Raw genomic sequence first — 57,671 nt, 5'->3', positions numbered from 1 at the left:
AAGACCTGTTTGTTGATAGGTCTTTTTTTGGATATTCAATTTGTTATAGGAGGAGGAACATGGATTATAAAGTTTGACCGAATCACTTTCTTAACAATATTAACGATTTCCGTATGTGGTTATTACAGTATTGTTAGTCATAGAAAATTGCGCTTTTTTCTAAATAAATTAGACTTTATTTTTCTTGTTTAATGAATATAAAGTTGTAGTGATAGTGTTATAGATATGTGATAAAATGTTATTATTGATAAAATCACAAATAGGAGCAATATCACTTCATATTTTCATTTCCCTAATATTTTAATATACAATGGAAATTTTATACAATTCTTACCATTGATAAAAGGCATCCACATAAGAAATAATCAATTTAAATATAAATCTTTCCTCCTCTATAACGGCTAATAAAAAATCAATTTTATTAGGTACAGTATATCAACATTAAAGTAATAAATAAATGTTTCTGTTGCATATATCCACAAATGGGAAAAGTTGTCAAACAGTTTAGAAATTAAGGTTATTTTATAATCCAAATTAGATAGATAGCCCATATATGGGTTTTTGGAGGATAGTTATGAATATAGGTGAAACAATTAGCTTTTTTAGAAAAAAATTGAATTTTAGACAAAAAGAACTAGTCAATGATTATGTGGAAAGTTCTTCTATTTCACGAATCGAGCAAGGGGAGCAATCTATAAAAGTAGATGCCTTGATCGAAGTGTTGAACATAATGTCTTTAACAGTGGAAGAATTTTTTGGAAAATGTTTAATAGATAAATCTCAAGATGAATGGAGAACATTATTTTACTATTGTGCTGAAGATCCTGAAAAAGATTCAACAAAAAAAGAACTTATACGTTATTATAATTCAGTTAAGATGAAAAATAAGAGTTTGAAAGAATTAGTTAATTACTTTAATATTAAATTATATTTCTCAAGACTGTGGGATGAAATTGATTCTGTATCGACACAAGAGTTAGATCAATTGTTTAATTACTTGAAGTTTAAAGAGTATTATCAACAATATGATTATATGATAATTAGTAATACGATCATACTTATGAGAGATGATCAACAAGAGTATCTATTGTCTAGAGCTATACCTATCCAGGATGAAATTTCAAGAACAGAAGATATTAAAAAAAATGCTTATCAAATCCTGATAAATTTGATTACATCAAGGATTTACAGAAAAGATTTTGTTGGAGCCAAAAAGTATTTACAAAAAACAGAAACATTGGCTATAAGTAAAACAGGTTACCGACTGGCTTTAAATATTGAGTACTTAAAGAACTTATTAGGGTATTTGATAACAGGAGAAATGTTCTACATGAAAAATATCCAAACATATATTATTTTATTGGAATTTGTAGGAGATGAACAAACATTAAAAGCAGTGAAAGAAGAAGTAAAAGTTTTGACGTATACAAATACCAATACTGTAAAAATAGATGAAAATGATTTTCCTATAGGGATATTGAAATGAAAAGTAGTTATAGTGTAAATAGGACAGAGATTCAGCACAATTGTTGAGTCTCTTTATTTTATTGAAAAGCTTAAAGTAAATCTATAAGAAAATTAGATAAAAAAATTCTCAAATAGGGGAAAAAGACCAATTGTCTTAGGTTCTTTTCGCACGATAAAATATAAACAACGAAAAGTTTTTGGTATTCCGTTGATGATGAGAATATTAAAAGGCAATAAAGGAGTATTTAAATGACAATTAACAGTTATATGAGCATTGCAGGAGGCATTTCGGCTTGTTTTAGTCAATCTGCTAGTACATTGAATAGTATCAGTGCTTCAACCGTCTCATCAGGTACCAATGTCTTGGGCAACGCAAAAGCCAAACAAGCAATGAATAAATATGAACAGGGACTAAAGTTGTTATCTTCCAGCGTCGTTTCTGCGGGAAATAACATTCATTCCGTTGCGAAAGAATTTGAAAAGGTCGATCAGAATATTGCTCAATTGACAAACTTAAACAATTTGGGAGGTTTTCGATGAACGATATAGATTATGATCAAAAAAATTATCAGTTTCGTATGCGAATTGAACAGTTGCAACAGGATCAACTAGGTATAAAGAAAGAACTACGCCAAGTAGAAGAGCAACAAGACGCTTTTTTCTACCTCCAACAAAAAGAGCAACAAGCGTATGAATTTGTTTTGAATAGTTGTGAAACAGAGGAACGCGCTTTTTACCAAGACCGGGGAGACGAAAGTCTTCATCTAGCTAAAAAAGTGCAACTAGAACTTGAAGAGCAACAAGTTGAGCTACAAAAAGAATATCGCTCGTTGTTAGATCAAGAAGAATCCGAAAATGCAGAACAAACTTCTTTTTGGAAGCAAAAGGAGGGAGAGTCAGGTGGGACTTAGTTTTTATATCGGTGAAGTTCAAGCACAAGCCAATCAAGCTTCTCGAATGAATAATCAGGCAAGCCAAGCAATTGCTTCACTACAAACAAGTATTCAGTCTTTTTTATCAGCACCATTATCTAGTAAGGCGTATGATTCAGCTAAAAGCTATTTCATGGTGGCTTACACACCGTTGTGTCAATCTGCTATAATGACAGGAGAAGCGCTGGAAAGTGCGAATAAACGCTTGCTTAGCGACTATCAGAGTATGGTTTGCGGGATTAATACGATTGAAGATGAAATTTTGGAACAAATCGCTCGTTTTGAAGAAGTAAAGCGAAATATTGAACAACAAATGAGCACAGCGAAAACAACACGCCCTGATTTAGAACGGCGTTACATGAATGCCTGTGAGACTATTGAGAAACGCCGAGAGAAATTAAGAAAGTTCCATGAATATAATACCCATTCAGCGAGTATCTTTTCTGATTACGAAGCCAGTGAAGCAGAATTTAGTACAGGTTTGAATCAAGTAGCAAACTGCAAAGCTTGGAATCCAGCGACAGGAACATTTGATATGGCTTGTTTAAATATGAGTTGGGCGAAACCAATCAATGAACGCTGGAAAGCTCGAGCAAAAGAGATAGAAGATCGAGCGAAAGCCAAACGAGACAACTGGGAAAAACAAGTAAAAGCAGACGGTTTGAAATTACAAGGCGAATTGGATAAACGCAAATATATGCTTGTCGATATTAATGGAACGAAAAGATGGATGTGGGTTATTGATCCAAATCGCATCACTCAAGAAGACTTCCGAGTAAACGAAGCGTATGATTTATGGATAAAAAATCAGATAGAGCTTTACGGCAGAGATGCGGTTTTAGGTAAAGAAGAACCTGATTATTTGACGAAATTAGCGATTGAATTACGAGATGGAAAAAATTATGATACAGGAAAACCCTTAACTGATCTTGAAAAAGCGCAACGCTGGGCAACTATTGCAAGTATGATTGCCGCGACAGGGATTGCAGGTCATTATGCGAATAATCCATTGACTGCTGGGCAAGTTACGCCTAAAAGGACACCTATTACTGGGAGCAAGGATGGGAAAAATTATGCACTGGACAGAAATAAAAGTAAGGGGAACTGGGACGTTAAAACGCCTAGTGGAATTAATCCTAGAACTGTCATTAAAAATGGTGGAAAAATGCCAAATCATATAGTTATCCAAAAGGGAGGGTTATCTAAAGATGGGAAACCAAATTCTTCTGCAGATATTCTTAATCCTGATGGGAGTGTTAAACAACGAAGATATTATGATGAAAAAGGTAGAGCTACAGAAGATATAGATTTCAATCACTCAGATGATGGAACTCATGAGTTTCCACATAGACACAAATGGGATTGGTCAAATCCTGAAAAGCCAAAAAGATTAAAGTGAGGATGAATAAAAAATGGAATGGAAAAATTTAGAAACTCAATCGGATATAGATGAATTAATGCAATCGCTAGATAATTTCCATGATAGTTGCATAAAGGATTTGAAATATACAAGTGGTACTTATGTAGATGAAGATTTCTCTATGATAATGAATACGGATCCCGTTGTAAATCTATTTATTCAAAGACAATCAGAATTTATGACAACGATTGAATTTTGTTTAGAGGGTGTTAATCAGTTTCATATAAATAATATTTTAGATTCAACGTTAGAAATATTTGAAGCTAGCTTCTTTGAAAAAGATGGGAATTTTTATTGGTATAGTAGCGATGATATTGAGGATGAAACTGCTACAAGTTTTATATGTAAAAAAATTAAGTGGAGAGAGCTTTCATAATATACTGGGGTGAAACATGTGCAATGAATTAATCCATACTACAAAATGTGAGTATATCGAATCTGATCCTACTAGTAAATTAGGAAACTGTTTTATTGTTAATTTGAAAGGCAATGAAATATCAAATAAAATGGAATTATTTAGTGTATTACAAAAAGAATATACATTGCCAGATGCTAATAGTTGGGAAGGGATAACTGATTGGTTAACAGATTTAAGTTGGATTGAAACAGATAATTTTCAGTTAATTGTGCATAACTATACTGATTTTTTTAGGTGATGATAATAACCTCAAAGACATATTTGAAGAAATATTGATAGATTTTGTTTTGCCTTTTTTGGAAAAAGAAATCCTAACTACTGTTTTAGAAGGAGAAATGAAAGGGTTTATTGTCTATCTAATTGATTAGATTTAATAAATAGAAATAATGATCTCGTTAAAAAATATTGATTTTCATTTGTGATCAGAACATCTTTATAATTTAAAAAGCCTCGTTACATCAATTAAAGATGTAGCGAGGTTTCTTAAATAATAAGTTGTTAAAGTGCATCAATAAAAGAATTTCAAAGTATAAAAATAAATAGAAGAAGCAATGTCCATAGTCCCTTTTTTAACTACATTTTGATAACATTCATTAAGAGTGAGTGAAAATATATGAATCCATTTTTATTAAAAAACATAGTAAATTAACAACATTGATCTGTTTGAAAACTTATGAAAATCAAAATTTCGACTATATCGAACAAGGGAAGATAGCAAAGATACAACTATAACACACAAAAAAAGCCACCCTTTAAAAAAGGGATGGCTTTTTCTTTTTTTACTCAGTATCACTCTCAATGCTATCTGTATCTTCTTGCGTAATAACAAAATTAATTAATTCTGTTTTATCTGGGTTAAGGAAAATCACTTGAATTTTAACATCTGGGATCACTATCTTAGCCCCATCGATTACTGGTTTTAATCCTTTAATTAATGTAGGTTTCAAAGCCTCGACATCTACTTCAGCAGCTGGTGCTTGCGCAAATGTATAGGTATAAACAATTGTACTATCTTCTCCTTCAGTTATAGAAATATCAGAGTACATTCCTTCGTATTGCTTTTTCAAGCTAGGAACTTGTGATTGAGCGCCTTCGATCATAAGCTTAAACTGTTTTGAGTTACCAGCTTCAGATTCTGCTATTTTTTCTACCTGCTCACTAGTAGATGATTCTGAACTTTCTTCCTGACTCTGACTGCTAGTACTAGCAGCAGTGCTTGCTGAACTTGAACTAGTATTTGCCTTACCACAACCACTAAGAACTAAAGCTCCCATTAAAAAACAAACCATTCCCACTTTTACCTTTTTTCTTCTCCTTGTAAACTAAAATATTTTATATAACACTAGTTAATTTTAACATAATATATAAAGAGCGCACTATTTATATTTAAACTTTCTTCTTAATTTATATAAAGGATGCAAAATACTTTTTGTTTCACATGAAACATTAGCCTTTTTTAGGTGTAAATGAATACCCGCATTAGGGAGAGTTTTAACAGTAAGTTAAGAGTTCGTATGTCTCAATATTAAGTAAAATCAAGGTACAAATGAAAATCAAAATAAAGGAGGTAGAAATAATGCGTACAATCAAAACAATCACCGATTTTTGGGAAGTAATCGATGAGATAAGAATAAAAAAAGAACTGAATTGGTCTGACTTAGTAGGTGGAAAGGCTAAATTAGCTGGCAGTAGACGATGGAATCCATCGTTAACATATATACTTCAAATACAAAAAAGGCTGGACATTGATATCCTGAATACGATTGCTTATGAGTTATCTGAATCGGAACAATTTCTTAATAAAGATCCAGAAACACCGAATAAAATGAAGCTGATCCATCAATGGATTCAATCTGATAACTGGATGGAAGATGAAGAAATCGTCAAAAAAGTTCAAGAAATAGCTAAGACGATTCTATAGTAAAAATATAAGACGATTCTATAGTAAAAATAAATGAAAGGAGTAAAAACGATGGCAAATATAGAACACATGATTAAATGGATGGCCGAGCGTAAAGGAAAAGTCACGTACTCAATGAGCGTGCGATTAGGTCCTAACAGCTATGATTGCTCAAGTGCCGTTTATTACGCATTGATCAACGGCGGTTTTTTGAATACTGGAATTATGGGGAATACAGATACACTTTTCTTCCATTTAGAAAACAGTGGTTGGACCCAAGTAAAAAAAGATGGATTTGGGAATTATCCTGCAAAAAAAGGAGACATTTTTATCTGGGGAGATCGAGGAGCTTCTGGAGGAGCCTCTGGCCATACGGGGATTTTTATAGATGATCAAGAGCAAATTATTCATTGTAATTATGGTTATAATGGTATTACCGTCAATGATCATGATACGATTTGGGCGTTAAATGGGTGCCCTACGATAACGATTTATCGTTATGGGAAAGGTGAAAGTAATCAGCCGAAACCTCAGCCAAATCCTCCTGAACTTCAACCTGAATCACAAAAACAACCATTAAGTTTGATCCCAATGTCAGGAACGTTTTATCCAGATAGACAATTAGCTGTTAGCCGAGATACAGAGCCAGATGACAGGATCAGTCCAGCACTTGATTATTATTCAGCGGGGATGGCAATCAACTACGATCACTATCTTCATAGTAAGGGTTATGTTTGGATCAGTTATATCAGTCAAGCTGGTGCTCGCCGCTATGTTGCAGTGGGCCCAGATGACGGACAGATAAATACAACATGGGGAACTGGTTTTTTTAATTGATCAAAAAAGTATCTTTCTATAAAAAATAGCAAAATCTTGCTATAATGATGGAAAAGTAATGATAGGTGGACTGACAATTAATGAAAACTAATTTTGTAGAAAGTGAATTTGCTCCGTTAAAAAGAGTTGTTTTAGCGCAATCACAATTCTGTTTGCCAGAAGAGGAAGATGAGTTAGATACAAGTTTTTTATCAGAAAAAAATTTGGCTCTATTTGATCATAAAGTTGGCGATATAGCAGAAATTTACCCGGATATGCAACTAAAATGGGAACAAGAGAAAGAGCAAATGGCTACATTATTAACTTCTTATGGGGTAGAAGTGATTAGACCGAGAATGTTGACAGAATATGAAAAAGAGTTAGGCAGAAAAAATGGACATGGTTATGCTAATTTCTTCTCCAGAGATCCATTTTTTACGCTTGGACATTTCGTTATTGAAGGAAACTTGAGATTTGCTCATCGACGTATGGAAATATTGCCAATTCGAGATATATTAATTGAGGAATCCAACCATTCAGAAGCAGTCTATTTAGCTGCACCACAACCAGATATTTCGCAAGGAGCAGAAAGTGAAGTAGGACCGTTTTTAGAAGGCGGCGATGTTTTAGTATACGGTAAAACGATATTTGTTGGGTACTCTGGTTTGGCTAGTAATTTAAATGGAATCAATTGGCTGAAGTCATTTTTAGCGCATTGGGACTATAATGTTATACCTGTGCGTTTACATCCAGATATATTACATCTGGATTGTGCATTAAGTATGGTTCGAGAGGGCTTGATGATTTGCTGTGAAGAAGCCTTTTTAGACGGTCTGCCGAAGGAACTAAGCAATTGGGATAAGATCAACGTTTCTTTAAAAGACGCATCTTTATTGATGACAAATGGTCTTCCAATCAATGAATCTGTGTATGTTACAGATCAGGCATTTACAGAATTGATTGCGGCATTGGAAGAATATGATATAAAAGTTGAAACATTGGATTACGAAGTTTCAAGGATATTCGGCGGTTCGTTCAGATGTACGACACAAGCATTATTGAGAACAACAAACTCGTTGTGAATTTGGCTAAGATTATAGAAAACTAAAAGAAATTCAGAATTTCACCAAACAATCGTAATAAAGAAACCAATTTTTCAACACAAAATAGTCACAATTTCAAGTTATTATATATTCATACCAAACAAACAACCCTAACAAAACACTTTTTCATTTTTTAACTCCTTTTCCCACTCTTCCCCAAAGAGTGGGTTATTTGTTGTGAATCACTACGACTGGCTCCGCCAGAGTAGATAATGAACAATACTTGGCGACCATAGTGAGAGAAGTCTCCTTACTAGTGAATCACTCTCTTTCGTTTCGAATGCATCAAATTTAAAGTGGTAAAGCCCTAAGAATTGAAGGACAACGACTGGCTCCGCCAGAGTAGATGATGAACAATACTTTGCGACCATAGTGAGAGAAGTCTCCTTACTAGTGAATCACTCCCTTTCGTTTCGAATACATCAAATTTAAAGTGCTAAAGCCTAAGTCTCACATGATAGAAATAAAAATAGACATATTCTCATAACATAAAAATTTAAAAAAGCTGAAAACCACAAAAATTTTCGTGGTTTTCAGCTTTTTTATTCAGATTAAAATATACTTGTTTTTACTAGTCAGAAAATTAAATTTTATTTACTGTGTTTTCCTTTTTTTCTCTTCCAGAAAAGAAGTGATCCAGCAGCTCCTGCCATAAAGGCGCCCACTCCTTGACTCATTAGTGAAGTCTCGGTTCCCGTATTTGGGAGTCTTCTTTCAGAGCGAGTATTTGGAAGTTTAGTCCTAGATGGATCAGCAACTGTATTTAATCCAGGACTTGTAGTTGCCAGCACTTTTTCTTCAGCCTTCTTTTTAGGATCTACTAATGCAACAGGAGCATCGGGCAGCTGACTTGCTGCAGGTGCTTCTAATGTATTAGGTTCTGTTGGCGCTATGATCTCAATTGGTTGTTCTACCGGAGGGGTTGTTGGATCTACCTCTTCTGGCGCTGTAATATCTGGAATAATCGGATCTTCAACTTTTGGTGCTTCTTCCAGCTCTTTTGGACGTTCTAATGGATCTACATTTGTAACATCCCCTAAGTCTTCTAACTCAACCGGAACATCAGGTTGAACACTTTCTTCCGCTTCTTTATCTTCTAATTCCACGTCAGTTACACCCTCTGAGGTACCTAGTGGTATAGCTGAATCGGTTGGTTTTGATGGGCGTTCTTCTGTTAAAATTGGTAAATTGACTCCTGTGATACCAACAATTGTTTTTGTTGAAACGGTGGAAGGCGCAAGCGCTGGATTAACTGGCTCTTTTATAGGCTCCACTTTTTCAGGTATGTTGAATTCAATTGTTGGCGGGATAGGAGCTGATGGCATGTCTGGTACTTCTGGAATCACAGGAGCTGTAAGTTCCAGAAGATTCAGATTGCCTAAGGAAATTGTTAACTCTTTAGGTACAAAGTTAGGAACTGTCACTTCTACGGGTCTTGATTGACCACTAATGCGCCAACTCATTGCAGAACCAACGCCTTGCCCGTCTAACCACCCAAGCACTGTTTCGCCAGAATCTGGATCATAAGGATCGTCATGAAGCGTAGAGAGACTGTTATTATAGACACGATCTGCTTCAGCCGCTACTCCAGCTGCAGCACCTGAAAGTCTATTGCTAGTAGTCGGTTTTTTAATCGTTTCTCCTGTTATTCCTTCAAATTCAGTTATTGCAGCAAGCATATCGGCATGTGCCGCTGTCCACTTATCAGATACACCGATGATGTATGTTGCATAGTTTTTAAGATGATTAACTGCCTCTGATCCTTGAGTTTCATAGGCTGAAACGACTTCATCCCATTTCTCCATAGTATCCATCAAATCTAGGTCATCATTAGAATAACCCAGTTGACTAAAGTCAACATTGATCGTTGCATTCACAATAGCAAGCCATTTTTCTTGCTCATTATTAGGGTCTCCTACATTTCCTGGTTGCCAGCCAGCTAAATATTCTTGAAACTCCTTTTTATAGTCTATATTCGCTTTAATAACCGCTTTAAAAGCATTGGCGTTAGTAATAGTTTGATTCATTACTTTTTCAGCATCAGCAATATAAGCTATTAATAGTTCTTTAAAATTTTCTGGATCATAAACAAGTCCTAATCTATCCTTTAAATTTTCAGGTGCAATAGAGCTTAGGTTGTAGGCATCACTTTTTGTTTGGTAGTCGTCAATGGACAACCAAGATTCATTCAATGCTTTATCTAGTGCTTGTTTAGCCGTATCATACGTAGCTTGCCATGCTGCTAAGTCAGCTGAAATATGATCAAAATTCGCTTCTGTGATTTTATCAGCTGGAAAATTTTTAAAGACTTGATTCATATTGGTTACAGCAGCGTTAATTTCTCCTTCAGCGATAACTGCCTTCTCATAGGCGGCTAATGCGTCCTCATAAGGTTTTGCTGCAGTAGTGAAGCTTTCTTTTGCAAGATCGTACTTTGTTTGTAGACTATTGAAGAGTCCAAGTGCATCAGTGTAGTCACTATTAAGTAACTTTAATTTGTCGTTTGCTGCTTTATAAGCAGTATCGGCTTTTTTCCATGCATCATTTGCATCGTTGTATAATTTGTCAACACTAGTATATTTTGTATGAAGTTTTTCAAAAGAAACTTTTACTGCTTCATATTCTTCTGAAATAGCTTTGTACTCATCTTCATGTATTTTTTGTTCAGCTGTTACTTCATTCAATTTAGTCGAAGTACTAGTGTAAATCTCAAAGGTTTTTTCATACTCTATTTTAAGATTGACATAGGAAGCTGCTAAAGCTTTATATTCATTTTCACGAAGGTCGAAGGATTCTTTTGCGTTGGCAATTGCCGTTGCTGCAGCTTTATATGCAAGTTCAGCAGTACTGTATTCTTGACCTAAGTTTTTATATTGTTCTGTTACATCATTAAAGTTATTCTTTGTTTCAGTATATTGTGATTGTAAATCTGTATATTGATTTTTAGTTGTTGCCAGTATTTGCCCCAAATTAGTAAAAGTTGTTTTTGCTTCTGAGAGGTCTAATTTTAATTGGTCCAATTGATCTTTAAGCGTTCGATATTCGGGTAATAAGCGGTCATATTCGTCACGTGCTTTTTCGTATTTTTGGTTAACCGCTTCATAGGTTTTATTTGCCTCGATATATTTCTCTTCAGTGGTTTTAAACACGTCTGAACCATTTGTAAATTTAGTCTGTACCTCTTCGTAAGATACATTCAGCTGAGTAAATTGTACTTTGACTTCCTCGGATTCTTTAAGTGCCGCTTTGTATGCTGTTTCTGTTTCAGTGTAAACTTTCATTACTTGAGTGTAGCTTTCGCTGATTGTTTGATAGTCTTTTTCTAATTGTTGGTAATCAAGTTTTGCCTGATTATATTTGGTAATAAGAGTATCATATTGTTGCTTGATCGATTGATAAGAAGCCGCAATGACTTGGTAATCGCTTGTTGCATTATCGTAAGCTGTTTGGACTTCTTTAAATTGCTCTGTCAGTAAATCTGACTGTTCTTTCACTTGTTGATAGTTCTTATTTACTGCATTGTAGCGATCATTATTTTCATTGTAGGCAGCCAAGGCAGTTGAATATTCTACTGTTCCTTCTTCATATTGTGCAAGAATTTCTGCTGCGGCTGTTCTTTTTTCATTGTACATATTCAATTCTGTTTCATAGGCAGTAAGTTGAACCTCATAGGTTGCTTTTTGTTGATCATAGGCTGTTTTAGCTGTTTCGTAAGTTTTCGTTTTCTCATCAAAAGTTGTTTTTTCAGCTTCGTAAGCGATACGTTCAGTATCATATTGTTTCGCTAATTCTTTTAATTGAGTTGATAGATCATTGTAATTGATTTTTGCTTCTTCATAAGCTTGTTTCGTGGCTTTATAGTTATCTTTGATTTTATTGTAAGCAGTAAGCTTCGTTTCGTAATCGCGAATGGATGTATCTAATTCTGATAAACGTTTTTCATATGCTGTCTTTTCAGATAAATAGCTTTCTTTAGCTGTATTGTACTCAGTTACTAGCTTTTTGTATTCATCAAGAGCCTTATCGTATTCAGATTTGATTGTTGTGTATTCCGTCTTAGCTGCTTCAAGTTCATTTTTCAATGTATTGTATAATTGCGCAGCTTTATTGAAATCTGTGGCTTTTTTGTCATAAATGATTTTCTCATTCGTATAAGTGCTGAGTAGTTTTTCATAAGCAAGCTTTTGTGTATTATAATCTGTCAGCTGCACATTATAGTTCTTTTTTGCCGCATTATAGGCTTCTTGAATCTTTTTATACGCGGTTGCAGCTTCATCATAGATTGTACGTTTATTTTCGTACTCTACACGTAAAGTTTCATAAGTAGCTTTTTTTGTCTCAGCCTCAGTGTTCAAGTTCTCATACGTTGTGAGCGCACTCAGATAGTCTTTTTGCATGTTACTAAAAATTAATTCTAATGCTTGGTAACTAGTTTGCTTTGCTTCGTACTCTTCTTTTGCTTTATTGTAATCTTCAATATGTGCTTCGAAACTCGACTTATTTGTTTCATATGTAGCTCTATGTGCTTCGTAAGTCGTAGTAGCTTTTTCGAAATCCTCTAACTGTTCTTTGTATATCTTTTTTTGCTCATCTAAATCAACTTTAAGCTTAGCCGCTGCTTCATAAGTTTTATCAGCTTCTGTTTTTGATTGATTGTACGCATCTAATGCAGCATCGTATTTGCCTTTGGTTTCTAGATAGTTTTCTTTTGCAACGGTGTATTCTTTCAATACACTAATGTAATCTTTTTCCAAAACAGGTTGAGCTGCTTGGTTTACTTGTGTTATCGTTGTAGCCAATGTTTGCACAGGAAAACTAGTTCCTACGACTATCGTGCTTGAATACAACAAAAACTTAAACGAACCTTTTTTCCATGAATCTTTCATTACACCACACGTGCCTTCCTTTTTTTAATAATGTTCACACCGTAAAAATATAAAAACTTAAAGAGTGTTATATTTTCACAAATGTAATTATACATTAGGTATAAGTATAATATTTATCATATTTTTCTTTGTAATTCTAATTTTTTGATAAACTTATAAAAAACAAGGGTAAATGCTATCTATTGTAGAATTATTAGTTGTGTTAAAGACTTATATTTATTTTTTATGTAATGTTTATATATATAATATTTAGATATTTTTGAACGTGAATGAAATATAGTATATCTGTTTTGTGTTAGTTTTCTAATTTTTTTGTGACTATGAATATCTAAAAAGAAATTCAGAATAACGCTAAAAATCGTAATAAAGAAACCAATTTTTCACCACAAAATAATCACAATTTCAGGTTATTATATGCTTATACCAAACAAACAACCCTAACAAAACACTTTTTCATTTTTTAACTCCTTTTCCCACTCTTCCCCAAAGAGTGGGTTATTTGTTGTGAATCACTACGATTGGCTCCGCCAGAGTAGATGATGAACAATACTTGGCGACCAAAGGGAGAGAAGTCCCCATACTATAGAATCATTCCCCTTCGTTTCGAATACATCAAATTCCAAGTGTTAAAGCCCTAAGAATTGAAGGACAACGACTGGCTCCGCCAGAGTAGATGATGAACAATACTTGGCGACCAGAGGGAGAGAAGTCTCCGTACTATAGAATCATTCCCCTTCGTTTCGAATACATCAAATTTAAAGTGGTAAAGCCCTAAGAATTGAAGTACAACGACTGGCTATGCCAGAGTAGATGATGAACAATACTTGGCGACCAAAGGGAGAGAAGTCCCCATACTATAGAATCATTCCCCTTCGTTTCGAATACATCAAATTTAAAGTGGTAAAGCCCTAAGAATTGAAGTACAACGACTGGCTATGCCAGAGTAGATGATGAACAATACAAGGTGTCCACAAAAAGAGTGATCCACCAAAAAACTAAGCCTAAAAAAATTGATGTTCATTTTTCGAAAGAACTTTCTAAAGATCAGCAGTAAAATAAAGCTACGAAATGAAGGGATCGATGAAAAATGAAAGAAGCAAAAGTAATGCAATTCAGAACAGCACATAAAAAAGATAAACCGCTTGTTTTACTGAATATCTGGGATGTAACAACTGCCACTGAGCTGATACAAAAAAAGATAAAGTTGATTCCCACAGGAAGTTTTGCAATGGCTGACTTTTACGGCTATCAAGATGGTGAAAAGATGCCTTTTGAAGAAATATTAGGCTTTATAGAACAAGTGAACGGAGAAAATCACTATATCACAGTAGATATTGAAGCTGGTTACGCGTCAAATTTAACTGGTTTAGCTTTAAATGTTGAGGGAGTTGTCAACAACGGAGCGGTCGGTATCAATATTGAAGACAAAAGACCAAATCTAGATACCTTGTATTCCATAGAAGAACAATGTGAGCGACTAATTTGCATCAAACAACAACTCAACGCCATGAAGAAAGATCTATTTATCAATGTTAGAACTGATTTATATTTTACAGGCAACATCGTGCAAAATAATCAAAATGAGCGGCTGCTGAATCAAACAATTACTCGAATCAAAGCCTATGAAAAAACGGGAATCGATGGTATTTTTATACCAGGTTTAAAAAATAAAAAACATATCAAGAAAATCGCAGCTGAAACAACATTGCCGATCAATATTATGCTTGATATCAAAGAAGATTCAATCGCAGATTATTTAAATTCAGGTGTTTCAAGAATTAGTTTTGGGCCTTCGATTTATTTCGTTTACAATGAACAGGAGAATCAAGAATTGGCGGCTTTTTATGCATCATTATTGACAGATTTGGCTGAACTAGAAGAGAAAGAACGTATTGAATTATTCAGATTAAAGTAGAAAGGGGAATGTTCAATGATCGGAGAAAAAGAAAAAAAACAGTATTACAAAGCACTGCTTGCAAAAGATTCTACCTATGACGGCATTTTCTTTGTCGGTATTAGATCAACGGGTGTTTTCTGTCATGCAACGTGTCCAGCAAGGAAACCCAAATATGAAAACTGTACTTTTTATGAAACAGCAGAAGAAGCTTTGTTATCTGGCTACAGACCATGTAAACGATGCAAACCGTTATCTTTTCCAAGAGAAATTCCACCGCTCGTTCAAAAAATGGTGGAGTTAGTAGAAGAAAATCCAGAAAAGCGTTGGAAAGACCAAGACTTCGCTGAGTTGGGCATTCATTCGATGACTGCCAGAAGACAATTCAAAAAAGTCTACGGCATGACCTTTGTTCAATATGCACGTTCAAGAAGGATGGGGATGGCGTTGAAATCAATCAAAAATGGTGAGAAACGGATCGATACGCAGCTGGATGTAGGCTATGATTCACCCAGTGGATTCTATGATGCTTTCTCAAAAATCATGGGCAGAAATCCGAAACAATCAAAAGAGATCAAAATTTTATCTGCCGATTGGATCGATACGATTTTAGGTCCGATGATGAGTATTTCGGATGATGAGTACTTATATTTGTTGGAATTTGTCGACCGTCGCGGCTTAGAAAGAGAAATCGAACGGCTGCGGAATCGAATGAATGCGTCGATCGTTCCTGGAAAAAACAAGATCAATGAACAGATCAAAGAAGAATTAGAGTTATATTTTGAGAAGAAACTAGATGAATTTCAGACACCATATCTATGTTTGGGTTCTGATTTTCAAAAAAGTGTATGGCAGGCTTTGACGGAAATCAAGCGTGGTGAAACGTCTTCTTATAAAGAGTTGGCGCAAGCTATCGGAAATCCTAATGGAATGCGTGCTGTTGGGAATGCGAATGGTGCGAACCAATTAGCGATCATTATTCCGTGTCATCGGGTGATCCAGACAGATGGTAGTCTGGGTGGCTATGGTGGTGGCGTGGAGCGGAAGAAGTGGTTGTTGAAGCATGAACGTGAGTATGATTTGTGAGTAGAATAAAAAGAGAGAGCCATATTTTAAGAATTGGCTCTCTCTTTTCTATTTACCAGCCTCCAGAAAAGCCGCCACCGCCTGATGAACCACCTCCGCCAGAGCTACTTCCGCCGCCCCCAGAAGATCCGCCAGAATCACTACTTCGATAACTTGAGGTACTAAAATATTGTAACGTTTGATAACTTGATAAATTCATGCCAGGTATGGCACCAAGAAATAAGCATTTATCAAGATCCGTGATCGCTTTTTGATAATAGTCAGACTCGATTTTTTTAAAATCCTTCTCACCCTTTTTAAAAGCTTTAGGCAATTCATTTTCAAAATTACCTGCTTCTGTTAAAAAATCTTCCTTACTGGTATCTTGACCTTTTAACAGATGATAGGAAACAAGTAAAACTAGTAATTTTTCTTTTTGTTTTGTGTAAAATGATTTTGATACATGTTCTTTTACATAAACTTGCACAATCTTTCTCGTTTGCATGAAAGCAACTCTGGCTTGAACAATTTTTTGTAAAATTTCTAAGTAGTCACTATCTGATTTTTTCAGTCTTGGTTGTAGTTGTTTTTTAGCCTGAGTGATTTTCTGTGGTTTTGATAGGAAGTCGTCTAAACTTTGAGCATATTCTTCATAGTAGCGCTCGCTGACTTCTAAACACATGGTGCAATAAGTTAGCTTGTTGGCTGGGGTAAGGTGATGCATACGATATTTCCCAAGTTGTGTCACATAATCAATGACATCGCTTGTAAATAAAATTTTAGCTAAGTAACGATGTAAAAATGTATAATTCCCAAAATTAGCTAGAATCAATATCCAGATGGGTGCTTCTCTACCATAAATCATAATCGATCTTTCTCTCACAGCTACTTTGCCTAACCAACGTACATTTAATTCTTGGATTGAATTAAACAAAGGCATTTTTAAAAGCCGTTCTTCTAAGAAACTCCTAAAGAAAAGAAAACCGATAAATAGACCTACAGCAACTAGTAAGAAAAGAATAAAATGATCCATGATAAAAGCAAACATGCTCCAAATATAGTCCCAAAAATTCTTTTTCGGTTCTATATAGTGGTATTGAGAATCCTCATAAGCGGTACTTGCTTGTTCTAAATCTTGAACTTCCTTTTTTGCTGCCTCGTAATTGCCATAACGCTCATTTACAATCGTTATGATATTGTGGCTAATGATATTCAAACCTTGATCATACTTTTCTTCACGAAACAATTGTTCCACGTTTGTAGGGACGATGTCACGCTTCATACTATCTGTGATCACGTCTTCTACACCATATCCAACTTCTAAACGATATTTCCGATCAGACACTGCAATGATGAAAAGAAAACCATTGTTTCGATCTTTATCACCGATACCTAATGTTTGGAAGGTTTCATTTGCGTAGGTTTCGATCGTTTCGTTTTTAGGTAATTTTTTGATAGTTTTTAGAACGAATTGTGGACTGCCAGGTAGTTGTTTGAAGTCTGATTCGTTTGCTTGAATGATCGCTTGTTTTGTTTCTTCGCTTAATAGACCAGCTTGATCATCGACGAAGAGACTTTCGGCTGAGCTGGTTTGTGGAGAGAATAGTGTGAATAGAAAGATTGTAGTGAGGAGTAGGATTGTTTTTAAAAAGTTTACTTTGGTAAATTGTGTGTGTGTTTTATGTGTGTGATTTGAGTTCATTTTGCTCCTTTTGATTGTGTTGTTGTAGTTATTGGTTATTTTTTTTAGTACAAATATCTTTTTTTATTTGGCTTAAATAGTTGTGTGTTGTAATAATGACACAGATACAAGAAATAACGAATAAAACTCCTATTGTATCTAGCTCTATTGAATAGCTGTGACTTTTAATTTCAATTGAATATACGAAAAGAGTGAATAGCAATAGTAACCATGCTTTCCAATGTTTTGGACTTTTTCCTTGAGAATTCAATAGTAAAAGGCTAATGGAGCATTGCATGATAATTAATATTAGATATAAATTCGTATCCATAGAGTCACTATAATATATAATAGGGCTTTGCCCCGCAATGATTGTTGTTACTAAAATATATAATGTGGTAGCAATTTGAAAAAAAGTAGTGTATCTGATTGCTTTTTCTAAATGATACCCTTTGATTGGATGTATTGACATGTTTTGCTCCTTGATTTGTTTTATCAGAAAAATTGATAAAGTGATTTATACTTATTGCTTAATTAGATTCTTCAATACGATCGTTATAGTATACGATAATATCTTTAGCATCCATGGTCTTTAAATCCTCTGTGCTATAAAGATCTTTTTTGGTACCTAAATCAACATCTGGGATTCCTAGAAAAATGGGAACAATTGATTTGGGAGGGATTATTTCATGGTTAACTCTACTATATCGATAGTCAAATTCACCTTTAATTTTTCCTTTTAATACAGTTAGATCAACACCATAAGTAAAAGAGACATCTTTAATTTCTTGTTCTGTATTATTTACTAGATACATTGATAGAATCAACATTTTGCTGTTTTTATCATATTTACCTCCAAATAAAATTGGTGAGACTGGTAAATCGTACACTTCAATATCGTTATTGCTAAACAAATTTTTTTCAATCTTTTTTGAATCCTCAACGAACTCATTGTCATATATTGTGGGAACAAAGAAGTTATATTCTTTTAAGTGAACAGTTTTCCGTTCTGCTTCCGCAGTGTTCTTCACCGGTTTTTGATATTTCTTTACTACGCTATCCCATGTCGCATCAGTGCTACTTTTATTATCTTGGCAAGCAGTTAAGATTATCAAACCGCTTAACAAGAGAATTATTCTTTTCATTATTTACCTCCGTAGTTAAATTTAGAATCAAAATACTTAAGAAAGAAGTTTTATTTAATTTTAACATAAAGAGTGAACCAATATTTTCATTCAAGAGAAAAAGTCAAAGATTACTTGAAAAAGTAATTTCTGACTCTGAAAGGTAAGAAGTAATTAAATTTTTTCTTTTCGGCGTAGTTCTTCAATTTGATTTTCCATTTTGGGAATAGTCTGTGAAAAATCAGATTGAAAAGCTGAGAATATTTGGGAGCAAGCGTAATAGTCACTAGCGATTTTCTTCTTGTTTATGGGGCGTTTTTTATCACTGAAAAAGTCGTTCAACAACTTTAGTGCAGCTTGCCATGAATTTAGTTGTTCCAACATGTCATGTAGTTTTGTCTCTAGCTTTTTAATTTCCATAATTTTTTCTCCTTTTTCCAAAAGATGCTCTTATGAGCAACAAAAGAATGGAGGAAATGCTATGGAAAGAAAAGTGGAAATACGTTTGAAGCAGTTGGTTAAAGCTAGAGGTATATCATTAAGAGAACTTGCTCGTTTATCTGATATTGAGCCTTCAATTGTTAATAAATTGGTGAATAATAAAAGAGAAAAGATTTATTTACCCCATATTGAGAGGATAGTGGATGCGTTGGATATTAGTGATATATCTGAAATAATTCGTTTGAAGTAAAAAATTGTGCAAATATCGCATTTCTGATATTTGCACAATTTATTATTCTATATTTCTACTTTTGTTATTTTAGTCACCTTATTATCTTCTAATTCTATAGATAAAGATAGATATCCTTTTTCTGATGTATCATTCCATCGTAATACAATTAGTCCATCTCCATTTTTTCTCATTTTGTCTGGTTCACCAAGTTCATTCATAACCTTATCAAATGAATCTTCTTCTTTTATTTTTTTAATCTTCTTTTCGTCAGGTATCGTTAAATCATTGCTGTTCATTTTGATAAACGATAATTCATTTTCTTCTGGAGAGTATATTAAATTTTGAATATAATCCTTTGAAATAATAGAAATTTTAGAAACATTCTTATCTTTACCTTCTTGGAAAGTATACTCCTTTTTTTCAGCAAATCCTTTCAATGATTCAATATTGGCTTTTTCATTTTTTGTGGAAATATCCATTTTTTCGAAAATGTCTGGAAAAGATGCATATGTTTTATTATTGGAAGATACAAATAGCCATCCTCCAATAATAGCAACAAGGACCACGCTAATTAAAATAACAATAAATGTTTTCTTGTTTTTCAATATTTTCTCCTTTTTTCTATTCAATATTTTATGATTTACTTAGATCTATTCTTCCTGTTCTTTCTTCTTCTTTTCTTCGTATTCTATCCGAACAGCTTTTATATAAGAGTAGTGACGAAATAACAAAACAATACCACATACAATGACTATCAATTCTAAATTTCCCCAAGTAAACGAACTATAACTAGAAAAAATATTAGTGAAACCAGAAGCTAAACAGCAAATAAATATCCACCATGCAGTTGAGTTTTTTGGGAGTTTTTTTTCTTTATTTACTAACCAAAACATTATGATAGTCTGAATAACTGCACGAATAAGCATTCCACTTAAGAGTAGTCCGTATAAATAGTATTGACTCCCTGCCCAAAATCCAAAAATAACATTGAATATTGTCATTATTACTTGGATGAAAAGAAGAATATTAGCAATAGTATCTAGTTTATCTCCAGGATGTTTACTTTGCACTATCTTGTAGCTCCTTTTCAGATAATTCATCTGTATCATAGTTTATTTCATTACAATAGTGAACGACTAATTGATAGTTATCGTTTGTTAATTCTTGATTATCATATCGATCGTTTCCAAAGTCAATTAAATCTAGCCGCACATCATCTGGAAGAAGTTCTTCATAGCAATTTTTGTTGGTTCTTAAAGCACCTGTGAAGTATTCTTTTCCAAATAAAGATAATGTAACACCAAATTCAATTTCTTTGACTGGTTTCTCAGTTTGATTAAGTAGAGCATACTCTAATACCATGTTTTCATTTTTAATAGTCATATTTCCAGTAATGATGACTAACTCATTGTTAGGAAATTTGTCTTTATTCTGTTCTAGAAATTCTTTCCAAGCTGCAATGTAATTTTTGTCAATGATCATTGCTTCATATTCAGGTGCTTCTTGTAGGTAGTTTGCCCACTTAATGTCCATTGGTGTTGTCCACCTTCTCTCCATTTATTTCTAAATCCGTTATTTTAAAAGTGATATCTGGACCTTTATTTTCCATTAATAAATCTGCTGATTTTAAAGGAGCATCTCCAGAGATAGCTAATGTAAAAAGACTTTTAGGTGGTAGTTCAACCAAATCATCACCTTCAAAATTAGATTTTATAGGTTCTACATCTCCAATATTTTTGAATGAAGGAGTAAGGGTAAAACTTAATTTTTTGATAGTCGTATTAGTCGTATTTATTAGAAATGTTCCTAAGGTGTAGCGTTCTTCTTCAGGAGAATAATGCAATCCGTATAATATAATATTTATTTTTTTAGATAAATCTATATTGTCTTGTATTTTTAGGAAATTTGCTTCAAAAAAATTGTTATCAATGAAAGGTTGTTTCTCATTTTTTTTCTGATTTTTTGTTAATAGGAGTCTGTAATCTCCTATTTGATAGCCGTTGTTTAGATAATCTTCTTGCTCCTCAGTAATTATTTCTTCGCTTGTACTATTTGAAATAACGGTATTAGTAGTATTTTTACAGCCAACAAAAAATACACACGTGATAATTAATATAAGTATATAATCTATTCTTTTTTTTAAAAAATGCATGACACCATTCTTCCCTTCAAATCAACATTCGAGTTCATCCCTGGCTTCAACAGGGCACCTTTCATAGAACCGTTGACATTAAAGAACTCTAAAGTAGCATTGTTCACATATTTAATTCTATACTGTCCATTTTCATATAATAACACAGCATCTCTTCCCATTGTAGACGGTGGTCGGTTTATTAGAGGCCATGATTTCATATTTTTAAAGGTGTAGTATTCACGCAAAACTTTAATTTGTTCATCTGATAAATTGCGATATAATTCTCTGATTTTTTCTTCTATTTGTTCTGAGGATAATAATTTGTTCATTTTGACTTCGTGTTCTAATCGTTTGTGACGTCCTTCATTGACACCAGGAATTTTATCAATGTTCCCAGCCTTACCTATTGCTTTTAAGCTAGAATTAAGACCTGGTGAAGTAAGAGAAGAAGCACTTTGGATTTGGCTTTTATATTGGCTTATTATATTCTTAAGCTGTTTCACTTCGTCGGAGCGAGTGGATATATTTTCTTTCAGTTTTTGATCGTTAGTTTTTGATTTTTCCTCTGCTTCTGTTAAAGCAACTTTTATTTTTCTAAATATCTAGGGAAGATGATTCTACAAGATCGTCTGATTTTTTAGATTAGATAGCATCTAAAATGATAGATACTATTCTTGAGTTTGTTCCTCTTTATATTCTTTAGACTTAGAACCGTACCATAATTTTTTGTTTACATTGAATTTTCTTCTAAAGTTCTCCGAAAACTTATTTAAAAAGTATAGCCGTGTAACGGATGTAAATAACCACGGAAAGGCATAGATGCTAAAAAAACCAAAGAGAATCGGCAAAGCAGGAATAAGAGAAACCAATATCTTTCCTTCTAAATTTTGATTAGGAGTATTGTTTGAAAAAATATTAAAAATCATTGAAGTGATAAAGAGAATCCCTAGTATTAATTTTTGATTTTCAGTTGTAAATTTAGTAAATCTATCCAAGTCTTGATTTTTTTTGTAATATTTTTTGACTTTTTTATCGATTTAAAAATGCTATATAAAAAGCATACTGAAACCACTATTAAATTAACTAGTCTTAAATATCGATTCTCTGTGAGAAGCTGTAAATCAATTAATATAAACAAATAAAATACTACAGCAAGTTCTACAAGCCAGACATTAGATTTGTAAGCTAATTGTATGTTTTTTCTTTTTCTATACATACCACCTAAAACGAGCATGTTAAAAGAAAAATATAAACAAAATAATAAGACAATCCACCATATAGATGTTACAAATTGATATTCATTATTTTTATCTAAAAATTTTGAATCGGCAACTAAAAAATATCCAAACCAATAGATTCCTTGTAAGGAGCCTGCAAAAAAAATTGAAGCAATCAATCTTTTTCCGAAAGATAAGCTCTCGCTTTTGGTATAACATTCTTCAGCCATTTTTTCTGGAACAATATTCTCTATTTGTTCAAATTGAATTTCTTTGTTCAATACAATAACCCCATCCCTCTGCTACCAAGCAAATGATTTACACGCACCATTCCATGCGTTAGATATATTATTTTTCATGTCGTTAACATTCTTGCCTATAGATTTTCCAGTATCATTTAGCCATTTACCCGTTTTATCAGTAATTTTCTGTGCACCATCAGCCAATTTATCGATTCCACCATTTACAGTTTTCTTTAAATCAGAGTACATATTTGGCCAGAAGAATTGAATCATTTGGTTTGCTCCGCCAATACCTAAGCCGATTGCTGCTCCTAATCCTGTTCCAACAACAGGGAATACAGAACCTTTTAAAGATTGAAAAAGGAGAAACAATTCCTCTAAGTACGACTCTTTACGCGATTGCATCTTCATTAGGTACAACAGTAGAGACTCTTTTTAGTGAAAATATTGAGCTTAGTCAGGCTTCTGAAAATATGGTTTTAGATGTTTTGAGGAAATAAGCCTCATTTAATTAACTACATAGAAATATCTTGGAAGACAATAAAAAGAGTGGATTTGATAAAGTAAATTTAGAGAAGGAGAGGAGGCTTCTTCTTTCGAAATTAGATATAAATGATATGAGTAATAAAGAACTATATAAGTTGATCTTGCTAAAGCAAAAAGCTGATTTAACAACCGCTTGCAAAAAAATATTTAGAAATTAAAATAAATTGTGAAATGTTTTAAACCCTTATGTGTTCATAAATAAAGAGATTTTTGTTTTCTTTTAGCTCATAGCAATAGACAAAGAAAGGTTTAAAATAAAAGAAGATTCCTCAATAACCTTATGAGAAATCTTTTTTATTTTAAGTTAGCTTACAAATAATGATAATGCTAACTCTACAAACCATTCCATTTAGTTTTGTAATTCTTCTTTGTATTCTTTAGAATTTATACCATACCATTCTTTAGTGGACATACCCATTTCTTTTCGGTAATATTCTTGGTTTTTAAATATTTTGACTAAAGTTGAAACTCTTCCAAAAGAATATTCTACTAAAAATACTTCTAGAATAACCATAAGCAGTGGAAACAATGTTCCTATGATAGATACTTTTTTATCCTGACCACTAAGAAAGCCAATAATCCATCTTGTAATGATGACAATTAAAAATAGAATACTTCCATATTTTTCCGTTACTGACATTATCCCCGAAGCTTATTTTTGTCGATCCTTTTTATTTTTAATATCTTTGTATACTTTTCCGACACCAAATATAAAAATTAAAATTGAAATCATCTGAATCCATATATCTTTAAGTGCCAAGATAAATAGAAAATGAAAATGTTTAAAATAAGTGATTGACTAATTTCAAAAATTAAAAGGGATAAAACTTTTTTTGATTTTTTTAAAGCTATTGCTGTAATGACTCCCGAGCAAAATAGGGCTGCAATAATTATTATCAAAAATTGCAACTAATCCATCCAATTAATTTGAGGATATACATCTTTTATGAAAAGTGTTGCGATGAAAGGGAGCAATGTACAAATTATTAACAATCCAATCATTGAAGTTAGTAAAAATTTAGAATCTTCTTTATCATATTTTTTAAGTAATTCTTTTTAATGGACTCTATATCCATTTTTTCCACACCCTACTAACAAAGAAGCTTAGTTGTTGCTTTCAATTTCTTTAGACTCTTTAGATTTTTTACCATACCAATTACTGATAGATAAATTACTTTCATTTCTAAATTTTTCTTGATCACGAATAATTTTTTTTAAATGTACTATTCGCTCTAATTGATATTCTGTATAGAAAACTAGTGCAGCAACTATGAATAGTGGTGATAAAATAGCTATGAGTGAGAAATTTTCATTATTTGGGAATAAGAAGCTTGAAATCCATCTGATTACAATTATTAAAAGAAATGCAATTCCACCAAATTTTTCTGTAGCATTCATTAGTCCTTCACTTTGTGATTGTCTAGAAGTTTTCTTCTTCATATCAAAAAGAACTTTTAATAACCCGAATATATAAAGAATTGACAACATAGTTTTTGAAAAATTATTATCTAGAAATAAAACTATAAGAAAATATACTATTGACGAAATCACTAGAATAAATATCCATTGTGTAGTTTCAAATACTAATAGGGAAATAATCTTTTTTCTTTCTTTTAAAAAATATGAAATAGCGATTAAAAGTAAAAACGAAACTTCTATTCCTATTAAGAGCACTTGAATATTTGTTATCCAACTAATAGCATTTAGATGAGGATAAGCATCCCTCATTGCTGCTATGACAATAAGAGGTAATCCAATACCTATAAAAGATAGGCTTAAAAATGTTGTAAAAAAATATTTTGATTTTTGAGTATTATAATTATTAATATAGTCTTCTGTTATTATTTTTTTCATCCTTATAGCTCCAAATTTATTTTTTATGAAAACCAACTATTAGCAACTTGGGCAGAATTAACCTTAGGAACATTAAACCAATTTTTTATGCCACTCCAAGCGGATTTTATGCCGTTTCCAACAGCACCAATGCCTTCATCTATGACTTTCCCTACTACTCGAGCTCCTTTTTTTACAGAATTTTTTATATTGGCATGCTCCTCTGGCCAGAAAAATTTGGTTATTTGATTTACTCCACCTGCAATACCTCCAATTACAGCAACTCCCACATTTCCTGTTGTCGCCCCTAATAAAAAGCCATCAATAGGTCCAACATTAAATATGGCATCTACACCGGCATCTGTAATAGATTGTCCGATCTTTCCTTTTGTTTCACTTTTGTCACTAAAGAAGTTTCGTGCCCCTTTTAGCCCTACTTCTATTCCCATCATAGCCCAAGGTCCAGGTAATACTTTACCAAGTTTACTAAGTGGTTCTTTCAGTTTAGAAGCATAGCTTAATAAATCTCTTTTTAATGCTGGGGATATCCAACCATCTACTTTTCGAAGAAATCCGCCAGCTGTTGTGAAGGCTTTTATTGTCATTTCACTGGTTGGGTTAGTTTCAATAAACATTGCTGCGTTTGCTAAAAAAGCAGCAAAAGCGTTTCTAAATTTGGGGCTTTTTTCTAGCAGTTTTAGAAAATCTGGTGAATTAGCTAGGCTTTCCATTGCTTTTTGGGGATTCAATTTTAAAATAGCCATTAATCGACTATATTCATTTGAATCTAATACCCCTTTTGCCATTTCTGAAATAGAATCATAAAATTTATCAAATTGTATTGCTGAATACTTATTTGTAATAGTTTGATTTAAACTATTCAATCGGTTAGTAACTTCTGCGCTATTCGTCCCATTAGCTATCGCATTAAACTGTGAAGCAAACTCTTTGTCATTATTTTCAATCGCATATAACGGATTCTGACCATTAAAACTAGACATATTATTTAAGTTTTTCATATGTGTTTCTGTTAGCTTGGTATAAAGTTTTTTTGCAGAAGTATATGCGCTACAACCTTCTAAAAAGCTTTGATCCTGACCATCTAATTCACTGATGCTATTTGCTACTTTTTGCAAAAAGTTCGATTGCACGTCTTCTGCCACTTCTGTTACTTTACTTTTCAGACTTTTTGACTTGTTATAGTATTCACTCATTGGAATGGTATAAATTCCTGCTCCCATACTCAATAATACCCCCTCTTAATAGATTTTTCCACCTTTACCTTGACTATAAGGTTCTTGACCTTGCATTACTCTCTTAGCATTTCTATCGCTTTCGACAAAAGCTTTTCCTACTTGTCCAGCATTGTCAATTACAATAGACCAATCCTCTTTTTCTTTTGTTAATTGAGTAATTTTTTGTTCTAAAGCGGACTGCAAAGCTGTCGAAGCTTCCCCTTTAAAATCGGAACTCACAACACTTTTAACATTTTTATATGCTGCTGTTAACTCATCAAAGTTTGTTTGTATCTCAATCATTATATTTTTTAATTCAGCATGTTTGGTTGGATCATATTGTATTTTATCTGCCATTTATCTTCACCTTTCTTTAACTAGGAAACGAAACAGATGACTCAGAATCTGTCATAGTGTTATTGTAATGATGTATTTTTTCAGATAGAATTTCACATTCGACAACTAATTTTTTTTGCGCATCAATTTTTTTCGATACTTGTGTTAACAATTCATCGTATCCGCTTCCTAACAAGACACCACCCATTTCAGTAAAGGATAACTCTGCACGAATTACTTTTTCTTTATATTCTGTAGATTTTTTGTGAGCTTTTTCAGCTGCGACTTTCAAACTATCTTGTTGTATCTTTATTACAGTCAATTTTTATTCCTCCTCATCCAAATTTCTATAGAAAATTTTGTCTGATCTTAGCCTTTACACTGTCATCAATAGATAATATATTTAATTGATGTCTTTTCTTCTGTTTATCTTTTATTGGGTCGGATTCATGTTTCATTTTGAAGTACCAGCTGTTTAAGTTATATTCTTCGTTAAATTTAGCTTGGATAAAGCTGATTCTTTCGTCAATTTTACTGGTGAAGGAATCACGCTTTCCTGTAATTTTTGCAGTGTCAGCTTTAACTTTATTTACATAGCCATCGTAGCCATTTTTAGCAGTTTCCCCACCAACCCAGCCAGAAATTTCTGTAGTAAATGAAGCTGCTGAATCTTCAATTGCTCCACCAGAAATACTTGCTTTAAAAGATTCTAGAGCAGAAATACGTTCTTTATAATTCATTACTGTTCACCTTTCTTTTTAGCTAATCAATTTTTTTCTTAGGAATAGTTATGTCACTTTCCCATTCTTCATAGACTTTTACAAATCGCTGTTCTTCTTCATCGGAGAAGCCTTCATGAACAACTTGATCAATATTTTCTTCATTGAAAAATATAGTTTGGTTTGGATCGATTCCCTCAGGATATGAACAGCCCATATAATCTACAAAGACCTCTGATTTTGTTTCTTCATCTTGGTAAACCACACCACGCCCTACAACCATAATTTTTTGAGTTCCTTCTTTTAAATAAACAATTGTTCCTAATGGATATAATTTTTTTTCCATGTGTTCTCTCTCCTCTAAAGTTAGAATTTTATGTATAAGAGTGAAAGGTTCTTCACTCTTATACTGATATTATCTGCAGCATTTCATTTTGTAGTAAACATTATTGGTATAGAAGTAAGCTTCATCCACTTCAAGTAAAGGTTCATTTGCTTGGTATGGTTTCTCAAACAATGTTTGATCTGCTTTTCGTAATCCTAAGATTGCTTGCTTGGTATTTGTTTTGATATATTTTGGAATTGCTTCGTAACCACTTAAGAAATTCAAGTAAGAGTACATCACTAAGTGAATACCAACTTTTGGTGCACGTTCATAAATAGCGATAAATTCATCGTCCTTAATCCCTGACTCTTTCACGAAATTCGCCATATTATCAATTAAGACGACCCATGCATCCGTATTGCCACTTTCTTGTCTACGCTCAATTTCAGCAAGTAACATTTCTGAAAATTGTCCAACTTGTTCTCCAGAAACATAAGTTGAAATACGTTCTTGATATTGATTTAATGCACCTTCTGTATCAATGGCTAATAATTTTACATTATCCATTTGACTAACAGTAGAGATCATTTGTTTTTGCAATAACGTTAGAACTTCTTCACGATCACTGAACGCTACAAGGTGTTTCATTTTAGCTAGGTCAATTGGGACAGCTTCAACTTCTTCATAATCAACGCCTAGAGGGATTAGCTGATTATTCATAGCATGTTGAACTGATTTTTTCCGCTTGAAGCTTTCAAAATCAAGGATATCAGGCACCATCGGAATCGGTTCAGGTCTTTCACCAGTCCAACGTTGATCCATCTGCGCTACTTCTTCTTGAATTGCTTCAATGATTTGTAGTGTATCTTCACCATTGGCAGGCAATGCTGCTTGGAATAATTCTGGTTCTTCCAACTTAATCAATCCACGTCCAGGTAAGTCATCAATTGTCAATGTTGTACGACCAACAATTGCTCTAGGTTCTGAATCATCGATCATTTTCAAGACAATTTGTGTTTTGATATTACTCGAAAGCGTTGCTCTGATTGAGTTTTGACGTCCCGCAGAAAGTAAGAGGTGAAGTCCAACACCTGCACCTTCACGCGCCACTTGTGTAATGACCTTTTCAAGGATATCGTTGAATTTTGTATCTTTCATGCCTTCAAAACCATCTAGAAGAATAAGGATAATCGGTTCTTCTTTGCCACTAGCACGCTCATACATATCCAAACTAGCCACAGAAAACTCACTCAACAACTTCTTACGACGCTCCAACTCATCATTAATCCTTCTCGCAAACTTCTCAATTTTCTCTTCTTCATCAATACTCATCGTATCTGCTACATGCGGTAATTTTTTAAGAGGTAACAATCCATTCGTCCCAAAGTCTAATAGATAAACATTCAACCGCTCAGGACTATGCACTCTCGCCAAATCCATCACAACCGTCTGCATAAATGTACTTTTCCCATACCCAGGACTACTAAACACCGTCATATGACCTTCTTGCGTCATATTCAAACGCAACGTATTCTGCGCCTGCATACTCGGCACATCCACCACACCAAGGACTGGTTCCAGCGGCTGTTTCTCTGTCAACCATTCTTCTCTAAAGTCCACAGGATGAAGGGTTGAAGAAGCAATCCGTTCTTCCAACGGCGGTAACCAAGGTCTCGGTAGTGGTGTGATATTTTCCCGTTCCGCTACTTCATGAATCCCATCAATAATGGCATCCAGTTCAGTTGGAATTTGTTTCACATCATCCGCATTCTCCAAACCACTTAAATCTTCACTCAGAATCTCATACTGACCAAGGTCGTTAACTAAATAAATCGTATGATCCTCAATCTGTTGGTCATCTTTCTCAGGCTGATAATCCGCCCCACTCCAAGCGCTTTGGAACAATTCATAAATCTCATTATTCCCAACTTGCAAGTAGGCACGTCCAGCTTGGGTGATTTCTGCGGCATCTGGTGTTTTCAACATTTCCATCGAATCGGCTTTATCTGCCACTTTCAACGCTAATTTAAATTTCGAGTTACTCCAGATTTGATCATTGACCACACCACTAGGTTTTTGCGTCGCAAGAATCAAGTGAATCCCCAACGAACGCCCAATACGAGCAGTGGAAACGAGTTCCTTCATAAACTCAGGCTGTTCTGATTTCAATTCCGCAAACTCATCCGAAATTAAGAAGAGGTGAGGCATTGGCTCTTCAACATCGCCATTTTTATATAATTTCTGATACTGATTGATATGATTCACGTTATTCTCCGAAAAAAGGCGCTGACGGCGTTTTAGCTCGGCATTGATGGAAATATCAAGGCACGCATACTTTGAGCGCCATCTAGGTTGGTAATACTCCCTAATAAGTGAGGGAGGTTACGGAACAAGTTCGCCATTCCTCCACCTTTATAGTCGATCAGTAGGAAAGCCACATCGTAAGGATGGAAATTCACGGCTAAACTCAAGATATAACTCTGTACGATCTCTGATTTACCAGAACCCGTCGTCCCAGCGACTAATCCATGCGGTCCGTGGGCTTTTTCATGTAAGTTCAAGTACACGATATCGTCTTTTCCACGTAGGCCAAGCGGCACAGCAAGCACATAATCGTAGGTCTGTTCTGTTTAATACTAACAAAAAGGGGAACACAATTAAGCGGATAAAAGAAAAAAGTAAAAAACTACTGAAAATAGTAATTTTTTACTTTGAAAGTGACTCAATATTTAACTTTTTCTTTTTGTCTCAACTTTGTAATTTGTTTCTCCATTTCCTGCAATGCTTGTGAAAAGTCTGTATGAAATGCACAGAAAATTTGTGAACAAGCGTAATAGTTACTTGTGATTTTTTTCTTGTTTACAGGTCGTTGTTTATCACTAAAAAAATCATTTAGTAGATTCAGAGCACTTTGCCAAGAATGGAGTTGTTCTAAAAGGTCATGTAATGAGTAGATATCTTGGTGGCTAATATTTTTAATTGGTTGATTTCTGTCATTTTTAATATTTAATGGCTGTATTTTATTCATTGAGTTTCTCCTTTAAATTTTTTTGGAGAATTTCTTAAATGTATGATATACTCAACTTGTCTAGGGTAGAGTTTTAGTTTAAGAAATTCATTTCTTAATCATTAAAGCTCTGTTTCTTTTTATTTATAGTCAAGCCTCCTTTTTGTTCGATAAAAAGAATTTAATATTCGCCTTAATGAATAAATAATACCGTAAACAGAATGTTTCGTCAACGGTTTTATTTCGTTTTAAGAACTATTTGTTCAATTAAACGAATTTGTTATGTTGACTGTAGAATATCTACATTTTATACTGAGAATATAGTTAGTAGAAAATGGGAGGGTAAGGCAAATGCCGATAATTTATAATCGTTTATGGAAGTTATTGATAGATAAAGAAATGACAAAAACACAGTTACGTAAAGAAATAGGGATAGGAACAGCTACTTTGGCGAAGCTTTCTGCAAATGAAAAAGTATCGATGGATGTTATTGAGAGGATATGCGTGGCTCTTGATTGTCAGCCAGGGGATATTATGGAGTTTGTTTCTGAAGATAAATGAAAAAAGATAGAGTTAATTTCGATGAAAGAAATTAACTCTATCTTTTTTATAGACGGAATCAAACTAGTTATTATCTGGATAAGTTTTTCTGTTCATTTTAAAAAGTATCTTTCCTTCAAGAGGTTTATCCTCATTGTTAGGTTTAATAACTACGGCAGATTCCATGTCTTTTTTATCAGGATATATTAGGGCATATTTATCTTTATCAATTTTAATTTGATAATACTTCATGTTATTTTCTACCCCAGTACCAAACTGTGAGAGTTCGTATTTATTCCCATCAATAATTTTTAATTCTTTTTCGGAGTATTCTAATTTGACTTGTTTACCTGCTCCGTCTAAAGCAAACCATTCACCTTGATAATCTTTTGAGACTTTGCAAGATACTAAAAAAGTAATTGTAAGGAGTCCAAGAAACAATAATCCTAATTTTTTTCTGTTCATCTACTTTAGTCCTTCTTTCTAACTTCATATTAGAGATCATTAATTGAACGAACTAGATGAATGTTCTATTTTTCTTCCTTTAATACTTCTACATCATCCATTTGACCGTCAATATCACTAAATTTAAATACTTGGTTTTGTTCTAACCCTTTAACAGGAATTTCTAGATGAAATATCATGCCTTCATTCGTATTTAAATGTCCGATAAACTCTTCTGGAAAAGTTAATTTTGCTGTTGCAATTTGGGCAGTTATAGATTTAAACTTTAATTTTAATTTTGTATTAAATGCTAAAACAGGTTTATCCATCTTATTTACAAAAACACCCATCACAAGCATGGTTCGTTTAATTTGAGAATATTCTCCACTTAAAAAAACAAAATTAATTGTGTCTTTTTTAAAATCGAATGTTTCATTATCAAAATAATTCTGTACATCTTTTATCTCAGTAGAAACGTTTGGATTGTCTAGTTGAGCTTTATGTGCTTCTGCTACTACGATTTTAATACTATCACTCATAATGTAAATGCTCCTAACTAATTTAATAATTTAGCAATTGAATTTCCTAAAGAGTTGATACTGGCTTCTAAACTTCCAATTATTCCCTTAGAAGACAATATTTTATTTTCAAAAGATGTTCTTTTATCCCTTAGGGAATCCAAGTTACTATCAATGTCACTAATAACTTTTTCATAACTTTCTCCAATTAGTTCATCTTGGATTTTCTTTTTATAATCATTTGAAAAAAGATCACCTTTCCAGTTGGTATATTCTTTATCTGAAAATGTTTTAACATCTTTTTTGTGTTGTTTCATTGTACTCTTTTTTTCTTTCATTTCATCATAGATACGGTCAATTGCATCTACTTTTAACTGATATTCAGCTACTTTACTACGCTCACTCGCTAAATTAGAGTTGTATGAGTTTAAGCTATTTTTTAAATCTTCAAGTACACCCATATATACATTCCTTTCGTAATTATTTTTTAATCTCTAAGTAAAATTGCCATAAAAATCCTAACAGAAGTGCGCCACTCATGGATAATAGAATTATATTTTGTAGTTTTGTCGCTTCATTTGAAGCAACTACTAAAAATATATAAAATATAAATAATGCTATTCCAAGAAGAATAGTTGGTACTAATATAAGTATTCTATAAATTTTACTGCTAAAAAATGCTAATTGTCGTTTAGCTTCTTGTCCAATATAGCTATCACTTACTGCTAATTTCTTGCGTATAGCTAGATTTACAATATGGATGAAGTAGGGGAGGAACAAAAATAAACTGAGTAGCCCATAATATTTTATATTATCGTTGATTAGTAACGTACTAACCAATAAGAGAAAGGTAAGTACCACAGATAAATATTTTTTCATACTATTACTCCAGTTCATTTAATTTTTTTTTGTATGAATCTGAATAGGAGCAAAATAGAATAAAGGAAAATATTATAGAAGCTATAGCTAGTACTATGCAAAGTATCTGTAAAGGAAAGTTTTTTTGTATAGTTGAAATATAAAATGGAGCCATTATTTTTTTTATTTCTACATTCTGTATGACTACTACAAGCATTACAAAAATCATAAATACAGTAGTGAATAATTTTCCGATTTTAAAAGAAAGTATTTCTTTGCTAAATCCTTTTTTAATGCTATCAATATGTTCAGTTCCATCTAATGCTTTTTTTGAAAAGATATTAAAATGTCCTTTCATAATGGTAAACATTATGAAATCAAAAAATAGAACAATTATCATAAAAATAGAAAACAACCCAAAATAAGGATCAAGATACATAAGAATACCCGATAAAATAGTGAATAACCACCACTTATTTTTTAATTTATTTATCATGAGTTATAACCCCCAGCCAAAATTTAAAGTTGGAATAGGTAACGTTAAAGCTAGATCGAATCCAAATCCTAAAGAACCACCTAAGTTTAGACTAACAGCATTGATATCGACAGGTCCAAAACTCATAGCTTTTTCTCCAGATAAAGAAAAATTTGCGCTAGCTCCTGCATCCAGTTTTGGTCCGCCCTGTATACCAAAAAGGTTCCCTTTACCATCGCCTTTATCATATTCTAAGAATGACATCCCTCCAGTATAAGATACATTAGCACCACTAGCTTTACCACCTAATCCAATAGCAAACCTATCATTTTCAAACTCAAATTCAGCATGTCCAGAAGCTGATAGCAACTCGGCATTCCCTTTAAGATATCCATTGAAATTATCGGTACCTAAAACGATTGATCCATCTGCTTTGGCTAAAGACATATCACCACTGATTGAAGCCCCTTTATAATCCTTATTTAAACCGATCTTCCCATTAAAACCTGCATTTATTAAACTGGCATCTCCTTTTGCTTTTGCAAAGTCCGTAGCCTGACCATAAACACCTATACCTGCTCCTGTGTATTCACCTTCTACTTTTCTGTAAAAATCCCCTTTTTCCATTCTAAGTTTATATTCATGTGCTTTTGCATAAACAGATAAATAGATTTCAGAGTTCAATCCTCCTGCCCACTGGCTTTGAGCTCCAACATCTCCAAAGATCTCATATGCATATGGATCATTTAGAGATACCTCTGCTAAAGCCACAGGCTCTTCCACAGTATACCATTTTTCCTTAGGAATTTGCTTAGCTTTTTTATAATCAATTTTCCCATTACTATGATACTCTGTAGAAATTTTATCGACACAATTTTTAAGTTCCTGAATACGTTGATACAAACTATCAGCTTTCGATAAAGCAGTATCGTTCGTAGTAGACAGGTCACTCTTAATAGTTTCCACCGACTTCACAATATTGTCGTAGTCACTCTCAACGTTGCTACTGCTTATTTTCTTGACTGTTATATATTCTTCAGCCTGACTATTTACAGTTTCTATCTCAGTAATAAGATCAGTAAAAGCACTTTTTTTTGTTGTAAGAGCATCTTTTGTATCACCAAGAGTTCCGGAACCAACAATTCCAGAACTGTCAGATTCAAATGAAGTGAATGAATCCTTTATCTCAGTTATTGCAGTAGTAGTTTCTTTAATTAAATTTAGGAAGCTATTCAAATAATTTATATCCACATTTGAAACATACTGTTTGTAATCGTCAGCTCCACCACCCTCAAAACTATCTGTGCCAACAATTTTTGTCATTGCTTTGAATTGACCATATAGAGCATCAGAAGCTGTTTGCTCGGCTTTTTTTATGTCACTTAACATTTGCGTTAGCTCATCGTTTACTAATCTAGGCATATTTTTTCTCCTTCTTTTTAATTATTGAAGATTTTATCAATTACCACTTTATCAAGATTTAACCACTCTGCTTTAATTAACTCTAAGTTTTTAACATCATTATCCAAAAGTGTAGCAAAGCTTTTAAGTGATTCATTTAATAAGGAGATACTTTCTTTGTATTTATCCACACTGGTTAAAATCGTACGCTTTGTTTCTACCTCATATTTTATTCCTTTAACTTCTGAAATAGCACTTTTAGCACTGCTTATTTCGCCATCCAGTACTTCTGGTTTTATTGCAATTTTATCCTTTGCCATTTGCAAAAACCTCCCTTTCTTTAAAAATTAAATGGGCTTCAGTGATTTTTAAATCACTTTTATAAAGTAATTCTTTTAAATATGGTTTATTGCTGTTGGTTAATAAATCTAAATATTTAATATAGTCAATATTGTTTAGTAGTAAGCTAGCGAATAGATCATTAAACATATACGGTTTTTCAAGAATAATTTTGTTATTGATAGATAGTAGTTCAGTTTTGATTTCATCAAAATTTGACTCATTAAATAGTTCATAAATTTTGTTTTTATATTCTTGTAAAGGGGTGTCCATATAAATAATACTATTATCTATACTGTCAACATTTACATCAAAATTATTAGAAAACAGTATCATTCCAATGTAATTTAGCACTAGGTATCTTTCTTCCAAAGAGATGTCTTGTCCCAAAAAGTTGAATTTCAATGCGCCCATTTCTAAATTGGCTTTATCATATTGAATCAGGTGCATGTCAGTTTCTAAATACGGATCGGAAACAGGATATGTTAATTGAATATCCTGTTCTTCCTTACCGTGGTCTAAAATAAATTGAACGAATTTTTCTGCTTCGGAATTTATTTGTCCATTTATTAATAAAACGCTGTTTTTAAAAGTAATTAACTTTTCTATTGCTGGTTCAAAATCGACAAAAGTAATATTTTTAATATCCTTGGCTAAATCAGTAAATTTAAATGCCTTGTTATTATCTGAGAATTCTAGCATATTCAAATATGCCTTAAATTTGATGTTTGAATACTTATCAGTAAAATCTTCAAGTACTGTCTCTTTAGCATCTATAAATAGTTCTTCATTAAAAAAATCTTTGGAATAAACAGTATTTAATAGATCAAAAAGATCATCGTCGTATTTTCTTTGATTTGTTTTGATGGTTATATCAAAACTAGTTTTGTTTACCTTGATTTTACATCTTTTTCTATAGTTGCTTTTCAGGTGCATTTTCACCATCATTGAAAAAATAAGTGAAGTGGCTTTATTTATATGGTAAAAATTTTTACTCTCCGTTTCATATAAACCATCTGTACAAAATCCTCCTGAAATTCCTAAAGTAACATAAGTTGTTTCTCTACCGTAATCATGTTCATTTACTATAAGTGATAAGTTATTTATTTTATTAATCATAGAAAAACCTCCTATTCGATAACTTTAATTTTACAAACATCACCAGATTCATATAAATAGGCTTCTTTTCTCTCTAAAATAGGCTCATTCATAATTCGTGTATGAGGAGGGAACAATGTTTGATCCGACATTCTCATTGCTATAACCGCGGAACTATTTGCTTTCAATTTTTTAGCTAAGTCAGTATATGATTTAGTTAAATCACCAACTTGGCTTGCAAAAACTATACTTATTCCAGTTTTTCCTTCAGAATCTATAATCTCATCAATTAATTTCTTTATCTGAGTATCAAATTGTTCATAAACCTCTAATGGACGGTTCCAAATTAATAGAGTTTCATCGTATTTGTTATAGAACTTATCAGGTGATATTGTTCCATTTTCTTTTATTTCATCTAGATATTCTTCTTGTCTATCCGTCATTTCCTCATGAATTTCTTCAATTAAATCAGATATATCATTAATTTCATTTAAATAGCTAGTAGCTAAGCTTTTACTATCTAATAAATCAAATTGTTGAGTATCTAATATGTGTAAATCTAAATTTGTCTTTAAACTTGTCATTTTTATTATTGAGAGCAAGAAATCTACATTATCTTCTGATGAACTTGTTAAGAGTACAGTATTATGTTTAACGTAATTTACAGAAACTGGTTCAGCTAAATTGAAATCCAATCCGATTGGTACATGCCCATATACTTCTAAAGCTTTTTGAACTTGTTTTTTCTGTTTGAATTCTTCAAAGTAAAGAACTTCTGGCACCATAGGAATAGGTTCAGGTCTAGCCCCCGTCCAATGTTGATCCATCTCATTTACTTCTTCTTGAATCGCTTCAATAATCTGCAATGTATCTTCACCATCAGCTGGAAGGGCAGTCTGGAATAATTCAGGTTCTTCCAACTTAATCAAGCCACGACCAGGCAAATCATCGATCGTCAATGTCGTCCGTCCAACAATCGCTCTTGGCTCGGAATCATCGATCATTTTCAACACAATTTGCGTCTTGATATTACTTGAAAGCGTCATGCGCATTGAGTTTTGACGTCCCGCAGAAAGTAAGAGGTGAAGTCCAATCCCAGCACCTTCACGAGCCACTTGAGTGATCACTTTCTCAAGAATCTCTTCAAACTTAGCACCTTTCATTCCTTCAAAACCATCTAACAGAATCAAAATAATCGGTTCTTCTTTCCCACTAGCTCGTTCATACATATCCAAACTAGCCACAGAATACTCACTAAGAAGCTTCTTACGACGTTTCAATTCATCATTGATTCTACGTGCAAACTTCTCGATTTTCTCTTCTTCATCAATACTCATCGTATCTGCCACATGCGGTAATTTTTTCAATGGAAGTAACCCATTCGTCCCAAAGTCCAATAGATACACATTCAATCTTTCAGGACTATGCACTCTCGCCAAATCCATTACAACCGTCTGCATAAATGTACTCTTTCCATACCCAGGACTACTAAACACGGTCATATGACCTTCTTGCGTCATATTCAAACGCAATGTATTCTGCGCCTGCATACTCGGCACATCCACCACACCCAAAACAGGTTCAAGCGGCTGTTTCTCTGTCAACCATTCTTCTCTAAAGTCCACAGGATGAAGGGTTGAAGAAGCAATCCGTTCTTCCAACGGCGGTAACCAAGGTCTCGGTAGTGGTGTGATATTTTCCCGTTCCGCTACTTCATGAATCCCATCAATAATGGCATCGAGTTCAGTCGGAATCTGTTTCACATCATCCGCATTTTCAAGTCCACTTAGATCTTCACTTAGAATCTCATACTGACCAAGATCGTTAACTAAATAAATCGTATGATCTTCAATCTGTTGGTCATCTTTCTCAGGCTGATAATCCGCACCACTCCAAGCACTTTGGAACAATTCATAAATCTCATTATTCCCAACTTGCAAGTAGGCACGCCCAGCTTGCGTGATTTCCGCCGCATCTGGCGTTTTCAACATTTCCATCGAATCGGCTTTATCCGCCACTTTCAACGCTAATTTAAATTTCGAGTTACTCCAAATTTGATCATTGACCACACCACTAGGTTTTTGTGTCGCAAGAATCAAGTGAATCCCCAACGAACGCCCAATACGAGCCGTGGAAACAAGTTCTTTCATAAACTCAGGCTGTTCTGATTTCAATTCCGCAAACTCATCCGAAATTAGGAAGAGGTGAGGCATAGGCTCAGAAACATCGCCATTTTTATATAATTTTTGATACTGATTGATATGATTCACGTTATTCTCCGAGAAAAGGCGCTGACGGCGTTTTAGCTCGGCATTGATCGAGATTAAGGCACGCATACTTTGAGCGCCATCTAGGTTGGTAATACTCCCTAACAAGTGGGGCAGGTTACGGAACAAGTTCGCCATTCCTCCACCTTTGTAGTCAATCAGTAGGAAAGCTACGTCGTAAGGATGGAAATTTACCGCTAAACTCAAGATATAACTCTGCACGATCTCGGATTTACCCGAACCTGTTGTCCCAGCGACTAACCCATGAGGTCCGTGGGCTTTTTCATGTAAGTTCAAGTACACGATATCGTCTTTTCCACGCAAACCAAGCGGTACTGCCAACGTTTTATGTGGAGAATGTTCTGCCCAACGTTGGGTCACATTAAACTCATCAAATTTCTCGATGCCGTACATTTCTAGGAAAGTAACAGCTTCAGGAATACTTGATTTCAAGTTTTGTAAGTGATTCAATGGTGCCAACAAACGTGGTAATTGTTCTTTATTAAATTCAGTAGGGAAGTGATCCAATTGGAATGACTTGTTCATCAATTTTCCTTCTTCCAACAAGAGAACCCCAGTATTGCGGTCACGGATATCGATAACTGTTTTGATATTATCTGATAAACTACTCATGACATCTTCCACGAAAATCACGCTACAACCCAATTCACTCGGATCTTCATTGAAGAACTCCATGATGACATGATCCAAAATCAACTTCTCATCGGTAATCATCACCACATAATGAGGGGAGAAGATGGTGCTGTCACGGCTATTGCGGTTTTCTTCCATGGAATTTTTACGGTTTTTCAAGATTTGATTCAAACTATTCAAGACTTGGTCACGGCTCCGTTGGTTATAGACAAACCCACGTACATTGACATCTTGCATTGTCGCATGAGGCAACCAACGCATCCATTCCCATTGGTCTTTTTCTGCTTCTGGGAAAATCGAGATAAATTGTAAATCATGGTAACTATGGAAGGCAGGTAACTGGTTTACTAATTGATAAAGCTATGTATTTCATTCTTTTATATTAAGTTTAACATAAAGAAAGAATGGATATTTTGATTCAAAAGAAAAAGTCAAAAATTACTCAAAATAGTAATTTTTGACTTTGGAAGGTAAGGGGACTTATATTTTTTCTTTTTGTTGTAACTTTTCGATCTGCTTATTAATCTTTTTTGAAAGTTGGTAAAAATCGTTATGAAAGTTGGTGAATAATTTAGCGCAAACATAGTATTCACTCATGACCTTTTCCTTATCTAGAGGTTGTGGATTTTCATTAAAAAATTGATGTAGTAGATTTAATACAAGGTTCCATGAATCAAGTTGTTTTAGTGTGATACCTAAAGACTGAATATCTTGTTGAGTGATGTTGTTGTAAATTGGCTTATTTTTAGTTGTGGTGGTTAATGGTTTAATTTTGTTCATTATAATTCTCCCTTCAATTTTTCGTGAGTGACTTGGAGAATTTCTTAAATGTATGGTATACTCTACTTGTCTATGGTGGAGTTTTAATTTAAGAAATTCATTTCTTATTTTTAGAACTCTGCTTTTTTGTTACTTTGAATTGTAAAATCAATCTATTATAGTACCTCCTTTTAAAAGTATTTGGTAAATTATAGTCTTGTTAAGACTATAATTTATTTTAAACAATCTTTATATGGTTGTCAATGTTTTGTAGTCTAGATTAGATTGAATTTTTTGATTTAATAATCTAAAATAGATAAGGAGAGGTGATATGCTTGTTAAGTGAAAATTTTCAGGAGTCATTAAAACAATTAAGAATAAAAAGAAATCTAACTCAAGATGAACTAGGTACAAAACTTGGAGTGAGTGGTCAAACAATTTATAAATATGAGAATGGGGTTACCTTTCCACCACCAGAAAAAATAGAGAAGATTCTTCAATTTTTTAGAGTCGATCCAAATGTTTTATTTGGTTACCACAGTCAAAGTGAGAACATCAATAAGTTATTAAAAATAATCAATAACGAAGCACATTTACAAGCTGAGATTTTTCGTAACTTGGAAGTTGGGGATGAAAAGAGTGTTTTGGAAAAGCTGATTAATGAATATCCATACTTGGAGAAACAGAATATGGATTTATTGATAAATTACAATGAATTTATTTTTAAAACAAATGTTGAAAAATATATAGTGCGAGAAATTGAACGTATCAAAATAGCCGATACTTTTTTGAATAAAGAATGTTAAGATAAGTAAAAAGAGAGTATCAAACAAATTATTTGAGATTTGTTTGATACTCTCTTTAATTTAATGATTATTTTTGATACTCAAAGATTCTTGTCGCACCTAAATAAATTTGCAGATAGCTTATATCATCCATAATTTTTAAAAGATGGAAAAATGGAGCAGTTAATTCCATACCTTGTTTGTCTGTATACTCTAATAACTTACCGTAACTTTCTAGAGTTTTATTTTCAAAATCATGATCAATTCGTGTCATAATCATATCAGAAACAGCAAAGTAGGTTCGGAAATTTAAAATTTCCATATCTATTTCCACATTATTCTCTTGAACTGGGAGAAAGAATTCAGCCAATATGGGTTCTGAAGTATCTTTTTGGTTATAGGTATTAATGGAGTAGAAAAAAGAACCATTTGGTGTTAATTTATTCTCTCTAATTGTTTCGAAAAAATCATCTATGGCTAACTGCATTTCAGCTGGAATAAAAGTATAATATTTTGATATTATATTTCTGTATTCAATTTTTTGCCCTTCCACAATCATTTTATTGACACATCCTTTATGGGAATGTAGATATCTAATACGTATTCTCCAAAAACATCTGTGCAAATAACATAAGAAGTGTCTTCTAAAGTTATTTGATTTTCTTTTGCATATTGTTCAATTTTTTCTCTTGCTGCAAGAAAGTTGTCCTCATTATCAGCTTGTCGTAACATTACTGCGTTTCGAATTGATAATTCTTCTGTGAAAGTTAATGAATCCAATTCAGGCGGAATCTCAGTTGCCCAATTTATTGGCATATAAAATGTAAAGGATTTTTCTTCATGATCTTGAATATCTTTTATAGAAAAGAATAATGGACCAGATTGGTACAGGCCTTCGTTCAATTCCAGAACTTGTAATGTATTTAGACCAGTTTCCCATTCCTTTGGTAAAATTTCTCTTGAAAAATTAATTAAGTTCTTCATGTATAGTGGCCGTTGCTCTATTTTCAATGTTCATTCTCCATTCTGCTAGTTAAATATTTCTCTGGAAATCTAATTTTTAAATAGGTTAAAATAAATATCCTTGGTACGAAAAAAATGAGTAAATAAGAAAGAAGTAACATGATTATGGCTAGAAAAGATTCTCCTGGTGTAAGTAATTTCATTATAACAATACCTAGGACTGCTCCTATAGATGCATAACTTGTAAGTTTTTCACCTTCTTTTTTATCTTTTTCAGTTAATTTTTTTAGTTTTCCTTTTTTTGTTCTATGAACAATGTCATAGGAATAGCCTATAAATAAGACTACAATTAGGAATAAGAATAATATAGTAGTTATAGTGGCAAATCTTTCTTTATATACTATAAACCATTTATTATATTTATTTTCAGAAAAAAATACGTTTGACATGAGTAAAAATAGATTAAAAAAGAACAAGACTACCCAAATAGAGCCAATTCCTAAGCTTAAAGTATTATAGATTTCAGCTTTAGGAGAAGGTACTGATTGTCTATTTAATATTAATAATATGGCCATATAAATAAATAGACCTAGGGTCAATACAAAAGATATCCGTTCTATCCATCCTAATTGAAAGTCGTATCTAGAAGGGATAATTAAAATTCCTAACATTAATATTACTCCTAAAAAATATAGAGCTAAATGCAAAGTTGCTAGTCGTTTCTTATCAGTACTTCCAAATTGAATAGCAGCTCCCCATCTATCTAACTGTTTTTCATCAAATTGTTTTAAGCTTAGTTTTTTTAACATATTTTTTCCTCTTCTTGTGATTTTATCAAACAAAATTTATCAGAAAACCCGTAGTTCATTCTTATTAAGAAAAGAAACTCCCAAGTTTTTTTCCTGCCCAATTTAAGCCTCCTGATACAGCTTTTACAGCTCCTTTGCCTATATCTTTTACAGTATCTTTTATTCCTGTCTTATCTAACACCCAGTTAACACCTATTGATATTCCTATTGCCCCAGCAGTAACAGCTACAGCTGCAACAGTTCCACCTCCTGGACATATGGCGGTACCAATCGCTGCAGCAGTAGCCATAGAACCCGCCCATGTTGCACCACCTATAGCTACATCAGTCGCAGTATTGACTGCTCCTGCAAAATTAGCCTCAGTAGTGGTCAAGCTAGGATCATTATGAGCATCACTAAAATTATCCCATGCAGACATACCGACATTTGCAATAAAAAGACCTCTTCCTAAGTTATTTAGCCCTTTGAAACTACTTGGCTTGAAATCATCAAGTGCTCCTTTCCAAGTAGCACTTCCAATTCCTTTAACGGAATTTTTAAGTCCACCTGGCTTTAAATATGCAGGATGAGTATTAGGTAATTGAAATTTCTCTTCAAATAATCCCATTGTTCCCGACTTAAAAGTTCCATTCCATTCGCTAACATATCTAAATTGACTACCAGATCTCCACGGACGTCGTGTAGTATTTATCATATCATATAATTTTTTAGTAGTAACTTTCCATATTTTTTGTCCATTTGCATTTTCTACTAATACTAGGCTACCATCTTTTATGCATTGCTCAAAAAATTTTAGTCCCTTACCTAATTTGTATCCATCTTTTAAAATGTCTAGATTTCCCCAAACATCATTAAGTTTACTAAAATTTTTAGCATTGTAGTTATTCAAGCCTACTTCACCAATTTGCCCCATTGTTTGACTAACTTGATTTAACCCATCTAGTTGTGTAGAAAATATTGATAATACACCAGAAAAGCTACTTTCAAAGGTTTGTAAATCTTCAAACATCGTTTTAATAATCTTTTTTAACTCTGTCCAAGCTTCATTAGCTTCTGTCAACTCTATTTTAGATACTGAGCAAATACTACTAACGTTTGAAAATTCTGTATTAATTGTTTTTAAACTTGTTTTTACAGATTTGTATTGTGTTTCAACGGTTGTTTTGAAAGTTTCAATCTCGCTTTTTTTTATAACACAATCCCCTGAATTATCTACTTGACTTGAAAAATCTGTTAATGATCGTTTTACTTCATCAGAGAAGGATGAGACAGCTTCTTTATAGCTTTCTGCTAATTTTGAATGTGTATCTTTTAAATAGTTTTTAACAGATCCTGCGCCGTTCCCGTCAAATGATTCTAGTGTGGCTAAACCATTTGAGGCTTCTTTTAATGTGTCAAGTTTTCCAGAAAATTCAGTTGTAAAAGTAGAGAGGTTATTGCTCCAATCTTGGACTTCACTAATTTTTACAGTTGTCATTTTTTACCTCCTATTCTTTTATCAGTTTCTACTAATGCTGCACCGATACTTTTCATTTGTGTGATATCAGATTCAATCAAAGACTGATAAGTTCCTAAAAATTGGCTCAAAGATTGTTGAACGGTCTTAAAAGAAGTGTAGGGTTCTATATCAGTTTCAGAAATAGAGTCTGTAACATCCATAGACAGATCTGTCCCTCCCGTTGAGAATTTACTGATTTTGTCTTCAAATTCCTTTGGATCAAATTTTATCTTATCTCCCATTTACTTCACCTTCTTATGTCTAATTTATATAGTTGCTAATAGATTTGCTAGGTCAGCAACCGATGCTTCTTGATTAACTACCCTAGATTCTAGTTCAATTAATTCTTCTTCTAATTCAGTTAGTTTATCTTCTATTTTTTGTAAGCCGTCTTCTATTTTTGTTTTAGCAGTAGTAGTATTTTCTTTTATAGTAGAGTATTCTGTATTTGCTTTGGTTGCATTTTCACCTTGCCAAAACGAGCTTTCTATAGTAGTACTACCTAAGGTAGTACTACTAGAATCAAAAGTCTCTTTAGAAGATTGAATATTTTTAATTGCTGTTTCTAATTTTTTTATTTTTGCTTCCAAAGTAGATTTTTCTGTTTTTAAAGTATTTAAATGTAAAGTTTCAGTATTTAATTGTATGCGGAGTTGAGTTCGCATCGCCGCTTTTTGTGCTTTTTCTTTAGCATCAGTTGTCATAAAATTATTCCTCCTTTTCAGACACAGCAAACTTTATTTTTATAAATTGTTTATCTACACTATAATGAGCAGCATTTTTTTCTAATTCTGGTTCTCTTGAAATATATGGCTTTTCAATATATTCTTGATCGGAGATACGCATAGGGAAAATAGCAGTTTTTACTAATTCTTTAAACAAACGTGGTAATCCAATTCTAGTACGTGCCATATATTGGTGGGATCCAGCCAATATGAAGTGAATGTTGTTTATTTCATTTACTTGTAAAAGAAGTTTTAATTCATCTTCAGTCAAGTCAACTAACTCAATAAATTTTTCAATATCTGTAATGTATATTATTCTTTTAGGCGTTTGTTTTTCAGCTACTTGATTTTGAATTTCTTGCAATATTAAAGGCTTCATTTGTTTGATATTTTCTTCTTTGGATATATAAGTATTAACATTCAGGTTTATTCCATCTGTAATTTTTCCTGTATCAATAACCATCGTTTGCATATTTCCAGTTAAAAGCTCCATGCTTGAGAGAATAGAACGTTTTAATGGCATGAAAGTATTATTTGACTCACCCATCACTGACAAATGGCCAGAATCATCTAAATTAATAGCAACTGGTTGAACTTCTTCAAAATCTACACCTAATGGTAGTATTCCTCTTAGTGAAAGCTCTTGGACTTGTTTTTTCTGTTTAAATTCTTCAAAGTAAAGTATTTCAGGAACCATCGGAATCGGTTCAGGTCTTTCACCTGTCCAATGTTGATCCATCTGGTTAACTTCTTCTTGAATTGCTTCGATGATCTGTAGTGTATCTTCACCATCAGCTGGTAATGCTGCTTGGAACAGTTCAGGTTCGTCCAACTTAATCAACCCACGCCCAGGTAAATCATCAATGGTCAATGTTGTCCGTCCAACGATGGCTCTTGGTTCACTATCGTCGATCATTTTCAACACAATTTGTGTCTTGATATTACTTGAAAGGATGGCTTTCAGAGAGTTTTGTCTACCTGCAGAAAGAAGTAAATGAACCCCAATCCCAGCACCTTCACGAGCTACTTGAGTAATGACTTTTTCAAGAATTTCATTGAACTTCGCATCTTTCAATCCTTCAAATCCATCTAACAAGATAAGAATGATCGGTTCTTCTTTCCCACTAGCACGTTCATACATATCCAAACTTGCCACAGAAAACTCACTCAACAATTTCTTCCGTCGTTTCAACTCATCATTAATCCGTCTCGCAAACTTCTCAATTTTCTCTTCTTCATCAATACTCATCGTATCTGCCACATGCGGTAATTTCTTCAACGGCAGAAGTCCATTCGTCCCAAAATCAAGCAAGTAAACATTCAATCTTTCAGGACTATGCACTCTCGCCAAATCCATTACAACGGTCTGCATAAACGTACTCTTACCATAACCAGGACTACTAAACACCGTCATATGACCTTCTTGCGTCATATTCAAACGCAACGTATTCTGCGCCTGCATACTCGGCACATCTACCACACCCAAAACAGGTTCAAGCGGTTGTTTCTCCGTCAACCATTCTTCTCTAAAGTTCACAGGATGAAGGGTAGAAGAAGCAATCCGTTCTTCCAAAGGCGGTAACCAAGGACGTGGAAGTGGGATGATATTCTCACGTTCCGCTACTTCATGAATCCCATCAATAATGGCATCCAATTCAGTCGGAATCTGTTTCACATCATCCGCATTTTCCAAACCACTTAAATCTTCACTTAAAATCTCATACTGACCAAGGTCGTTAACTAGATAAATCGTATGATCTTCAATCTGTTGGTCATCTTTCTCAGGCTGATAATCCGCACCACTCCAAGCGCTTTGGAACAATTCATAAATCTCATTATTCCCCACTTGCAAGTAAGCACGCCCAGCTTGAGTAATTTCCGCCGCATCTGGCGTTTTCAACATTTCCATCGAATCGGCTTTATCTGCCACTTTCAACGCTAATTTAAATTTCGAGTTACTCCAGATTTGATCATTGACCACACCACTTGGTTTTTGCGTCGCAAGGATCAAGTGAATCCCCAACGAACGCCCAATACGAGCAGTGGAAACGAGTTCCTTCATAAACTCAGGCTGTTCTGATTTCAACTCCGCAAACTCATCTGAAATTAAGAAGAGGTGAGGCATTGGTTCAGAAACATCGCCATTTTTATATAATTTTTGATATTGATTGATATGATTCACGTTATTCTCTGAGAAAAGGCGCTGACGGCGTTTTAGCTCGGCATTGATCGAGATTAAGGCACGCATACTTTGAGCGCCATCTAGGTTGGTAATACTCCCTAATAAGTGAGGTAGGTTACGGAACAAGTTCGCCATTCCTCCACCTTTGTAGTCAATCAGTAGGAAAGCTACGTCGTAAGGATGGAAATTTACCGCTAAACTCAAGATATAACTCTGCACGATCTCGGATTTACCCGAACCTGTTGTCCCAGCGACTAAGCCATGAGGTCCGTGGGCTTTTTCATGTAAGTTCAAATAGACAATATCGTCTTTTCCACGCAAACCCAAAGGCACAGCTAAGGTTTTATGTGGAGAATGTTCAGCCCAACGTTGGGTCACATTAAACTCATCAAATTTCTCGATGCCGTACATTTCTAGGAAAGTAACAGCTTCAGGAATACTTGATTTCAAGTTCTGTAAGTGATTCAATGGCGCAAGTAATCTTGGCAATTGTTCTTTGTTGAATTCAGCAGGGAAGTGATCCAATTGGAATGACTTGTTCATCAATTTTCCTTCTTCCAACAAGAGAACCCCAGTATTTCGGTCACGGATATCGATAACCGTTATGATATTATCCGATAAACTACTCATAACATCTTCCACAAAAATCACGCTACAACCCAATTCACTCGGATCTTCATTGAAGAACTCCATGATGACATGATCCAAAATCAACTTCTCATCGGTAATCATCACCACATAATGAGGGGAGAAGATGGTGCTGTCACGGCTATTGCGGTTTTCTTCCATGGAATTTTTACGGTTTTTCAAGATTTGATTCAAACTATTCAACACTTGGTCACGGCTACGTTGGTTATAGACAAACCCACGCACATTCACGTCTTGCATCGTCGCATGAGGCAACCAGCGCATCCATTCCCATTGGTCTTTTTCTGCTTCTGGGAAAATTGAGATAAACTGTAGATCATGGTAACTATGGAAGACAGATAACTGGTTAACCAATAAATGAAGCTGTTCTAACACTAAGTTTCTAGGACCAATATACCCAACAGGTCCATTAACTAAATTAGCAACAATCGGCATATCTTCCAGCTCTAAACTTTTCGTATAAAGCTCATACCCACTTTTTTCTAAATCATCCGTTTCTTTCCCACGTTCTTTGTTAGAATAGGTAATCTCACTTGAAGAACCAAGTGTTCCTAATCCCAAACGATAGAAGAGAAAGTCAAAGTGCAACGGTGTTTTTTCATAAATTCTTGGGCTGTAAGTTTTTGTCATATCCAACAATTCTGAAACGTTTGGATAGTGATAGAGTTGCCCTTGTTTTTGTTCTTGATTCAGTTGGTGTAACTCTACTGATTTATCGACTAAATATTTCTTATAACTGACTTCACGGTCGATCAAGCTTTGTTTGTGCTCTTTTTTTCCTTTAAAGTAATTCGTGATCGAGAAAATAATCGTGATCAAGGTCGTTGCCGCACTGGCTAAGACGAATAAGCCGTTCGGTCTGAAAAAGGCCATTGCAACAGTGACCATCAACATCACGATCGGTGGTAAAATCGTTTTGATCAGTTGGTCTTGTTGTTTATTGTTTGGTTCACTTGGGGCATTGATCATCATTTTTTCTTCTGGTTCACGGTAAATGATCCGTGGTGAACGGTGGAAATCTGGGTAATCTTCATAGACATCGTAACGAGAGGTGTAAATTTCACATAAGTCAGATTTCACGATCGTGCCTTCTGTTGCATGGATTTCATGCGTAAAGATCTTCAACGTGTGGTGTAAGAAAGACAGCTCGTCTCCTTTGTGCAATACATAGTCGGTCTCGGTAAATAACTGGTTGTTGATCATCAATTCACCGGAGATACGTGTCAAAGCCCACTGATCATCTTGTTTTTTCAAGATAGCAGAAAGTGGCTCAGCTAAATGATCATTTGGTAATTCAAGCGTTGCGCCTTTATCGGTACTTAAAATGATTTCTTTTTTGTCTAATAGATCGAAGATATGGAGCTTCGTCTCAGGTGCTAAAATAACAGTCACTTCTTGTTCATCTGATAAAGAGAAGGAGAGAGGTGTAGCAAAATTTAAGACATATTCAGTCTCTTGGTGCGTCAACACCCATTGGTCCTCTTTATTTTCGATCGTAAAAGCATCTGTTTCTGGTAGCAATGGCAAGTGAAGTGCTGCTTGATTGTCGGGACCAATCTGTTGAACTTTTTCTTCATCAAGGGTCAATTGATAGCGATAGCCTTGAAGGTAGATGATGGCTTGTGTCTTGGTCATCTAATTTCCCTCCTGAGCAGTCGATCCTTGTGTCTTTTCTGCTTCTGCTGCAGCATTTACACTTTCGTCACGTTTTTCTTTGTATTTCTTATAGTCGGCTTCTAATTTGCCGATCGTTTCTTCTTTTTCAGTTCCAGTCATTTTCGTATCTTTTCGAACTTGTTCGATTTTTTGTGTGATACCATATAAAATCAAATCAGAATCTTCTAAGTTTTTCGCTACATCTAAGGCTTCATCAAGATTTCCACGACCGTTTTCGATCCAGTAATCTAAATAATTTTCGTCAGAACGTAGTGTTACATTGTTTAAAATGACTTTTTTCTGTTGCTCTTGTAAGGCTTCTCCTTGAATGAAGCTAAAGGCTAATTCGTATTTTTGCGTAAATGGAATTTTAGCTGTCTTAACAGGTTCCAAGGTTGTGATCACAGCTTCATAGTCATTTTTCAAGAAGGCAGTGTCAGTGTCTTGCATACGATCTAAAAATGGCAAGCGGAAAAAGAGTAGGTAAGCTAAAGGAACGACTAAAAAGACGGATAAAACAGTCATCCAAATCGATAGTTGTTTCATGACTTGGAATTTTGTTTTGCTGACTTTTTTAATGGTTTTTTTTGTGCGTTCTACTGTATGATCATAGCTTTCAACAAGGTATTGTCTGATTTCTTCAAAGCTTTCTTTTTTTAGAATCGTTTGAATAAATTCGGAGCCTTTTTTGATTTCTAGTTGTCCTTCATAGAGCTTTGAAAAATCTTGTTTCTTTTCAAATAAAGCCACAATCAAGCTTTTGTATTGTCTTAAAAGTAATTCGTTATTTGTGACTTTTGGCGGCATTTTGCCTTCTAATCCTCGATAAGCGACTTTCGGTAATAAGTTGTAATCAAATAAAATATTTTCTGGATGAATAAAGAAGGTTAATGGTAAATCTAATAATTGTTCGATTGCGGCCATATTTGCCATGGCGCGTAGTTTTTCTTCTTTAGAAGCGGCTTTTAATTCATCAAAAGTGATACGCTCTTTTGGCAGTTCATAAGTAAATGTCACGGCATCTTCTTCCCAATAGATGCTCGTATCCATCAATAAGGGATGAGCGACTTTAAGTAAAGCCAAGTCTTTTTCTTCATGGACTTGAACTTCCGATTTTCTTAAGGCAAGCGTCCAATTTTCTGCTGTTTTGTTAAATTCATATGTGTGTTTTTCAATAATTACGTCTGTTTTTTTCGTTGTCTCCATCTATTTTACTCTCCCAATATTTCGATTATGTCTCCGTTAGTGATTGCCCAATCTTTTAGCTTTTGTTCTTCATCTAAAAGGATTCCTTTGTTCAACACTTTGAGTTGGTATTTTTTCAATGTTTTTTCTTTCCCAAATATTTGGTTCAATTCCCGAATAAAGCGGTAAACAGTAATGTTTTTTGGGATTCTCAAATCCATTTGTTTATCCTTGTTTCCTTGGTACAACAAGGTAATGTTGATATGTTCTTGGTTATCTGCCATTTTGCTGACCTCTTTTTCTGTTGTGATACAACACTAGTGTTACAACTGTGACCAATAGCAAACCTAGTATTAATGGAAATAACGCAGGAGGAGAAGAAACTGCGTTGACAGTTTCTTCTTTTTTGACTGCTGCGTGATTGGTTTCATTTGCTGTAAATAACTGCGTATGATCATTTGCTTTTACTTTGGGTATTTTAGTCAAAAAGAATTGTGCTTCTTCTTCTTGACGTTGTTTGGTTTCAACTTTTTTTGCATGTGTGACTTTTTCAATCATTTCTGTTTCGAATAAACGGTCTTCCGCAATAAAGCTTTGGGCTTTTCCGTTATCGATTTGGTCTTGATTTAGACGATCTGTTTTTAGGTCTAGGTTGTTATCTAATAATGTTTCTTTGGCATATGTCGTTTCAGTAAAAGAAAGGATTCCTATTCCTAATGCAACTAAGAGCAGTAGTTTCTTCATTTTTTCGCCACTTCCTTTACTTTTCTTCTTGGTTTCCAAATGAAAATGTTAAACGCAAAGAGAGCAGTAATTGCTAGTACATATAGAATAATATGAACAACATTCAAGGCATTTCTAGCTAGGATATCGGCTAAATTGTTTTCGCCGATCGACAGTGGGTTGATAGATCGAATCATTTCCACCATTGGGTTGTTTCCTTTGGTTTTACCGATGGCATTGGTGACAAATACATAACTGATAAATAGGAATAAACTAAATCCAAACCCTGCGATATGGAATTGCTTCAACGCATAGTGGTTGAGCAGTGAGAAGATCAGCATAAAGAGTACGACCATCATGACCCAAACGATTTGAGATTCTTTTACGATCGATAATTCACTAATGCTTAGCATGCCTAAGATCAATCCAATACCAATGGCGCTTAAGCCAAGAAGAGCTGTTTCCATAATATTGTCTTTAAACCATAATTGTTCCCGCTTGAACTTATCTTTGACTTTTCTAACGACTGGTTGTGTCGCAAAGAGATAGGCAATAAATAAGCTTAAGGTATACATGATCAAAATCCAGGTGAACGGTTCGTTGACTTCCGTTGTTTTGATCGTTGCTTCTGATTTTCCATGAACAGGATTAGCGATAAATTGCAGCAACGTGTTATTTGGTACGCCGTCTTTTTGAGCATTGCTAAGAACTTTGATGAAGGCTGAAACGAAGTCGTTATTGTTTGCTAGTTCATCATTTAAGTTGGCCATGATCACGTCAGCGTTGGTTGAAAGTTCTTCACCATTTTTTTGAGCAGTGTTGACTTCTTGGTCGAAAGAAGTGAAGACAGATTTCACCGTTTCTGCTTCTTTGACATTCATTTCGGATGCTTCTTTGACAGCTTGTGATTGTTGTAAGAGTGATTCTAATGTTGATTTAGCAGATCCGATTTCTGAATCTGTTTGGCTGTTCCAAGAGCTGATTTTGCTTTCTGAACTGATGGCTTCTTGAATTTGTTGTTGTCCATCTTCTACCAGTCCGGCTTGTTTTCCGATGGCTTCATTTAATCCCATAGTTGTGTTGAGAACTGTACTCATTTTTTCTCCAACAACTTCCGATTGCATCTCAAGGCTATCTGCTTTTAGTTTCAAGGCTTCGAGGTGATCTACTTGAACTTTATAATCACCGCCAAGGAAGGTTTCGTTAAGAATTTTTTTAAAAGCGTCTGTCAGATCTAATTTAAGGAAGCCGCCGAATTGTTCAAATTGATAATTTTCGTAAAAGGCTAATTCACTGCTGATTGAGTCATAAAGATCTAACGTTTTACCAACTTGTTCAGAGTAAAGTCTTTTTTTGAGTTGATAATCTGCATCAAGGAAGGCTGATGTATCGATAGTTTGATCCCACACGATAGCAAATTGTGATTGTACCAGTTCACTTGTAATCGATCTGGTTTCCGCTTTTTGGGAAATCTCATCCTGCGACTGTTCAGTACTTTCTTCTTTTTCAGAAGAAGAAGTTGTTTCTTCTGGACTTGTTTCAGGCTCAGTTACCTCTGCTGTGAAAGGAACACTTCTTTCATTAGATAGTTTTGGTTGACCGACTCTAATACTCATTGTTGGTGCTGAAGTTGTTTCGTTGTATTCATCTGTAAATCGGTAAGTGACTGTGTAAGTACCGCTTCCAGTGAATGGATACTCTTCGCCTTCTGCGATTGATCCTATCCTAGAAATGTGAACATTGGTGATTCCTGCTGGGATACTGTTAATCTTGATCGTTCTGTTTGAACCAGTAGTATCCATATTTATTTGGAAACTACCTTCACTAGATTTTAATAATTCTGCTCGTTTGGCCGTCAGATTATCGTAGGCATCTTTCAAATTTTTATAATAAGGACTGTCTAAAGCTTTTTCCGGATCCATTTCAAACTCTATATGAGGTTCTTTTAGATTATTTTCCTTATTGTTTTCATCGATTTTTTCATTGAGAGTGAAAACTTTGCCTGAAATATCATTAAATTTTTCTTGTAATTGGGCAAATGGTTGTCCATCTCCGTAAGGTGCTTTCGTGTATCTGAAAATATCGTCTTGCGGGTTTAAGTTGAATGTTATTGTTCTAAAAGGCAGTAAGGCTAAACGTTCTTCCATCCATTTTTTATAATCAACATTAAACCCAGTATCATCACTTGGCGGATATTCTTTATTTGCTTTCTTTAAGACATCGCTTAAGGTTACTTTAGGATCTCGGCTAGATTCATCGATCCCTAATGAAGCGAAAAAGGGTTCTTTGTATCTGTCAAAGTAGTTGTCACTGATCTCTGTCAGCTTCTCTTGTTGTTCTGTCACAGCAGCTCTGGCATCTGCTAGCTGTTGGTTTAAAGCATCCATTTGTTTGACTGTTGTATCGGACATTCCTTCTGGGTTGAATTCATTTTGTAAATCCATACCAGTATCTTGAAGTTGTTTGAACATAGCAGCTATATCTGCTGCGGTTACAGTCTTTTCAGCTTCCAGTAATTGTTTGATGAATTCATCATAAGTGAGTTGTCCTTTTGCCCGCTCGTCCAATAGTTTTTCCAAAAGAGAAGCGTAGTCTTTATGACTGTTAACGAGTGAATCTGTCCCTTGAATGTGACTCCCTAAAGTATTTGCTAACAAATCATTGGCTTGTAGCGCACTTTTAGATTGTGATGTGATCGAAGGGAGATATTCTTTAAAATTTAATGTTGGCTGATACAGGACATCTTGAAATTCCTGCACAGATGATGTCTGATTTGCATAAACTTTTTCAATATTTCGTTGTGCTGTAAATAGATTGTCCATAATGCTAACAACATAAAGATCCACTAGTTGTTGATTCAAATCATTTACGATTCTTCTCCCAACGCTTTTTGATTCGTTTTCTAATGTTGCATTCCCATTTGCATTGATCTTGTAGTTGACTTGGACTTTTTCTGGTGCTTCGCTGTCTAATTCTAATAATTTACTTGAAAAATTGCTGGGGATTGTTACAAGTAGGTTATAAGTCCCATTTTTTAAGCCATTTTCGGCAATACCTCGACTAACTGTGAACCAGTTATAGGTAACATCTTTTTCAATTTTTTTAACATAATCTGCACCGAGATTATAGTCTATGTTATTTTTATTGACTCCTGCATCTTCATTTACCAAGGCAATATTTAGTCGCATATCTTCTTCTTGGTCTTTTTTTGCCGAAATATCAGTAAAATCCCGGTTCATGAATATAAGCATAATAAGTAATATTACAACCATCCAAACAGATTTCAACATATAGTATAGTTTCTTACTGTTCATTTATCATTCTCCTAAACAAAAGAGGAACAGCGAGGAGCAAGTGCCCTCCCTATTCCTCAGATATGTGTTTCTTATAGACCTCTTCCGATTGCTGAAGAGATATTTTGGTCTGTTTCTTCTACAATGTTTGCAACTTCGTTTAATTGTTTGTTGATTTGCTCTAATAATTCAGCAAACTCAGATACTTTTGGTTTTAAAGCAGTGAATTGATCGTTAAAGCTATCAAAACCGCTACCTTCCCAGTTGCCTTGAATTGTATCTTGTTCAGATTGTAACTTCTGTAAAATGTCGTTTACTTGGTTTGAACCATCCGTATATTTTGTTGCAGAAGTTCTAAGTTCTTGTGGGGATAATTTAATTCTATCGCCTGCCATTTTTCATTCCTCCAAATTGTTATTTTAGGGAGCAGTAATTATGCTCGCTAGTTATATAAACGTTACCATAAAAAAAGATTTATAAATACTTAATGTAATAAGTTGCGAGTTTTAAGTAAAAAATAACGAAAAAAATAGAATCATAACTTTTCTTTTAGGCGATTTTTTTTCTTTTTGTGGTCTTTATAGTTACCTATAAGTCTGAAAAATAAAAAACCTGCAAGAATAACAGGTTTTTATAGAGACATGCTAAATTTCTACAAGCACTTTAATGTAGAGAACAATGCACGATTCAATTATGATTTACCCAATCTTAAAAAAGTCGAGTATGATTCTTTTGCGTTGTCTTTAAAGGTTCTACTCATAGGCAAAGAGGTGGGGCTATCTTGTTGCATGTTATTCTCAAATTGTTTAACAAATACTTCACTCTTGATGATCTTAACAATATAATTTAAGTTCACAATATAGCTACCGTGTATTCTGGTAAATATATCTTTATTTAGCTTATCTACTATTTCAGCCATCGTTAAATAGGTTTTATAAACTTTTTCTGTTGTATGAATGTATGCTATGCGTCCACTTTTGGCGATGTAGACGATGTCATTCATTGTTAATACAATAAGTTTTCGGTTAAATGAAAATTCAAAGTAAGCGTGGATAGCATTGAAATAATTAGTTGCTCTAGTCATTGTTTCTAATAAACGGTCATCAGCAATCGGCTTCAATAAGTAATCAAAGGCGTGAACTTGAAACACATCCGGCATACGTTGAATATCATTAGATACAAAGATGATCAGTGCTTCTCGATCGGATTTCCGTATCTGTTGAGCTAAGGCAATACTATCCATATCATTCAGCTCAATAGAAATGAAATATATAGAATAATTTGCCTCGTTTTTCTTAAAATGTCTGATTAATTTTTTTCCGCTGCTAAAAAAATCAAACTCATATTTTTGAGAAAAGTGTAAATTTATAGATTTTTCGATTTTTCCCATTTCTCGTTGGTTATTATCACACAAAACAATCTTCAATAGCTCATCTCCCTTGAGTTTAAGATTAAAAATGTATGTATAGAGTTATTATATTTTTTAAACTTTCTATTTTTATCAATTCTAATCATAGCATATTTTTATTACAGAAATTCTCAAAAATTTTACTCAGAACAACGTTTTTCGATAAAATATTATAATCTTTTTAAAGAATACCTCTATTAATGAAATGACAGATATGTTGTATATATAATTAGTAGTCTTTTTTTGTTACACTAAAGAAAGTGATGGAGAGCCAAAATACGTTGTTTGAAAGGAAAGTCATGAAATGAAAAGATCTGAAATTCAATTAGCTCAAATAGCTAAGCCAATGATTTTTACGAACGTTGCACCAACTTTTTTAACCGATGATACAATGCGTGAAAGAAAGCAAAAAGTCTTGGAAAATATGAAATCAGAAGAGTACGATGCGTTAGTGGTTTATGCAGATAAAGAACATGGCGGGAACTTTGAATATTTAACTGGCTTTATTCCTCGTTTTGAAGAAGGATTGCTGGTGTTGGATGTTTCAGGAGAATGTACACTGATTCTAGGTAATGAGAACTTGAAGATGGCGAAGGTTGCTCGAATCGAGAACCAGTTGATTCATAGCCCATTATTCTCTTTACCAAATCAACCGATGGATAATGAAGCAAGGTTAGAACGCATTTTTGAAAAAATAGGTTTGTCTGACAAAGATAAAATCGGAGTAGTCGGTTGGAAAATGTTTACAACAGCCGAATCAGACAATGGGTCTTATTTTGATTTGCCTTATTTTATTATCCAAGCACTTTTAACAAGTAAAAAAGAACAAGCAATGCTTAAAAATGCGGCGCATCTATTTATCCGTGGTGATAAAGGTGCTCGTACGACGAATAATGCAAATGAAATTGCCCATTATGAATATGGTGCAAATTTGTCTTCTAGTTGTATGTTAAAAGCTATGGATGCTGTTGAAGTAGGTGTAACTGAAGCTGTATTAGGCAACGAACTGACTGCTGAAGGCCAAACCAACACCGTGGTGACAATTGCTGCTACTGGACAGCGTTTTGAATACGGCAATGTATATCCAACCCATAAACAAGTGAAATTAGGTGATCCACTGTCCTTAACGACGGCATATAAAGGAGGGCTATCTAGCCGCACAGGTTTTGTGATAGAAAATGAGAAACAACTTCCAGAAAACCAACAAGATTATTTAGAAAGAGTCGCTAAACCTTATTATCAAGCCATTACAACGTGGTTGGAAACGATAAAAATTGGAATGGCAGGAAAAGAACTGTATCAAACAATCGAAACTGTTTTCCCTCAAGCTGATTATCACTGGCACTTAAATCCTGGACACTTAGTATCAGATGAAGAATGGATGTCTTCACCGATTTATGCAGAATCTGAGGAAACGTTGAAAAGCGGGATGATTTTGCAAATTGATATTATCCCATCTGTGGCAGGGTA

58 protein-coding genes and 2 pseudogenes (1 of these 60 only partly in view) are annotated in these 57,671 nt (G+C 34.0%); 15 read left to right on the top strand and 45 right to left on the bottom strand.

Annotated features, from left to right (window positions below; genetic code table 11):
• Positions 1–574: 574 nt before the first annotated feature.
• From AC4BB7_RS17885 to AC4BB7_RS17860, 6 genes are all read left to right on the top strand, one after another.
• Positions 575–1,486, top strand: coding sequence for a helix-turn-helix domain-containing protein (locus tag AC4BB7_RS17885; protein ID WP_490483967.1), 912 nt, complete (start codon positions 575–577; stop codon positions 1,484–1,486).
• Positions 1,487–1,716: 230 nt separating this feature from the next.
• Positions 1,717–2,007 (top strand): TIGR04197 family type VII secretion effector, encoded by a 291-nt coding sequence (locus tag AC4BB7_RS17880; protein ID WP_490483966.1) that lies wholly within the window; start codon positions 1,717–1,719, stop codon positions 2,005–2,007.
• A complete protein-coding gene (locus AC4BB7_RS17875) occupies positions 2,004–2,378 on the top strand; it encodes a hypothetical protein (RefSeq protein WP_490483965.1) in 375 nt (124 codons plus the stop codon). The genes AC4BB7_RS17880 and AC4BB7_RS17875 overlap by 4 nt, the downstream gene beginning before the upstream one ends.
• Entirely contained in the window at positions 2,368–3,798 is a 1,431-nt protein-coding gene (locus AC4BB7_RS17870; protein WP_490483964.1) for a T7SS effector LXG polymorphic toxin, read from the top strand. Before AC4BB7_RS17875 ends, AC4BB7_RS17870 begins: the two co-directional genes overlap by 11 nt.
• A gap of 13 nt (positions 3,799–3,811) precedes the next feature.
• A complete protein-coding gene (locus AC4BB7_RS17865; protein ID WP_086314764.1) occupies positions 3,812–4,195 on the top strand; it encodes a hypothetical protein in 384 nt (127 codons plus the stop codon).
• 16 nt (positions 4,196–4,211) lie between these two features.
• A complete protein-coding gene (locus tag AC4BB7_RS17860; RefSeq protein ID WP_490483963.1) occupies positions 4,212–4,475 on the top strand; it encodes a barstar family protein in 264 nt (87 codons plus the stop codon).
• 541 nt (positions 4,476–5,016) lie between these two features.
• Here AC4BB7_RS17860 and AC4BB7_RS17855 read toward each other — a convergent pair.
• On the bottom strand, positions 5,017–5,526 hold the full coding sequence (locus AC4BB7_RS17855; protein ID WP_490483962.1) for a hypothetical protein: 510 nt from the start codon (positions 5,524–5,526) through the stop codon (positions 5,017–5,019).
• A 287-nt stretch (positions 5,527–5,813) separates the two neighbouring features.
• On the opposite strand from AC4BB7_RS17855, the gene AC4BB7_RS17850 reads away from it, so the two are divergent.
• From AC4BB7_RS17850 to AC4BB7_RS17840, 3 genes are all read left to right on the top strand, one after another.
• Positions 5,814–6,158, top strand: coding sequence for a hypothetical protein (locus tag AC4BB7_RS17850; RefSeq protein WP_490483961.1), 345 nt, complete (start codon positions 5,814–5,816; stop codon positions 6,156–6,158).
• Between the two features lie 51 nt (positions 6,159–6,209).
• A complete protein-coding gene (locus tag AC4BB7_RS17845) occupies positions 6,210–6,974 on the top strand; it encodes a peptidoglycan amidohydrolase family protein (RefSeq protein ID WP_490483960.1) in 765 nt (254 codons plus the stop codon).
• A gap of 80 nt (positions 6,975–7,054) precedes the next feature.
• The gene (locus tag AC4BB7_RS17840) at positions 7,055–8,035 is read left to right on the top strand and encodes a dimethylarginine dimethylaminohydrolase family protein (protein WP_490483959.1); all 981 of its coding nucleotides are present in this window, start codon (positions 7,055–7,057) and stop codon (positions 8,033–8,035) included.
• A 611-nt stretch (positions 8,036–8,646) separates the two neighbouring features.
• Here AC4BB7_RS17840 and AC4BB7_RS17835 read toward each other — a convergent pair.
• The gene (locus AC4BB7_RS17835; RefSeq protein ID WP_490483958.1) at positions 8,647–12,942 is read right to left on the bottom strand and encodes an LPXTG cell wall anchor domain-containing protein; all 4,296 of its coding nucleotides are present in this window, start codon (positions 12,940–12,942) and stop codon (positions 8,647–8,649) included.
• Positions 12,943–14,029: 1,087 nt separating this feature from the next.
• Between AC4BB7_RS17835 and AC4BB7_RS17830 the strand changes: the two genes are divergently transcribed.
• Both AC4BB7_RS17830 and AC4BB7_RS17825 read left to right on the top strand, forming a co-directional pair.
• Positions 14,030–14,857, top strand: a complete 828-nt coding sequence (locus AC4BB7_RS17830; RefSeq protein WP_490483957.1) for an isocitrate lyase/PEP mutase family protein — start codon at positions 14,030–14,032, stop codon at positions 14,855–14,857.
• Positions 14,858–14,872: 15 nt separating this feature from the next.
• Positions 14,873–15,922, top strand: a complete 1,050-nt coding sequence (locus AC4BB7_RS17825; protein ID WP_490483956.1) for a bifunctional transcriptional activator/DNA repair enzyme AdaA — start codon at positions 14,873–14,875, stop codon at positions 15,920–15,922.
• 52 nt (positions 15,923–15,974) lie between these two features.
• Here the strand turns inward: AC4BB7_RS17825 and AC4BB7_RS17820 are convergent, their stop codons facing one another.
• From AC4BB7_RS17820 to AC4BB7_RS17805, 4 genes are all read right to left on the bottom strand, one after another.
• Positions 15,975–17,603, bottom strand: a complete 1,629-nt coding sequence (locus AC4BB7_RS17820; protein WP_490483955.1) for a TPM domain-containing protein — start codon at positions 17,601–17,603, stop codon at positions 15,975–15,977.
• 28 nt (positions 17,604–17,631) lie between these two features.
• A complete protein-coding gene (locus tag AC4BB7_RS17815) occupies positions 17,632–18,054 on the bottom strand; it encodes a hypothetical protein (protein WP_490483954.1) in 423 nt (140 codons plus the stop codon).
• A gap of 58 nt (positions 18,055–18,112) precedes the next feature.
• Entirely contained in the window at positions 18,113–18,727 is a 615-nt protein-coding gene (locus AC4BB7_RS17810; protein WP_490483953.1) for a hypothetical protein, read from the bottom strand.
• A gap of 153 nt (positions 18,728–18,880) precedes the next feature.
• Positions 18,881–19,126, bottom strand: a complete 246-nt coding sequence (locus AC4BB7_RS17805; protein WP_490483952.1) for a hypothetical protein — start codon at positions 19,124–19,126, stop codon at positions 18,881–18,883.
• Between the two features lie 61 nt (positions 19,127–19,187).
• On the opposite strand from AC4BB7_RS17805, the gene AC4BB7_RS17800 reads away from it, so the two are divergent.
• Entirely contained in the window at positions 19,188–19,397 is a 210-nt protein-coding gene (locus tag AC4BB7_RS17800; RefSeq protein WP_490483951.1) for a helix-turn-helix domain-containing protein, read from the top strand.
• Positions 19,398–19,444: 47 nt separating this feature from the next.
• Here AC4BB7_RS17800 and AC4BB7_RS17795 read toward each other — a convergent pair whose 3' ends face one another.
• From AC4BB7_RS17795 to AC4BB7_RS17720, 16 genes and pseudogenes are all read right to left on the bottom strand, one after another.
• Complete coding sequence (locus AC4BB7_RS17795; RefSeq protein WP_490483950.1) at positions 19,445–19,984, bottom strand: hypothetical protein; 540 nt, start codon at positions 19,982–19,984, stop codon at positions 19,445–19,447.
• 45 nt (positions 19,985–20,029) lie between these two features.
• Positions 20,030–20,449: a hypothetical protein gene (locus AC4BB7_RS17790; protein WP_490483949.1), complete on the bottom strand. Its 420-nt coding sequence runs from the start codon at positions 20,447–20,449 to the stop codon at positions 20,030–20,032.
• A complete protein-coding gene (locus tag AC4BB7_RS17785) occupies positions 20,439–20,912 on the bottom strand; it encodes a hypothetical protein (protein WP_490483948.1) in 474 nt (157 codons plus the stop codon). The genes AC4BB7_RS17790 and AC4BB7_RS17785 overlap by 11 nt, the downstream gene beginning before the upstream one ends.
• The gene (locus AC4BB7_RS17780; RefSeq protein WP_490483947.1) at positions 20,902–21,531 is read right to left on the bottom strand and encodes a hypothetical protein; all 630 of its coding nucleotides are present in this window, start codon (positions 21,529–21,531) and stop codon (positions 20,902–20,904) included. Before AC4BB7_RS17780 ends, AC4BB7_RS17785 begins: the two co-directional genes overlap by 11 nt.
• Positions 21,519–22,016, bottom strand: a complete 498-nt coding sequence (locus AC4BB7_RS17775; protein ID WP_490483946.1) for a hypothetical protein — start codon at positions 22,014–22,016, stop codon at positions 21,519–21,521. Before AC4BB7_RS17775 ends, AC4BB7_RS17780 begins: the two co-directional genes overlap by 13 nt.
• Positions 22,017–22,465: 449 nt before the next feature.
• Positions 22,466–23,011 carry a hypothetical protein gene (locus AC4BB7_RS17770; RefSeq protein ID WP_490483945.1) on the bottom strand — a complete coding sequence of 182 codons (546 nt, stop codon included), beginning with the start codon at positions 23,009–23,011 and terminating at the stop codon, positions 22,466–22,468.
• Positions 23,012–23,032: 21 nt separating this feature from the next.
• A complete protein-coding gene (locus tag AC4BB7_RS17765; protein ID WP_490483944.1) occupies positions 23,033–23,392 on the bottom strand; it encodes a hypothetical protein in 360 nt (119 codons plus the stop codon).
• A gap of 475 nt (positions 23,393–23,867) precedes the next feature.
• Positions 23,868–24,158 (bottom strand): hypothetical protein, encoded by a 291-nt coding sequence (locus AC4BB7_RS17760; RefSeq protein WP_490483943.1) that lies wholly within the window; start codon positions 24,156–24,158, stop codon positions 23,868–23,870.
• Between the two features lie 464 nt (positions 24,159–24,622).
• Entirely contained in the window at positions 24,623–25,372 is a 750-nt protein-coding gene (locus AC4BB7_RS17755; protein ID WP_069647101.1) for a hypothetical protein, read from the bottom strand.
• 23 nt (positions 25,373–25,395) lie between these two features.
• On the bottom strand, positions 25,396–26,598 hold the full coding sequence (locus AC4BB7_RS17750) for a hypothetical protein (protein WP_490483942.1): 1,203 nt from the start codon (positions 26,596–26,598) through the stop codon (positions 25,396–25,398).
• Positions 26,599–26,610: 12 nt separating this feature from the next.
• Positions 26,611–26,943 carry a hypothetical protein gene (locus AC4BB7_RS17745; RefSeq protein WP_490483941.1) on the bottom strand — a complete coding sequence of 111 codons (333 nt, stop codon included), beginning with the start codon at positions 26,941–26,943 and terminating at the stop codon, positions 26,611–26,613.
• A gap of 16 nt (positions 26,944–26,959) precedes the next feature.
• On the bottom strand, positions 26,960–27,244 hold the full coding sequence (locus AC4BB7_RS17740) for a hypothetical protein (RefSeq protein WP_490483940.1): 285 nt from the start codon (positions 27,242–27,244) through the stop codon (positions 26,960–26,962).
• A gap of 25 nt (positions 27,245–27,269) precedes the next feature.
• Positions 27,270–27,662: a hypothetical protein gene (locus tag AC4BB7_RS17735; protein WP_490483939.1), complete on the bottom strand. Its 393-nt coding sequence runs from the start codon at positions 27,660–27,662 to the stop codon at positions 27,270–27,272.
• A 22-nt stretch (positions 27,663–27,684) separates the two neighbouring features.
• Entirely contained in the window at positions 27,685–27,987 is a 303-nt protein-coding gene (locus AC4BB7_RS17730) for a DUF4176 domain-containing protein (RefSeq protein ID WP_490483938.1), read from the bottom strand.
• Positions 27,988–28,056: 69 nt separating this feature from the next.
• Positions 28,057–30,572 (bottom strand): annotated as a pseudogene (gene essC / locus AC4BB7_RS17725) (type VII secretion protein EssC); the annotation flags it as partial.
• A 116-nt stretch (positions 30,573–30,688) separates the two neighbouring features.
• Entirely contained in the window at positions 30,689–30,994 is a 306-nt protein-coding gene (locus AC4BB7_RS17720) for a hypothetical protein (RefSeq protein ID WP_490483937.1), read from the bottom strand.
• A 330-nt stretch (positions 30,995–31,324) separates the two neighbouring features.
• Between AC4BB7_RS17720 and AC4BB7_RS17715 the strand changes: the two genes are divergently transcribed.
• Positions 31,325–31,534 carry a helix-turn-helix domain-containing protein gene (locus AC4BB7_RS17715; RefSeq protein WP_490483936.1) on the top strand — a complete coding sequence of 70 codons (210 nt, stop codon included), beginning with the start codon at positions 31,325–31,327 and terminating at the stop codon, positions 31,532–31,534.
• Positions 31,535–31,597: 63 nt separating this feature from the next.
• Here the strand turns inward: AC4BB7_RS17715 and AC4BB7_RS17710 are convergent, their stop codons facing one another.
• The 10 genes and pseudogenes from AC4BB7_RS17710 to AC4BB7_RS17665 form a co-directional block, all read right to left on the bottom strand.
• Positions 31,598–31,978: a hypothetical protein gene (locus tag AC4BB7_RS17710; protein WP_490483935.1), complete on the bottom strand. Its 381-nt coding sequence runs from the start codon at positions 31,976–31,978 to the stop codon at positions 31,598–31,600.
• Between the two features lie 65 nt (positions 31,979–32,043).
• A complete protein-coding gene (locus tag AC4BB7_RS17705; RefSeq protein ID WP_490483934.1) occupies positions 32,044–32,496 on the bottom strand; it encodes a hypothetical protein in 453 nt (150 codons plus the stop codon).
• 17 nt (positions 32,497–32,513) lie between these two features.
• Positions 32,514–32,936, bottom strand: a complete 423-nt coding sequence (locus AC4BB7_RS17700; RefSeq protein WP_490483933.1) for a hypothetical protein — start codon at positions 32,934–32,936, stop codon at positions 32,514–32,516.
• A gap of 19 nt (positions 32,937–32,955) precedes the next feature.
• The gene (locus AC4BB7_RS17695) at positions 32,956–33,354 is read right to left on the bottom strand and encodes a hypothetical protein (protein ID WP_490483932.1); all 399 of its coding nucleotides are present in this window, start codon (positions 33,352–33,354) and stop codon (positions 32,956–32,958) included.
• A gap of 4 nt (positions 33,355–33,358) precedes the next feature.
• Entirely contained in the window at positions 33,359–33,829 is a 471-nt protein-coding gene (locus AC4BB7_RS17690; protein WP_490483931.1) for a hypothetical protein, read from the bottom strand.
• 3 nt (positions 33,830–33,832) lie between these two features.
• Entirely contained in the window at positions 33,833–35,230 is a 1,398-nt protein-coding gene (locus tag AC4BB7_RS17685) for a T7SS effector LXG polymorphic toxin (protein WP_490483930.1), read from the bottom strand.
• Positions 35,231–35,247: 17 nt separating this feature from the next.
• On the bottom strand, positions 35,248–35,529 hold the full coding sequence (locus AC4BB7_RS17680; RefSeq protein ID WP_490483929.1) for a TIGR04197 family type VII secretion effector: 282 nt from the start codon (positions 35,527–35,529) through the stop codon (positions 35,248–35,250).
• Positions 35,516–36,667 carry a hypothetical protein gene (locus AC4BB7_RS17675; RefSeq protein ID WP_490483928.1) on the bottom strand — a complete coding sequence of 384 codons (1,152 nt, stop codon included), beginning with the start codon at positions 36,665–36,667 and terminating at the stop codon, positions 35,516–35,518. The genes AC4BB7_RS17680 and AC4BB7_RS17675 overlap by 14 nt, the downstream gene beginning before the upstream one ends.
• Positions 36,668–36,678: 11 nt before the next feature.
• Positions 36,679–39,927 (bottom strand): annotated as a pseudogene (gene essC / locus AC4BB7_RS17670) (type VII secretion protein EssC); the annotation flags it as partial.
• 120 nt (positions 39,928–40,047) lie between these two features.
• A complete protein-coding gene (locus tag AC4BB7_RS17665) occupies positions 40,048–40,347 on the bottom strand; it encodes a hypothetical protein (RefSeq protein ID WP_086314733.1) in 300 nt (99 codons plus the stop codon).
• Positions 40,348–40,661: 314 nt separating this feature from the next.
• Here AC4BB7_RS17665 and AC4BB7_RS17660 point away from each other — a divergent pair, with 314 nt between their 5' ends.
• On the top strand, positions 40,662–41,132 hold the full coding sequence (locus AC4BB7_RS17660) for a helix-turn-helix domain-containing protein (RefSeq protein ID WP_170923029.1): 471 nt from the start codon (positions 40,662–40,664) through the stop codon (positions 41,130–41,132).
• Between the two features lie 67 nt (positions 41,133–41,199).
• Here AC4BB7_RS17660 and AC4BB7_RS17655 read toward each other — a convergent pair whose 3' ends face one another.
• From AC4BB7_RS17655 to AC4BB7_RS17595, 13 genes are all read right to left on the bottom strand, one after another.
• The gene (locus AC4BB7_RS17655) at positions 41,200–41,670 is read right to left on the bottom strand and encodes a DUF5085 family protein (RefSeq protein WP_490483927.1); all 471 of its coding nucleotides are present in this window, start codon (positions 41,668–41,670) and stop codon (positions 41,200–41,202) included.
• Complete coding sequence (locus AC4BB7_RS17650) at positions 41,667–42,122, bottom strand: DUF5085 family protein (protein WP_086314730.1); 456 nt, start codon at positions 42,120–42,122, stop codon at positions 41,667–41,669. Before AC4BB7_RS17650 ends, AC4BB7_RS17655 begins: the two co-directional genes overlap by 4 nt.
• Positions 42,119–42,883 (bottom strand): hypothetical protein, encoded by a 765-nt coding sequence (locus AC4BB7_RS17645; protein ID WP_086314729.1) that lies wholly within the window; start codon positions 42,881–42,883, stop codon positions 42,119–42,121. The genes AC4BB7_RS17650 and AC4BB7_RS17645 overlap by 4 nt, the downstream gene beginning before the upstream one ends.
• A 64-nt stretch (positions 42,884–42,947) precedes the next feature.
• Positions 42,948–44,360, bottom strand: a complete 1,413-nt coding sequence (locus AC4BB7_RS17640) for a T7SS effector LXG polymorphic toxin (protein WP_086314728.1) — start codon at positions 44,358–44,360, stop codon at positions 42,948–42,950.
• Positions 44,357–44,623 (bottom strand): TIGR04197 family type VII secretion effector, encoded by a 267-nt coding sequence (locus tag AC4BB7_RS17635; protein WP_086314727.1) that lies wholly within the window; start codon positions 44,621–44,623, stop codon positions 44,357–44,359. Before AC4BB7_RS17635 ends, AC4BB7_RS17640 begins: the two co-directional genes overlap by 4 nt.
• 24 nt (positions 44,624–44,647) lie before the next feature.
• Positions 44,648–45,085: a YwqH-like family protein gene (locus AC4BB7_RS17630; RefSeq protein ID WP_086314726.1), complete on the bottom strand. Its 438-nt coding sequence runs from the start codon at positions 45,083–45,085 to the stop codon at positions 44,648–44,650.
• A gap of 4 nt (positions 45,086–45,089) precedes the next feature.
• Entirely contained in the window at positions 45,090–49,571 is a 4,482-nt protein-coding gene (gene essC / locus AC4BB7_RS17625; RefSeq protein WP_490483926.1) for a type VII secretion protein EssC, read from the bottom strand.
• A complete protein-coding gene (gene essB / locus AC4BB7_RS17620; RefSeq protein ID WP_086314724.1) occupies positions 49,572–50,798 on the bottom strand; it encodes a type VII secretion protein EssB in 1,227 nt (408 codons plus the stop codon).
• A gap of 5 nt (positions 50,799–50,803) precedes the next feature.
• Complete coding sequence (locus tag AC4BB7_RS17615; RefSeq protein WP_086314723.1) at positions 50,804–51,061, bottom strand: EsaB/YukD family protein; 258 nt, start codon at positions 51,059–51,061, stop codon at positions 50,804–50,806.
• Positions 51,051–51,521, bottom strand: a complete 471-nt coding sequence (locus AC4BB7_RS17610; RefSeq protein ID WP_490483925.1) for a hypothetical protein — start codon at positions 51,519–51,521, stop codon at positions 51,051–51,053. Before AC4BB7_RS17610 ends, AC4BB7_RS17615 begins: the two co-directional genes overlap by 11 nt.
• The gene (esaA, locus tag AC4BB7_RS17605; RefSeq protein ID WP_490483924.1) at positions 51,518–54,814 is read right to left on the bottom strand and encodes a type VII secretion protein EsaA; all 3,297 of its coding nucleotides are present in this window, start codon (positions 54,812–54,814) and stop codon (positions 51,518–51,520) included. Before esaA ends, AC4BB7_RS17610 begins: the two co-directional genes overlap by 4 nt.
• 71 nt (positions 54,815–54,885) lie before the next feature.
• Positions 54,886–55,188, bottom strand: a complete 303-nt coding sequence (locus AC4BB7_RS17600; RefSeq protein WP_010766560.1) for a WXG100 family type VII secretion target — start codon at positions 55,186–55,188, stop codon at positions 54,886–54,888.
• Between the two features lie 296 nt (positions 55,189–55,484).
• Positions 55,485–56,219, bottom strand: coding sequence for a LytR/AlgR family response regulator transcription factor (locus tag AC4BB7_RS17595; RefSeq protein WP_086314720.1), 735 nt, complete (start codon positions 56,217–56,219; stop codon positions 55,485–55,487).
• A gap of 286 nt (positions 56,220–56,505) precedes the next feature.
• Here AC4BB7_RS17595 and AC4BB7_RS17590 point away from each other — a divergent pair, with 286 nt between their 5' ends.
• Positions 56,506–57,671, top strand: the 5' portion of a protein-coding gene (locus AC4BB7_RS17590) for a M24 family metallopeptidase (RefSeq protein ID WP_490483923.1). It continues 229 nt past the right edge of the window; the window shows 1,166 of its 1,395 coding nt (coding positions 1–1,166); it begins with the start codon at positions 56,506–56,508; the stop codon falls past the right edge of the window.

Source organism: Enterococcus sp. AAFC-DPL-5182, assembly GCF_058216605.1.
This window is presented reverse-complemented; position numbering and strand designations above follow the sequence as displayed.

Bases quoted from the DNA above. Each gene is read 5' to 3' on its own strand.
- AC4BB7_RS17885 (WP_490483967.1), top strand. From the start codon at position 575: ATGAATATAGGTGAAACAATTAGCTTTTTTAGAAAAAAATTGAATTTT.
- AC4BB7_RS17880 (WP_490483966.1), top strand. From the start codon at position 1,717: ATGACAATTAACAGTTATATGAGCATTGCAGGAGGCATTTCGGCTTGT.
- AC4BB7_RS17875 (WP_490483965.1), top strand. From the start codon at position 2,004: ATGAACGATATAGATTATGATCAAAAAAATTATCAGTTTCGTATGCGA.
- AC4BB7_RS17865 (WP_086314764.1), top strand. From the start codon at position 3,812: ATGGAATGGAAAAATTTAGAAACTCAATCGGATATAGATGAATTAATG.
- AC4BB7_RS17860 (WP_490483963.1), top strand. From the start codon at position 4,212: ATGTGCAATGAATTAATCCATACTACAAAATGTGAGTATATCGAATCT.
- AC4BB7_RS17855 (WP_490483962.1), bottom strand. From the start codon at position 5,526: ATGGTTTGTTTTTTAATGGGAGCTTTAGTTCTTAGTGGTTGTGGTAAG.
- AC4BB7_RS17850 (WP_490483961.1), top strand. From the start codon at position 5,814: ATGCGTACAATCAAAACAATCACCGATTTTTGGGAAGTAATCGATGAG.
- AC4BB7_RS17845 (WP_490483960.1), top strand. From the start codon at position 6,210: ATGGCAAATATAGAACACATGATTAAATGGATGGCCGAGCGTAAAGGA.
- AC4BB7_RS17840 (WP_490483959.1), top strand. From the start codon at position 7,055: ATGAAAACTAATTTTGTAGAAAGTGAATTTGCTCCGTTAAAAAGAGTT.
- AC4BB7_RS17835 (WP_490483958.1), bottom strand. From the start codon at position 12,942: ATGAAAGATTCATGGAAAAAAGGTTCGTTTAAGTTTTTGTTGTATTCA.
- AC4BB7_RS17830 (WP_490483957.1), top strand. From the start codon at position 14,030: ATGAAAGAAGCAAAAGTAATGCAATTCAGAACAGCACATAAAAAAGAT.
- AC4BB7_RS17825 (WP_490483956.1), top strand. From the start codon at position 14,873: ATGATCGGAGAAAAAGAAAAAAAACAGTATTACAAAGCACTGCTTGCA.
- AC4BB7_RS17820 (WP_490483955.1), bottom strand. From the start codon at position 17,603: ATGAACTCAAATCACACACATAAAACACACACACAATTTACCAAAGTA.
- AC4BB7_RS17815 (WP_490483954.1), bottom strand. From the start codon at position 18,054: ATGTCAATACATCCAATCAAAGGGTATCATTTAGAAAAAGCAATCAGA.
- AC4BB7_RS17810 (WP_490483953.1), bottom strand. From the start codon at position 18,727: ATGAAAAGAATAATTCTCTTGTTAAGCGGTTTGATAATCTTAACTGCT.
- AC4BB7_RS17805 (WP_490483952.1), bottom strand. From the start codon at position 19,126: ATGGAAATTAAAAAGCTAGAGACAAAACTACATGACATGTTGGAACAA.
- AC4BB7_RS17800 (WP_490483951.1), top strand. From the start codon at position 19,188: ATGGAAAGAAAAGTGGAAATACGTTTGAAGCAGTTGGTTAAAGCTAGA.
- AC4BB7_RS17785 (WP_490483948.1), bottom strand. From the start codon at position 20,912: ATGGACATTAAGTGGGCAAACTACCTACAAGAAGCACCTGAATATGAA.
- AC4BB7_RS17780 (WP_490483947.1), bottom strand. From the start codon at position 21,531: ATGCATTTTTTAAAAAAAAGAATAGATTATATACTTATATTAATTATC.
- AC4BB7_RS17760 (WP_490483943.1), bottom strand. From the start codon at position 24,158: ATGTCAGTAACGGAAAAATATGGAAGTATTCTATTTTTAATTGTCATC.
- AC4BB7_RS17755 (WP_069647101.1), bottom strand. From the start codon at position 25,372: ATGAAAAAAATAATAACAGAAGACTATATTAATAATTATAATACTCAA.
- AC4BB7_RS17745 (WP_490483941.1), bottom strand. From the start codon at position 26,943: ATGGCAGATAAAATACAATATGATCCAACCAAACATGCTGAATTAAAA.
- AC4BB7_RS17735 (WP_490483939.1), bottom strand. From the start codon at position 27,662: ATGAATTATAAAGAACGTATTTCTGCTCTAGAATCTTTTAAAGCAAGT.
- AC4BB7_RS17730 (WP_490483938.1), bottom strand. From the start codon at position 27,987: ATGGAAAAAAAATTATATCCATTAGGAACAATTGTTTATTTAAAAGAA.
- AC4BB7_RS17720 (WP_490483937.1), bottom strand. From the start codon at position 30,994: ATGAATAAAATACAGCCATTAAATATTAAAAATGACAGAAATCAACCA.
- AC4BB7_RS17715 (WP_490483936.1), top strand. From the start codon at position 31,325: ATGCCGATAATTTATAATCGTTTATGGAAGTTATTGATAGATAAAGAA.
- AC4BB7_RS17710 (WP_490483935.1), bottom strand. From the start codon at position 31,978: ATGAACAGAAAAAAATTAGGATTATTGTTTCTTGGACTCCTTACAATT.
- AC4BB7_RS17705 (WP_490483934.1), bottom strand. From the start codon at position 32,496: ATGAGTGATAGTATTAAAATCGTAGTAGCAGAAGCACATAAAGCTCAA.
- AC4BB7_RS17700 (WP_490483933.1), bottom strand. From the start codon at position 32,936: ATGGGTGTACTTGAAGATTTAAAAAATAGCTTAAACTCATACAACTCT.
- AC4BB7_RS17695 (WP_490483932.1), bottom strand. From the start codon at position 33,354: ATGAAAAAATATTTATCTGTGGTACTTACCTTTCTCTTATTGGTTAGT.
- AC4BB7_RS17690 (WP_490483931.1), bottom strand. From the start codon at position 33,829: ATGATAAATAAATTAAAAAATAAGTGGTGGTTATTCACTATTTTATCG.
- AC4BB7_RS17685 (WP_490483930.1), bottom strand. From the start codon at position 35,230: ATGCCTAGATTAGTAAACGATGAGCTAACGCAAATGTTAAGTGACATA.
- AC4BB7_RS17680 (WP_490483929.1), bottom strand. From the start codon at position 35,529: ATGGCAAAGGATAAAATTGCAATAAAACCAGAAGTACTGGATGGCGAA.
- AC4BB7_RS17675 (WP_490483928.1), bottom strand. From the start codon at position 36,667: ATGATTAATAAAATAAATAACTTATCACTTATAGTAAATGAACATGAT.
- AC4BB7_RS17665 (WP_086314733.1), bottom strand. From the start codon at position 40,347: ATGAACAAAATTAAACCATTAACCACCACAACTAAAAATAAGCCAATT.
- AC4BB7_RS17655 (WP_490483927.1), bottom strand. From the start codon at position 41,670: ATGATTGTGGAAGGGCAAAAAATTGAATACAGAAATATAATATCAAAA.
- AC4BB7_RS17645 (WP_086314729.1), bottom strand. From the start codon at position 42,883: ATGTTAAAAAAACTAAGCTTAAAACAATTTGATGAAAAACAGTTAGAT.
- AC4BB7_RS17640 (WP_086314728.1), bottom strand. From the start codon at position 44,360: ATGACAACTGTAAAAATTAGTGAAGTCCAAGATTGGAGCAATAACCTC.
- AC4BB7_RS17635 (WP_086314727.1), bottom strand. From the start codon at position 44,623: ATGGGAGATAAGATAAAATTTGATCCAAAGGAATTTGAAGACAAAATC.
- AC4BB7_RS17630 (WP_086314726.1), bottom strand. From the start codon at position 45,085: ATGACAACTGATGCTAAAGAAAAAGCACAAAAAGCGGCGATGCGAACT.
- essC (WP_490483926.1), bottom strand. From the start codon at position 49,571: ATGACCAAGACACAAGCCATCATCTACCTTCAAGGCTATCGCTATCAA.
- essB (WP_086314724.1), bottom strand. From the start codon at position 50,798: ATGGAGACAACGAAAAAAACAGACGTAATTATTGAAAAACACACATAT.
- AC4BB7_RS17615 (WP_086314723.1), bottom strand. From the start codon at position 51,061: ATGGCAGATAACCAAGAACATATCAACATTACCTTGTTGTACCAAGGA.
- AC4BB7_RS17610 (WP_490483925.1), bottom strand. From the start codon at position 51,521: ATGAAGAAACTACTGCTCTTAGTTGCATTAGGAATAGGAATCCTTTCT.
- esaA (WP_490483924.1), bottom strand. From the start codon at position 54,814: ATGAACAGTAAGAAACTATACTATATGTTGAAATCTGTTTGGATGGTT.
- AC4BB7_RS17600 (WP_010766560.1), bottom strand. From the start codon at position 55,188: ATGGCAGGCGATAGAATTAAATTATCCCCACAAGAACTTAGAACTTCT.